This is a genomic window from Brevibacillus brevis NBRC 100599, from assembly GCF_000010165.1.
Classification (GTDB): Bacteria; Bacillota; Bacilli; order Brevibacillales; family Brevibacillaceae; genus Brevibacillus; species Brevibacillus brevis_D.
In genome coordinates, this window is the sequence record NC_012491.1 from 3560699 (window position 1) to 3618369 (window position 57671).

General features: G+C 46.4%; 57 protein-coding genes (2 of these 57 running past the window's edge). 13 read left to right on the forward strand and 44 right to left on the reverse strand.

The window, feature by feature from the left end; all coding sequences use genetic code 11:
* The 5 genes from glnA to BBR47_RS16880 form a co-directional block, all read right to left on the reverse strand.
* A protein-coding gene (glnA, locus tag BBR47_RS16860; protein ID WP_015891640.1) for a type I glutamate--ammonia ligase crosses the window boundary here: on the reverse strand, positions 1-531 show its start. Its footprint begins 804 nt before the window's first position; 531 of the gene's 1335 nt are visible here — the first part of the coding sequence; the start codon lies at positions 529-531; its stop codon lies off the left edge, out of view.
* Positions 532-566: 35 nt separating this feature from the next.
* The gene (locus BBR47_RS16865; RefSeq protein WP_015891641.1) at positions 567-977 is read right to left on the reverse strand and encodes a MerR family transcriptional regulator; all 411 of its coding nucleotides are present in this window, start codon (positions 975-977) and stop codon (positions 567-569) included.
* Between the two features lie 168 nt (positions 978-1145).
* Positions 1146-2423, reverse strand: coding sequence for an aminotransferase class I/II-fold pyridoxal phosphate-dependent enzyme (locus tag BBR47_RS16870; protein WP_015891642.1), 1278 nt, complete (start codon positions 2421-2423; stop codon positions 1146-1148).
* A gap of 7 nt (positions 2424-2430) precedes the next feature.
* A complete protein-coding gene (hflX, locus tag BBR47_RS16875) occupies positions 2431-3723 on the reverse strand; it encodes a GTPase HflX (RefSeq protein ID WP_015891643.1) in 1293 nt (430 codons plus the stop codon).
* An 85-nt stretch (positions 3724-3808) separates the two neighbouring features.
* Positions 3809-4726: an RNA ligase family protein gene (locus tag BBR47_RS16880; RefSeq protein WP_041749479.1), complete on the reverse strand. Its 918-nt coding sequence runs from the start codon at positions 4724-4726 to the stop codon at positions 3809-3811.
* Positions 4727-4913: 187 nt separating this feature from the next.
* On the opposite strand from BBR47_RS16880, the gene BBR47_RS16885 reads away from it, so the two are divergent.
* Positions 4914-5243, forward strand: coding sequence for a helix-turn-helix domain-containing protein (locus BBR47_RS16885; RefSeq protein ID WP_012686239.1), 330 nt, complete (start codon positions 4914-4916; stop codon positions 5241-5243).
* On the forward strand, positions 5210-6076 hold the full coding sequence (locus BBR47_RS16890; protein ID WP_162023112.1) for an IS3 family transposase: 867 nt from the start codon (positions 5210-5212) through the stop codon (positions 6074-6076). The genes BBR47_RS16885 and BBR47_RS16890 overlap by 34 nt, the downstream gene beginning before the upstream one ends.
* A gap of 137 nt (positions 6077-6213) precedes the next feature.
* On the opposite strand, the gene BBR47_RS16895 is transcribed toward BBR47_RS16890, so the two are convergent.
* Entirely contained in the window at positions 6214-6522 is a 309-nt protein-coding gene (locus BBR47_RS16895) for a hypothetical protein (protein ID WP_041749480.1), read from the reverse strand.
* A gap of 299 nt (positions 6523-6821) precedes the next feature.
* On the opposite strand from BBR47_RS16895, the gene BBR47_RS16900 reads away from it, so the two are divergent.
* Complete coding sequence (locus BBR47_RS16900) at positions 6822-7772, forward strand: AAA family ATPase (protein ID WP_041749481.1); 951 nt, start codon at positions 6822-6824, stop codon at positions 7770-7772.
* A 30-nt stretch (positions 7773-7802) separates the two neighbouring features.
* On the opposite strand, the gene BBR47_RS16905 is transcribed toward BBR47_RS16900, so the two are convergent.
* Positions 7803-8555, reverse strand: coding sequence for a DUF4184 family protein (locus BBR47_RS16905; RefSeq protein ID WP_015891647.1), 753 nt, complete (start codon positions 8553-8555; stop codon positions 7803-7805).
* A gap of 20 nt (positions 8556-8575) precedes the next feature.
* Positions 8576-9061: a translation initiation factor IF-3 gene (gene infC, locus BBR47_RS16910; protein ID WP_015891648.1), complete on the reverse strand. Its 486-nt coding sequence runs from the start codon at positions 9059-9061 to the stop codon at positions 8576-8578.
* Positions 9062-9262: 201 nt separating this feature from the next.
* Between infC and BBR47_RS16915 the strand changes: the two genes are divergently transcribed.
* The 3 genes from BBR47_RS16915 to BBR47_RS16925 all read left to right on the forward strand — a co-directional run bounded on the left by BBR47_RS16915 (position 9263) and on the right by BBR47_RS16925 (position 11555).
* The gene (locus tag BBR47_RS16915) at positions 9263-9730 is read left to right on the forward strand and encodes a MarR family winged helix-turn-helix transcriptional regulator (RefSeq protein ID WP_015891650.1); all 468 of its coding nucleotides are present in this window, start codon (positions 9263-9265) and stop codon (positions 9728-9730) included.
* 48 nt (positions 9731-9778) lie between these two features.
* Entirely contained in the window at positions 9779-11011 is a 1233-nt protein-coding gene (locus BBR47_RS16920; RefSeq protein WP_015891651.1) for a multidrug effflux MFS transporter, read from the forward strand.
* Positions 11012-11123: 112 nt separating this feature from the next.
* The gene (locus BBR47_RS16925) at positions 11124-11555 is read left to right on the forward strand and encodes a VOC family protein (protein ID WP_015891652.1); all 432 of its coding nucleotides are present in this window, start codon (positions 11124-11126) and stop codon (positions 11553-11555) included.
* A 144-nt stretch (positions 11556-11699) separates the two neighbouring features.
* Here BBR47_RS16925 and hfq read toward each other — a convergent pair whose 3' ends face one another.
* From hfq to BBR47_RS16945, 5 genes are all read right to left on the reverse strand, one after another.
* A complete protein-coding gene (gene hfq / locus BBR47_RS16930; protein ID WP_007719110.1) occupies positions 11700-11939 on the reverse strand; it encodes an RNA chaperone Hfq in 240 nt (79 codons plus the stop codon).
* A 29-nt stretch (positions 11940-11968) separates the two neighbouring features.
* Entirely contained in the window at positions 11969-12928 is a 960-nt protein-coding gene (miaA, locus tag BBR47_RS16935; protein WP_015891653.1) for a tRNA (adenosine(37)-N6)-dimethylallyltransferase MiaA, read from the reverse strand.
* A complete protein-coding gene (locus tag BBR47_RS16940; protein WP_015891654.1) occupies positions 12925-13710 on the reverse strand; it encodes a class I SAM-dependent methyltransferase in 786 nt (261 codons plus the stop codon). Before BBR47_RS16940 ends, miaA begins: the two co-directional genes overlap by 4 nt.
* A 301-nt stretch (positions 13711-14011) precedes the next feature.
* Entirely contained in the window at positions 14012-14176 is a 165-nt protein-coding gene (locus BBR47_RS31625; protein WP_015891655.1) for a hypothetical protein, read from the reverse strand.
* A 32-nt stretch (positions 14177-14208) separates the two neighbouring features.
* On the reverse strand, positions 14209-14763 hold the full coding sequence (locus tag BBR47_RS16945) for a hypothetical protein (RefSeq protein ID WP_015891656.1): 555 nt from the start codon (positions 14761-14763) through the stop codon (positions 14209-14211).
* A 292-nt stretch (positions 14764-15055) separates the two neighbouring features.
* On the opposite strand from BBR47_RS16945, the gene BBR47_RS31820 reads away from it, so the two are divergent.
* Positions 15056-16027, forward strand: coding sequence for a globin-coupled sensor protein (locus BBR47_RS31820; RefSeq protein ID WP_015891657.1), 972 nt, complete (start codon positions 15056-15058; stop codon positions 16025-16027).
* Between the two features lie 934 nt (positions 16028-16961).
* Positions 16962-17771: an aminoglycoside phosphotransferase family protein gene (locus BBR47_RS16955; RefSeq protein WP_015891658.1), complete on the forward strand. Its 810-nt coding sequence runs from the start codon at positions 16962-16964 to the stop codon at positions 17769-17771.
* 493 nt (positions 17772-18264) lie between these two features.
* Here the strand turns inward: BBR47_RS16955 and mutL are convergent, their stop codons facing one another.
* The 6 genes from mutL to miaB form a co-directional block, all read right to left on the reverse strand.
* Entirely contained in the window at positions 18265-20337 is a 2073-nt protein-coding gene (gene mutL / locus BBR47_RS16960; RefSeq protein WP_015891659.1) for a DNA mismatch repair endonuclease MutL, read from the reverse strand.
* Between the two features lie 24 nt (positions 20338-20361).
* Positions 20362-22950, reverse strand: a complete 2589-nt coding sequence (gene mutS, locus BBR47_RS16965; protein ID WP_015891660.1) for a DNA mismatch repair protein MutS — start codon at positions 22948-22950, stop codon at positions 20362-20364.
* Between the two features lie 89 nt (positions 22951-23039).
* On the reverse strand, positions 23040-24326 hold the full coding sequence (locus tag BBR47_RS16970) for a putative amidoligase domain-containing protein (RefSeq protein WP_015891661.1): 1287 nt from the start codon (positions 24324-24326) through the stop codon (positions 23040-23042).
* A gap of 110 nt (positions 24327-24436) precedes the next feature.
* On the reverse strand, positions 24437-24997 hold the full coding sequence (gene cotE, locus BBR47_RS16975) for an outer spore coat protein CotE (RefSeq protein ID WP_015891662.1): 561 nt from the start codon (positions 24995-24997) through the stop codon (positions 24437-24439).
* Positions 24998-25133: 136 nt separating this feature from the next.
* A complete protein-coding gene (locus tag BBR47_RS16980) occupies positions 25134-25577 on the reverse strand; it encodes a RicAFT regulatory complex protein RicA family protein (protein WP_015891663.1) in 444 nt (147 codons plus the stop codon).
* A gap of 6 nt (positions 25578-25583) precedes the next feature.
* Positions 25584-27095, reverse strand: coding sequence for a tRNA (N6-isopentenyl adenosine(37)-C2)-methylthiotransferase MiaB (miaB, locus tag BBR47_RS16985; RefSeq protein WP_015891664.1), 1512 nt, complete (start codon positions 27093-27095; stop codon positions 25584-25586).
* A gap of 335 nt (positions 27096-27430) precedes the next feature.
* Here miaB and BBR47_RS16990 point away from each other — a divergent pair, with 335 nt between their 5' ends.
* The 4 genes from BBR47_RS16990 (at position 27431) to cbpB (ending at position 31618) form a co-directional block, all read left to right on the forward strand.
* Positions 27431-28675 carry an S-layer homology domain-containing protein gene (locus BBR47_RS16990; RefSeq protein ID WP_015891665.1) on the forward strand — a complete coding sequence of 415 codons (1245 nt, stop codon included), beginning with the start codon at positions 27431-27433 and terminating at the stop codon, positions 28673-28675.
* 165 nt (positions 28676-28840) lie between these two features.
* Entirely contained in the window at positions 28841-29683 is an 843-nt protein-coding gene (locus BBR47_RS16995; RefSeq protein WP_015891666.1) for a lipoate--protein ligase family protein, read from the forward strand.
* Positions 29684-29741: 58 nt separating this feature from the next.
* Positions 29742-30881 carry an acyltransferase gene (locus BBR47_RS17000; RefSeq protein ID WP_015891667.1) on the forward strand — a complete coding sequence of 380 codons (1140 nt, stop codon included), beginning with the start codon at positions 29742-29744 and terminating at the stop codon, positions 30879-30881.
* Between the two features lie 266 nt (positions 30882-31147).
* On the forward strand, positions 31148-31618 hold the full coding sequence (gene cbpB / locus BBR47_RS17005) for a cyclic-di-AMP-binding protein CbpB (protein WP_015891668.1): 471 nt from the start codon (positions 31148-31150) through the stop codon (positions 31616-31618).
* Positions 31619-31686: 68 nt separating this feature from the next.
* On the opposite strand, the gene BBR47_RS17010 is transcribed toward cbpB, so the two are convergent.
* The 3 genes from BBR47_RS17010 to BBR47_RS17020 all read right to left on the reverse strand — a co-directional run bounded on the left by BBR47_RS17010 (position 31687) and on the right by BBR47_RS17020 (position 34295).
* A complete protein-coding gene (locus tag BBR47_RS17010) occupies positions 31687-32787 on the reverse strand; it encodes a YheC/YheD family protein (RefSeq protein WP_041749484.1) in 1101 nt (366 codons plus the stop codon).
* Between the two features lie 164 nt (positions 32788-32951).
* Positions 32952-33512: a tRNA (mnm(5)s(2)U34)-methyltransferase gene (locus tag BBR47_RS17015; protein ID WP_015891670.1), complete on the reverse strand. Its 561-nt coding sequence runs from the start codon at positions 33510-33512 to the stop codon at positions 32952-32954.
* A 33-nt stretch (positions 33513-33545) separates the two neighbouring features.
* On the reverse strand, positions 33546-34295 hold the full coding sequence (locus BBR47_RS17020; RefSeq protein ID WP_015891671.1) for an MBL fold metallo-hydrolase: 750 nt from the start codon (positions 34293-34295) through the stop codon (positions 33546-33548).
* Positions 34296-34348: 53 nt separating this feature from the next.
* Between BBR47_RS17020 and BBR47_RS17025 the strand changes: the two genes are divergently transcribed.
* Complete coding sequence (locus tag BBR47_RS17025; protein ID WP_015891672.1) at positions 34349-35383, forward strand: YkvI family membrane protein; 1035 nt, start codon at positions 34349-34351, stop codon at positions 35381-35383.
* Between the two features lie 46 nt (positions 35384-35429).
* On the opposite strand, the gene BBR47_RS17030 is transcribed toward BBR47_RS17025, so the two are convergent.
* The 22 genes from BBR47_RS17030 to BBR47_RS17130 form a co-directional block, all read right to left on the reverse strand.
* On the reverse strand, positions 35430-36296 hold the full coding sequence (locus tag BBR47_RS17030) for a 2-oxoacid:ferredoxin oxidoreductase subunit beta (RefSeq protein WP_015891673.1): 867 nt from the start codon (positions 36294-36296) through the stop codon (positions 35430-35432).
* On the reverse strand, positions 36268-38046 hold the full coding sequence (locus BBR47_RS17035; protein ID WP_015891674.1) for a 2-oxoacid:acceptor oxidoreductase subunit alpha: 1779 nt from the start codon (positions 38044-38046) through the stop codon (positions 36268-36270). The genes BBR47_RS17030 and BBR47_RS17035 overlap by 29 nt, the downstream gene beginning before the upstream one ends.
* A 192-nt stretch (positions 38047-38238) precedes the next feature.
* Positions 38239-39177, reverse strand: a complete 939-nt coding sequence (locus BBR47_RS17040) for a dipeptidase (RefSeq protein WP_015891675.1) — start codon at positions 39175-39177, stop codon at positions 38239-38241.
* Between the two features lie 108 nt (positions 39178-39285).
* On the reverse strand, positions 39286-39546 hold the full coding sequence (gene spoVS / locus BBR47_RS17045) for a stage V sporulation protein SpoVS (protein WP_003385776.1): 261 nt from the start codon (positions 39544-39546) through the stop codon (positions 39286-39288).
* A gap of 118 nt (positions 39547-39664) precedes the next feature.
* Entirely contained in the window at positions 39665-40459 is a 795-nt protein-coding gene (locus BBR47_RS17050) for a TIGR00282 family metallophosphoesterase (RefSeq protein WP_015891676.1), read from the reverse strand.
* 109 nt (positions 40460-40568) lie between these two features.
* A complete protein-coding gene (gene rny / locus BBR47_RS17055) occupies positions 40569-42110 on the reverse strand; it encodes a ribonuclease Y (protein ID WP_007719154.1) in 1542 nt (513 codons plus the stop codon).
* A gap of 271 nt (positions 42111-42381) precedes the next feature.
* Positions 42382-43023 carry a RecX family transcriptional regulator gene (locus BBR47_RS17060; protein ID WP_015891677.1) on the reverse strand — a complete coding sequence of 214 codons (642 nt, stop codon included), beginning with the start codon at positions 43021-43023 and terminating at the stop codon, positions 42382-42384.
* A 69-nt stretch (positions 43024-43092) separates the two neighbouring features.
* On the reverse strand, positions 43093-44151 hold the full coding sequence (gene recA, locus BBR47_RS17065) for a recombinase RecA (RefSeq protein ID WP_015891678.1): 1059 nt from the start codon (positions 44149-44151) through the stop codon (positions 43093-43095).
* A 166-nt stretch (positions 44152-44317) separates the two neighbouring features.
* Positions 44318-45907, reverse strand: a complete 1590-nt coding sequence (locus BBR47_RS17070; protein WP_015891679.1) for a DEAD/DEAH box helicase — start codon at positions 45905-45907, stop codon at positions 44318-44320.
* An 8-nt stretch (positions 45908-45915) separates the two neighbouring features.
* Positions 45916-47160, reverse strand: a complete 1245-nt coding sequence (locus BBR47_RS17075; protein ID WP_041749485.1) for a competence/damage-inducible protein A — start codon at positions 47158-47160, stop codon at positions 45916-45918.
* Positions 47161-47267: 107 nt separating this feature from the next.
* Positions 47268-47843 (reverse strand): CDP-diacylglycerol--glycerol-3-phosphate 3-phosphatidyltransferase, encoded by a 576-nt coding sequence (gene pgsA / locus BBR47_RS17080; RefSeq protein ID WP_015891681.1) that lies wholly within the window; start codon positions 47841-47843, stop codon positions 47268-47270.
* Complete coding sequence (rimO, locus tag BBR47_RS17085; RefSeq protein WP_015891682.1) at positions 47844-49190, reverse strand: 30S ribosomal protein S12 methylthiotransferase RimO; 1347 nt, start codon at positions 49188-49190, stop codon at positions 47844-47846.
* Between the two features lie 111 nt (positions 49191-49301).
* On the reverse strand, positions 49302-50201 hold the full coding sequence (locus BBR47_RS17090; protein ID WP_015891683.1) for a helix-turn-helix domain-containing protein: 900 nt from the start codon (positions 50199-50201) through the stop codon (positions 49302-49304).
* A 12-nt stretch (positions 50202-50213) separates the two neighbouring features.
* Positions 50214-50993: a YmfK family protein gene (locus BBR47_RS17095; RefSeq protein ID WP_015891684.1), complete on the reverse strand. Its 780-nt coding sequence runs from the start codon at positions 50991-50993 to the stop codon at positions 50214-50216.
* Positions 50994-51101: 108 nt separating this feature from the next.
* The gene (locus BBR47_RS17100; protein ID WP_015891685.1) at positions 51102-51371 is read right to left on the reverse strand and encodes a DUF3243 domain-containing protein; all 270 of its coding nucleotides are present in this window, start codon (positions 51369-51371) and stop codon (positions 51102-51104) included.
* Positions 51372-51471: 100 nt separating this feature from the next.
* On the reverse strand, positions 51472-52209 hold the full coding sequence (gene ymfI, locus BBR47_RS17105; RefSeq protein WP_015891686.1) for an elongation factor P 5-aminopentanone reductase: 738 nt from the start codon (positions 52207-52209) through the stop codon (positions 51472-51474).
* Positions 52210-52216: 7 nt separating this feature from the next.
* Positions 52217-53509 carry an EF-P 5-aminopentanol modification-associated protein YfmH gene (gene yfmH / locus BBR47_RS17110; RefSeq protein WP_015891687.1) on the reverse strand — a complete coding sequence of 431 codons (1293 nt, stop codon included), beginning with the start codon at positions 53507-53509 and terminating at the stop codon, positions 52217-52219.
* A 1-nt stretch (position 53510) separates the two neighbouring features.
* On the reverse strand, positions 53511-54806 hold the full coding sequence (gene yfmF / locus BBR47_RS17115; protein ID WP_015891688.1) for an EF-P 5-aminopentanol modification-associated protein YfmF: 1296 nt from the start codon (positions 54804-54806) through the stop codon (positions 53511-53513).
* Between the two features lie 211 nt (positions 54807-55017).
* A complete protein-coding gene (locus BBR47_RS31285; RefSeq protein ID WP_016743372.1) occupies positions 55018-55173 on the reverse strand; it encodes a hypothetical protein in 156 nt (51 codons plus the stop codon).
* Positions 55174-55225: 52 nt separating this feature from the next.
* Positions 55226-56404: a stalk domain-containing protein gene (locus tag BBR47_RS17120; RefSeq protein ID WP_015891689.1), complete on the reverse strand. Its 1179-nt coding sequence runs from the start codon at positions 56402-56404 to the stop codon at positions 55226-55228.
* 128 nt (positions 56405-56532) lie between these two features.
* Positions 56533-57492: an ABC transporter permease gene (locus BBR47_RS17125; RefSeq protein ID WP_015891690.1), complete on the reverse strand. Its 960-nt coding sequence runs from the start codon at positions 57490-57492 to the stop codon at positions 56533-56535.
* Positions 57492-57671, reverse strand: the final stretch of a protein-coding gene (locus BBR47_RS17130; protein ID WP_015891691.1) for an ABC transporter permease. 894 nt of this gene lie beyond the right edge of the window; 180 of the gene's 1074 nt are visible here — the last part of the coding sequence; its start codon lies beyond the right edge, outside the window; it ends in the stop codon at positions 57492-57494. The genes BBR47_RS17125 and BBR47_RS17130 overlap by 1 nt, the downstream gene beginning before the upstream one ends.

Below are 57671 nucleotides of genomic sequence, written 5' to 3' on the forward strand. Positions count from 1 at the left end.
TTCCAGCGTCAAAACGATATCTCGACGGCAGTTTTCACCGGAGTCGAGTGGAGCAAAGTCGAAGTATCCGCCTTGGTCATTCAGATCCAGCGTAGGCTCACCTTTTGCATCCAGCTTGAACAGGAAAAACTCAGGCTCTGGACCTACGTTGAAAGCTGTGAAGCCCATTTCTTCTGCTTCTTTCAAGGCACGCTTCAAGATATAGCGCGGGTCTCCTTCGAATGGAGAGCCATCTGGCATATGGATATCACAGATCAGACGTGCAATCTTGCCAAACTCATTGCCCCACGGGAATACTACCCATGTATCCAGATCTGGTACCAGGTACATGTCGGATTCCTCGATGCGAACGAAGCCTTCGATGGAAGAACCATCAAACATCATTTTGCCATCGAGTGCTTTTGGCAATTGGGACAGCGGGATTTCTACGTTTTTAATGATCCCCATCAGATCGGTAAACTGCAGTCGAATATACCTTACGTCCTCTTCTTTGGCCATGCGCATGATGTCTTCTCTTGTAAACTTGCTCACATTTCTCTCCTCCAGTCTCTATATCGGCTTTCTATCTAGTGGAAGAAGCGGGAAAGCTCTCCACGTATCAATGCACCCTCGCCATGGCGAGTGGCATCGCGATACATAATCTGTTGCCTTAGGAGCTGATGCAGCTCTTTGTCGGACATGTCCTTGCGTTTCTCTTCGGACGTCGTAGTAATCTCTGTTTGTTCCATAGCAGGCTCTTGCATTTGCAGGACTTGCTTGATCCCTGCAATATTCAGTCCTTTTTCAATCAGAGCCTTGATTTCCAACAAACGATCTACGTCGTTGAAAGAAAAGAGCCTCTGCTTCCCTTCTGTGCGGGCGGGCTGAATCAGGTCGTTTTGTTCGTAATAACGGATTTGCCTCGCAGTGAGATCCGTCAGCTTCATGACGATCCCAATGGGGAAGAGGGCCATATTCCGGCGAAGGTCATCACTCATGACTTGTCCCTCCTGTTTCGTATTTCTTAGTCTTATTCTATTTTATAACAAAATCTCTGTCAATAGATGTTAGATAATATTACACGAAAAGTTATGTACAGTTTTCTTACATAAAAAAACGACATCCTCCATCATCCAGAGAATGCCGCCATTCCTTGCGTTTTTATCTTATTCACCCGGTATTTCGAGCAAGCCTTTTTCCAGCATCCCATTCAACGCCGTCAAAATTCCCACTTTTACGTGCGAGTACGTCAAACCGCCTTGAACGAAGCCCAAGTACGGTGGACGAATCGGACCATCTGCCGAAAACTCAATGCTGGCCCCTTGAATAAACGTACCGGCTGCCATAATCACAGGATCAGCGTATCCAGGCATTTCGCTTGGATACGGAGTGACGTGGGAATCGACTGGTGCTGCTTTTTGTATCCCTTGGCAAAACGTGATCAATCGTTCAGCACTGCCGAATTCCACGGATTGAATCAGGTCGGTTCGCGGCTCATGCCACAGCGGATTCGTTTTGAAGCCCAAACGCTCCAGCATTGCTGAAGAGAATACCGCTCCCTTTAAAGCTTCTCCCACGACGTGTGGAGCCAAGAAGAAGCCTTGGTACATCTCCAGTAGCGAGTAGAGCGATGCACCGCCCTCTGCACCAATTCCAGGTGCTGCCATCCGATACGAAGCAAGCTGAACCAAATCCTCGCGTCCTACTATATAACCGCCTGTTTTGACCAAGCCGCCACCCGGGTTTTTGATGAGAGAGCCTGCCATGATATCTGCACCTACGTGCAATGGCTCTTGCTCCTCCGTGAACTCTCCGTAGCAGTTGTCTACAAATACGATCAGATCAGGCTTGATTTCTTTTACAACCCGAATCATTTCTTGGATTTTCGCAATGGTGAAAGAAGGTCGATCTGCATAGCCTCGCGAACGTTGAATCCCGATGACCTTCGTCTTTGGTGTAATCGCTTGTGCGACTGCAACAAAATCAATTTCACCTTCTGGCGTCAAAGGCACGTAGCTATAACCGATGCCGTAATCCTTGAGTGAGCCCTGCCCTTCGCCGCGCACACCTACTACTTCTTCCAGCGTATCGTACGGTTTGCCCGTAATATAGAGAAGATCGTCGCCCGGACGAAGAATACCAAACAAAGAAATCGCGATCGCATGCGTACCCGAGATGATATGATTGCGCACCAAAGCGGCTTCTCCACCAAACACTTCGGCGTAAATCGATTCTAACGTTGCACGTCCAGAATCATCGTAGCCATAGCCTGTGGATGTTGAAAAATGAAATTCATTGACTTCATGCTTTTGAAAGGAACGCAATACTTTCAGTTGATTCGTATCCACCAAAGCGGAAATTTGACGGTGTCTCTCTGAGATTGTCGCTTCCACCTCAAGTACAAGAGGACGAAGCTTTTCTCCATGGGAAAAATATGAAAACATCTGTTACTTACCAACTCTCTTCAACAGTCTCTGGTTTATCCAGGAGGAATGGAGCAATCCTGCCGTATATCGGATTATCCTTGTTCACGCGGACGGTGATCAAGTAGGCCGCTTCCTCTTCATTAAATTCTTGTTCCATCTCTACCCCATCCCGATGCAAAAGGGAGAGAATGTCTCCACGTTCGACGGGAACGCGCAGTTTCATCGCATTGAAAGATTGAAGTGCAAATGACTCAATCCGGGTGAGCAGTTGCTTCAGGTCATCTTCCCGCATGGCAGAAATCAAAATCGATTCGTCTGCACGCGGCAAGTAAGAACCCTCTGTAAGCATATCTGCCTTGTTGAAAACGACTAAATGCGGAATTTCTTCTGCTTTTAGCTCGCGCAAAATCTTGTCGACAACTTCCATGTGTACTTGGAAATCAGGGTGATGACTATCCACCACATGCAGGATGAGATCTGCTTCCTTAACACCTTCCAGCGTCGAACGGAATGCAGCGACCAGACTCGTTGGCAAGTCTTGAATAAAACCAACCGTATCCGTCAATAGCACATCCAGTCCACTCGGCAGCTCCAATTGCCTGGTCGTCGGGTCCAAAGTGGCAAACAGTTTGTCTTCCTGCAACGTGTTTGCATTCGTAAGCTTGTTGAGGATCGTCGATTTCCCAGCGTTCGTATAGCCGACTAACGCAATCTGGAACACATTGTTTTTCTTCCGACGCTCCCGATGCAATTGTCTCGTCCGAACGGTATCCTCTAATTGCTGCTTGAGTTCACTGATCCGCTTCCGAATATGGCGACGATCGCTTTCCAGCTTGGTTTCACCTGGACCACGCGTACCGATACCGCCTCCGAGACGGGAAAGCTGCTTCCCTTGCCCGGCAAGCCGCGGCAGCAAGTAGTTGTACTGCGCCAGCTCTACCTGAATTTTCCCTTCACGCGATTGTGCACGCCCTGCGAAAATATCCAAAATGAGCTGCGTGCGATCAATCACTTTGCAATCAAATACTTTATCCAAATTACGAGTCTGGCTCGGAGACAACTCATCGTTGAAAATGATGACATCTACATCCAGCTCTTCAGCCCTCTGCGCGATTTCATCAATTTTTCCTGTCCCCAAATACCAGGCAGAATCAACCCGGTCCCGATTTTGCGTGATGACGTCCAGTACTTCTACACCAGCAGTATCGGCCAGCTCATGCAATTCTTCCATGGAAAGACGGGTTCTTTCTTCATCCCGATTATCTAAATAGCAACCAACCAGTATGGCTGTTTCTTGCGTTTTGATCAGATCGTTCACCGATTCACGCCCCTTCCTGATTATCATACCACATTTTGCCCAAAACGTTACGACAGCGGGGCATGCCAACTGAAATCAACTTGTATCATGGGTTACCTGGCGCTTTCTCTAAGAAAAGCTCCTTGACGAAAAGCGGAATCACTTTGCTTATCGCTTTGCGGAGCTCCTTCTCATCGTATCCATCAGGCAGGGAATCCGCCTCTTCCTTGAAGAGATCTTCTTGAATGCGGAGATTCAGATTTTTCAGGATAACCCCCATGTCTTTTACACCAAAGGTCTCTTCCATTACACCTTCGTCAATTAATTTGTAAAGAAACTTTTCCACGCGCGCGCGCGTTACATACTGCTCTACGAACAACACTTCTCCTGACTTCGGTTGATTCGGGTCTTTCGGTGGCTTTAGACGTTTGACTTCACTAAATACATCCGTGACGATCTTAACAAATAACTGTCGCCCAAAGCGATCTCGGTAATCGGCATTTTTCACGACAATGCCCTCACCGATTTCTTCATCCCGGAGCTTGCCACCTAGCGCTGTTTTGCCGACAAACGATTTGAGATGCTCTTCCCCGTGATATTCCCCCTGATAAAAGACCGGTACAAGATGCAAGCCAAGTCGCTGCGCCTCCCTTTCCACGATAGCGAAATCCACATATTCGCAGGCTACGGTATCGTATAGATCAAATAAAAAGAACTGCTTTTCATACTGAGGATATTTAATTTTATGCGGATTCAACCACTCTCCGAAATAAACCATGCCCGCCAGGACTTCCTCTTTTGGGAGCTGTTGTGTCCATTGAAAAAAGCCATGCAAATTCTCTTCCTCGTGTAATTCCAGATTTCGAGAGAATGCCCGGATGCTTTTTGTTTCTTCATCGTATCGAAAGCTTGCATTCGCCCCGTCAAGCTTTTCTTGAATAATAATGAAATTCCCTTCGTTGAATACACCTTCTGTCGTTTGATGTCCGAAACGTATGACGTCCGTATATTTCTTTTGTTCCATCTTAATCCTCCGCATGTTTGGTAAAGCCCTTTATTTTGGAAGATTATATCATATTATGGAATTTTGAATGGGATTCCTTGAAGAAAACAGAACGACCATCACTCTTCATCTGAAGTGCACCCCTTAGAATAGACATTGGAAAAACCCCTAGGTTAATCCGATGTAATTCTAGGGGGTGCTTTTCGTCATGGCAGTGAAAGGACACAAATGTAAACATTATCCAGAATCACTCAAGGTAGAAGCGGTTCGCTTGCACGTGGAAGAAGGATGGAGCTACAGAAAGATTGCAGAACACCTAGGGGTCCAGGATAAATACCGCGTCAGAACTTGGATGAGAAAGTATCGTGAAAATGGAGATGCATCATTCAAGGACGGGCGTGGAAATCCTCATCGGGTTGAAACGGAGCAGGACCGGGAAATTCGGCGTCTACAACTGGAGGTAGATGTCTTAAAAAAGTGGTTACAAATCTTGAATCGGGAGGGTTGCAAAACAAGCACATCGTCGTTGACGAGCTAAGGGACAAACGAAGCGTTCAAGAACTGTGCGCTTGTTTAGGTATAAGCCGAAGCGGTTACTATGCGTATGTGAAACGCAAGGACGATGATCCCGACGAACATCTCAAACGCAAAATCAGAAGCATTTATGAAGAACGGGACAAGACGGTTGGCTATCGTCGTGTCCAGGACGAGTTATACCGCCAATATAACCTGAAAGTAAATCACAAGAAAGTGCTACGTCTCATGCAGGAGCTAGGCATGCAGGCAATCATCCGTCGTAAATACATCCACCGTACCAGTTATGAAACGGCTGTGTCGGATGGCAGAATCACGGAAAATTTGCTGCAACGGAATTTCACTGCGGAAGGGCCTAATCAAAAGTGGGTAACGGATGTCACACAGTTTCGGGTATTTGACCATCGGATTTACTTATCTGCTATAAAAGATCTATGGAACAATGAGATTGTCGCTTATCATCTAAGCCAGCGTAACGATAATCCACTTGTGTTAGAAACCTTCAAGAAAGCATTTGAAAAACAAAAAGACGTGGCTGGATTGATCGTTCACAGCGATCAAGGGTACCAGTACACGTCCCATGCTTACCACGACATGCTGCCAAAGGTTGGAGCCCAAATCAGCATGTCACGCCGAGGCAATTGTTATGACAACGCCTCTATGGAGAGCTTCTTTTCGCATCTGAAAGTTGAAGCACTCTATCCCTATGATATCCGAAGTATAGAGGAAGCACAAAGGCGAATAGAAGAATTTATTCTCTTTTATAACGAGAAAAGAGCACAACGAAAACTAAATAAGCTGACGCCGGTTGAATACCGACGTCAGCTTATAGCCTAGGGCTTATTTCAATGTCCACTAAATGGGGTCTTGACCAATCGCGGAGTAATGGTCGTTTACCTTTCCTCTTTGGTTAAATGACTCACTTCTCCCGTTTGTGCATTAATTTGCAGAATAATATTTACTTATCAAGATGTCTACACAAAGTAGACAACGTATTTTGAGATAAACATATTTGCAATCAAATATACTAAAGTAACATAGATAATAAATATGGTGATATCGAGTGCTTTATTTGTCTTACTTCGATTATTTAACCCCAACCTTTTGACACCAAGATATATGATATAGAGCGCCACAATGTAAAATAGAAAATAACTAAAATAAATAGGCGCAGAATCTCCTAATGCATGTTTATCACCTAGCATATAAACAAATACTTTTCCGAAAAACAAGAAAGTCCCAGAGAGCGAGTATATCATCAAGTATTCTATTATTTTCTTCATAGGATTTACCTCCTTGCTAACACACGCCCACAAACCACTCCAATAACTTGATATCCTGTTTCATCGCCATTACTTCCGGAAATAATCAGAAGCACTTCCTTCCATTAATGAAGACGATCTTCTTGATGCAATCAAGTAGTTTCCCAAGGTACTTGTTTATCAGGTGCCTTTCTTATTTTAATGAGCACATCCAATTTCGCCCAGTGACTTTTCCAATTCGATCTCTTGCGTAAAAATTGGCAGGTTTTCCGATGTTCCTGAGTATACTTTCTGTATGATGGTCAAGGCAGGTGAAACATGTGAAGCAAGCAGGAGCCATTCCTCAAACTGAGGTGCTCGAATCTTCAAGTAGTAATAATCGAATTCAAGTTGTATTCAATCGTCCAGTAAGTGTTAAACAGCTAAATACTTTACCTGAAATAGTTCGTACCACGTCGAGTTCAAATTTAACAACTGTTTTTGAAGAACTAGAAAGCCTGATTGGTTTACATGAAGCCAAGAAAACGATTTATGAAATTTATGCGCTCATCAAAATGAATAAAGCAAGGGAACGACACGGGCTTAAAATTGAGAAGCAAGTTTTTCATATGGTTTTTAAAGGAAATCCCGGTACTGGGAAAACAACAATTGCCCGCCTTTTCGGAAAGATTTTTAAGGAAATGGGTGTTTTAACGAAGGGCCACCTAACTGAAGTTGAACGTGCAGACCTCGTTGGTGAATTTATTGGGCACACGGCACAAAAGACCCGTGATCTTGTTAAGAAAGCCATGGGAGGAATACTGTTTATCGATGAGGCCTACTCTTTAGCTCGTGGCGGCGAAAAAGACTTTGGGAAAGAGGCTGTAGATTGCCTTACAAAATGCCTTGAGGACTTCGGCAATGATTTCGTCTGTATCATTGCTGGGTACAACGATGAAATCGATACATTTCTTGAGTTAAATCCGGGACTGCCTTCACGTTTTCCCGTCCACATCAACTTTGCTGATTATGAGGTGGATGAGTTGATGGAAATTGCAAATGTAATGGCAAAGAACAAGGAGTACAGAATCTCTGCTGAAGCAAGTGAAAAACTGAGAAGAAGACTGCTAACAGTAACGAGTGATCCGTTTCAAGTAAATTTCAGTAATGCAAGATATGTACGAAATAATATTGAAAAGGCAATACGTGTGCAAGCCGTTAGATTGCTCAAAATTCCTGACCCAACCCGTGATGATTTAATGAATTTGAAGTCTGAGGATTTTTCCATTTAAAGACAATAAAATCCCTCTTATTGAGGGATTCTACTTTTTCAATCTGAGCCTGTCCAAAGCGAAGCAAAACACCACGATTCCAAGCAGTGATCCCGAGAGAAACGGGACAACTTGCTGCAAAGGATGGATGAGGGGTGAAATTCCTTTTACCACAAACGCGTGTAAAAAGACCGTCACGATCCCAAATAACCCCACTCCGAACCAGAACAACCATTTTTCCAAAACAGGTACCTGTCTCATGACGATCTGTCTGTTTCTCCGCGCTCTTCGCCCAATCACATACAATATGGCCAAGCCGCCGAAAAGGGTACTACTGTGCTGTAGCAGCTTGTAAACGGGCACGTGATAATAAGCGAACGAGATGGATTGTTGCAAGAACAAGAAGTGGTCAACCATACGACCACCGTCATGCGTGAAGGCGTCCCATGCGATATGACTCAAACTGCCGATTATCGCGGAGTATACAAATACAATTGCCATTTTCCACGCTGGCATTCTGCTTCCCTTGTTTGTGTAGTCCAGCCCTCGCCCCATCCACTCTGGCAACCGTGCAAGCATCGGCTTTTTGACCACGTATTGGTACAAAAACGCTAATAGGATCGCGATGGGCAAATCAACCACCCACAATCCGAGCATGGTGTGACTGTACACGCTGAATGGCTGCATCCGGAAAAAATACTCAAAATCGGGTGCCATACTGCCAAAAACAAGGGCAGAGAACGAAAACCACTTGCATTTGCGTAACGGTAGTACAATAGCCGGATGAGCAAAAGTAAAAGGCATGTGCTTACTCCTTTTCTTGATTAGAGCGGCAATAGATTGGCAACTACCTGCTTGCCGCTTACTTGAATCCCTTTATCCTGTTTTCCGCAATGAGCCAGATCTTTGATGAGCTGCTCAATTAATCGCTTGGCTTCCTGACTTTCCTTTTTTTCCAATTTTACAGTCAGCTGCACGGCATCTCCGGATGAAAGAATTCGTTCTGCCTGTCTTTTTTTCGTATCGTAATCATGGTCTTCAATGTAGGCACTTAGACGAATTTCTTTTATTTTTACGCCTTTTTCAGCTTTCCGGTTTTTGGCGTTTTCCTGGATAACCTGTTCCTTATAGTTCGTTCGATTCACTAACTGACAAGGCGGCGGACTTGAAGCCAAAGAAAGACAGACGAGGTCCACTCCCTGGTCTTTTGCCAGTTGTAGCGCTTCTTTTGTGGAGATGATTCCGAGATCTTCCCCGTTTACTCCTGTTACATGCACGACAGCCGCTTTTATTTTTTCGTTCAGGATCATCTTGATCTCACCTAACCTGTTCTTTCGATTTTCAAGGACATGATTACTTCTCCAAAGAATGCTGCGTATCCTTCCAAAGCTCGTACATGCAAATCATTTTCATGACGAAGTCCAATCGTTTTTTGTATAATAGGACAAGGCATGAACTTACGGGCGTCTTTCACAGAATATTCGTTAGCACACTAATTCATTGGGGGTACTTTGGTGGAGTTCAGTTATGCAACCGCATTAACCCATTCTGCATCGCATGTAATGAAAATGCATCGGCAAAATGTAGAATTTCTGATTCAGAAATACGACGTCTATCCCGGCCAGCCCATTCTCTTGATGCGCTTGATTGAAAAGGATGGAATGATACAAAGCGAATTGGCCCGAAAAATCGGGGTAAAGCCCGCTACGCTTACCGTCATGATTAATCGGATGGCCAAATCGGGACTTGTCGAGCGCAGAGAAGACGAACGGGACCAACGTATCTCCCGCGTTTATCTTACCGACAAAGGTCGGATGGCTACCAAGCATGTCAAAGAAGTATTACGCGTCATTGAGGAAAACTGCTTCATCGGATTCTCAGAGGAAGAAAAGGATGTATTGCGTGGCTTGCTCGATCGCATGCACAGCAACCTTCAAGCATATTACTTGCAAAATACGCAACCCACTTCTGAGCTGTAGAGAGCTTTTTTCCTGGAAAAACAAGTGAGAAAGGTTTGACAACTTATCGTGAATCATATGGCAAAAGAACTTGATCCCTCTTCTCTGACTGGCAACAAATCACGACGGCTGTGGATGGCTGCGATTCTAGGATCGCTTTCTGCCTTTGGCCCACTGTCCTTAGATATGTATTTACCTGCACTTCCTATGCTTGCCGATGATTTGCAGACGAGCACCTCCATGACCCAGCTTAGTTTGACAGCATGCATGCTCGGCCTGTCCATCGGTCAATTATTCGCAGGACCGATCAGCGACGTACGTGGTCGAAGAATCCCTTTGATTATTGGACTCATTTTGTATGCGGTCTCTTCCTTTTTGTGTGCGGTAGCTCCCTCTATTTATACGTTCGTCTTACTTCGCTTCGTACAAGGTCTTGCTGGTTCTGCTGGAATTGTTATCGCCCGCGCTACGGTTCGCGATTTGTACGCAGGGACAGAACTGACGAAGTTTTTCGCTCTCTTGATGCTCATTAACGGGATCGCTCCGATTGCGGCACCTATCGTAGGGGGACAAATCCTGGAATTTACGACCTGGCACGGCGTGTTTGTCGTACTGGGTCTGATTGGCGCTATCATGTTTCTCGTCGTGCTGCTCGCTCTTCCAGAAACATTGCCACAAGATCGCCGCTCCAAAGCGGGAATCGGCAATACACTGGCGACCTTTGGTACCTTGCTGAAGGATCGCGTTTTCATGGGTTACGCCGTGACGCAGGGGCTGGTGACTGCTGCTATGTTTGCCTACATCGCCGGTTCGCCCTTTGTGTTTCAAAAAATATTTGAAGTGTCTCCACAAACGTTTAGTCTGATTTTCGCGATTAATGGTGTCGGCATTATTATCGCGAGTCAAATCACTGGGAAGCTGGCAGGTAAAGTGAAAGAAACTTCCTTGTTCATTGCCGGGATTACTATTGCGGGAGTCGGCGGAATCCTCCTTCTGGCAATGATTCTCCTACAAGCTGGGCTTATTGCTGTGCTCGTTCCCCTATTCTTTGTCGTATCCAGTGTAGGGATTGTGGGCGCAACAGGCTTTTCCCTTGCCATGCAAAATCAAAGCAAGGCGGCAGGAAGTGCATCTGCTCTCCAGGGGCTACTTTCCTTCATTAGCGGCGGAATTGTTGCGCCACTTGTGGGAATCAGTGGCGAGCATACCGCAGTACCGATGGGGATCATCATTGCGCTTTCTACAATCGGCGCCATTGTCTGTTACGTAGTCATGGTTCGCCGGAGTTCTTCAGCATCCTGATCAATCCCCCTATTGCAAACATACGTTCTGTGTATTACAATCAAATTATGGGCAATAATAGTAAGTGGATTTGACAAGTTGGTCATATGAAAACCAAGGGAGATGTTGACACATGGCATTGCGTTTGATTCCTTACATCGTTTTGGACGGTACTGCAAGTGAAGCGATCAGCTTTTACGAGGGTGCGCTAGGTGCTGAAGTGCTATTCAAGCAAACCTTCGGTGAAATGCCGGAAAATCCGGAGTTCCCATTACCTGCAGAAGCCAAGAATCGTATCGGGCATGCTACTATTCGCGTCGGTGAAACTGAAATGATGTTTTCCGATATCTTTCCAGGTCAACCGCATCAGCCTGGTGATCAAGTGACCATCTGCATCTCGACCGATGATAAAGAACAATCTCATAAGATTTTTAATGCCCTGCAAGAAGGCGGTCAAGTGATTATGCCTCTGCAAGAAACGTTCTTCAGCCCAGCATACGGCAATGTGAAGGACAAGTTCGGCATTACGTTCCAAATTTACACGAATAATCATTGCATGGAGTAATGTGAAAGCCCTGTTCGCTTCAACGGCGACAGGGCTTTTTTATTGATACTTTGGATTTGGACGTTGATGGTATTTCCAACACTCGGGTCAGATCATAAAAAAGAACCAGGATCACATGTATCCTGGCTGTTGGTGTTACTTCTCTTACTGTTGGTTGTTCTCCTGAGACATGAGCGATACAGGGCGTTGCGGAGTGAAAGTGGAGATCGCATGCTTGTATACTAATTGTTGCTTGCCTTCGCTATCAATCACAATCGTGAAATTATCGAATGCTTTAATATACCCGCGCAATTGAAATCCATTCACAAGGTAAATGGTAACCGCGATGTTTTCTTTCCGCAAATGATTCAAGAACGTATCTTGAATGTTGATCGTCTGTTTCATGTACACTACCCCCTAAAAGGACTTGTATGTTATATATTCGGCAATTGTTGAAACTTTCCTGCCAATATTCGCTTGATAGTTTCCACGTTATTCCTCTGTTCGGCTGAATCGGTCATGTCAAACCAATGAATTTCTTCCATGCGCCGGAACCAGGAAAGCTGGCGTTTGGCAAAATGTCGCGTTCGCTGCTGTATGTCGTTCACCGCTTTTTCTAGCGTGATTTCTCCATACAGGTAAGGGATGAGCTCCTTATACCCTAAGCCTTGCATAGAGACCAGTGACGCGTCGTAACCAGCATCCAAGAGCCCCCTCACTTCCTCAACCAGTCCCGCTTCGATCATGAGTTCGACCCGGTGGTTGATTCGTTCATACAGCTTTGCGCGGTCCATCGTGAGACCAATCATCACCAAATCATAGGGTGAATGCTTCGCCCGGAGCTGAAAGTCGGACATTTTGTACCCGCTGCTTTCATAAATCTCCAATGCGCGAATCACCCGCTTTACATCATTGGGATGCAATCGTTCCGCTGTAATCGGATCGACATCGGCCAATCGGGCGTGTAGTGCTTCCACACCTTCACTGTCAGCCAATCTTTGCAGTCGATCACGCAGCTCAGGGTCTTGAGAAGTGGTGGAAAACTGAAATCGATGAGTAACCGATTCTATGTACAGACCTGTCCCGCCGACGATAAACGGAAGTCTGCCACGTTGGTTGATGTCTGAAATCAACCCTGCGGCACTTTCCTGAAACATCGCAACAGAGTATTCCTCGTCTGGATTTTTAATATCAATGAGGTGATGCGGTATGCTCGCAAGCTCCTCAGGTTCTGCTTTTGCGGTGCCGATATCCATCCCACGGTATACTTGCATGGAATCTCCGGAAATAATCTCACCGTCGAACTGTTCGGCCAGCTCCAGACTAAGCTGGGTTTTGCCGACCGCTGTTGGGCCAATAATTACAACTAGCCTTTCTCTCTGTTGCAAGGTCACTCCCCTCCACCTATCTCTTTGTAGCTGTACACGACCTGCTGGCCGCGGGAGCGAAACGGCGTAAAGCCAAAGCGCTCGTACATCCTACCTTCTTTTCCTTCTTTCATTACCACACGTTTTCTCGCAACACGCTGCGCTTCCAAAACAGCCTCCTCGGAAAGAGCCTCTGGATTGGCGAGCTCACGGACTCCAGCGATCCCCGACGAGCTTTGTACAGTTATCTCGAACATAGGATCGAAATAAACGACGTCGAAGGAACGGGTGGGCAGTCCTCTCAGTACTTCTAGATGGTTGCCACATCGTACCTCAATACGACGCATCGCTTGCTCCAATTCTTCCGCATCGGATGACCAGTGCCGCAGTCCATCTTCTACCAAGATGGCTAGCAATCGCTCAGATTCGATGCCAACAACTTTCCCATTTGCACCAGTCGCATGAGAAAACACAATCGCATCAGCACCCAGACCCAAGGTGGCGTCCAGCACTTTATCCCCTGGATGAATTTGGCAAGCAACAAGCATAGTATCAGTATCGCCGCGCATGAGCCGCTTTATACGAAAAGCAGATGTGTTCGGATGAAAAAAGAATGGTTTTTTCCCCGGCACTTCCAGACGTGCTCCGAGAGCGGAAACCACCAACACTTCTTCTACCCCATATCGCTTGCGCATTTGACCCAATGAAAAATCGCGTCGATTCACAACTTGTAGCCCCAATGTACTAGCCAATTCAGCTGCGTGACGCAAGGTTTCTTCACCCGGCTCAAGTCCTGTCGTAACAATCACGCCTTTGTTCCCTTCCTTACGTCTTCGCCCTTTTGATCAGAACTGCTGTTCCAGAAAAACGACTCGACGGTTTTTACATAAACGGTAACGATCATATTATTGTAAGCAGGATTAATTTGCCGGTCAAATAGAATCTGAACCAAACTTTTTTCCTGTTCGCTATGACAATCATACCATTTTTTATGAAAGCGCGTCGGACTGTAGTATGATTTTCAGTCCATCAGCTTCACCCAAGTAAAAAAGACCCGCGAAGTTCCGTGGGCCTTGTTGCATAGGGGTATACGCCAAGTGAATGAAAAAGTTATCTCCACTCCTCAACGGCAAGGTTTGCCTGTTTGATCCAGTTCAGTCTGCGGTTATTTAACAGACCGAGATTGTAATAAACAATCGATTGAGCACCTGCGTCCATTGCTGTTTTCACCCTCGCTGCCAACTCGACTGCTGACTGGATTTGGTTATGATGCAAGGAAAAAGCGGCTCCCAACGTCGCTTCTGGCGCTACAAGCTTGATTGCATGGAATGTATAGGCCACATCACCGGCAAAAAGGCAGTCGCTTCGATCAAAATCCGCTCTGGCTTGACCTGCTCTAGCGTATCGGTAAAAAGGGCAATGGCGTAATGCTGAACCTCAGGCTGCGATGGACAAAGCGCGTATGTGTATGTATCCCCCCAAATGTTTTGCACACAAAGATCTGGGTGAGCCAAGCCAAGTGTAGAATTGTGAAGGCCAACCCACCAAGTATGGAACCCCATCCCTGCCTGCTCACAAGCTTCCTTTATTTTGCCAAGAATGCCTGCTTGTGCGATTGGCTCGTGTACAGTCGGGCGCAAACGGTTGTACTTCGACCATTCGGGCGTAAACGATACCCCTGAAAACGGCAGCCTGCGAAACGTTTTACTTCGCGGGTGAAAAAATCTCCCCTGATGGTAGCTGCTATTGACCACCGCTGTATTGCATCTGGCTTCTTGCAATGTTTGCATCACAGCCTCGATACCACTTTCGGCTATATCCCACGGATAGATAAACATCCCGGTTTGACGTGATGAACTCATTTTGTTTCACCTCGTTTTTGCAAGTAATCATAAGTCAGTGTTTGCCTAAAACCAATTCCAATTTTCAAATTTTCTGAATAATACCCCAAACAAAAACCCCCAAATCCCATACATCTTCCATGTTCTTAGTTGCAGGGATACGCCCTTCTTCAACATCTCATATTTATCGAATCAGTATATAGTTCATAAATATTTCATTTTTATTTAACATTTTATTATTATTTAGCATTTTATTTTTGTTAGAATCTGAAAGAGTTTTACATTACATATAAAGAAAATAGGGGTTGGCATCATGATTGCATTGGATAATAAATGGAATTCACTTAGGGTGTTCTACGGCCTAACAAAAGAAGACTTAGACCTCTTGTATTCACACAAAGAGTTCTTCAGCACTCACTCAAAAGAAATCGTAGATTGTTTTTATGAAGAATTGGAAAAACATCCTAACTTGGATCAATTGATTCGTACAAATGTAACAATGGACCAATTAAAGAACATGCAGATTTGGTATATCGAAACACTTTCTTCTCATGTTATTGATGAAGAATATGTAAACAGCCGAAAACGAATTGGAACAACCCATGCGAGAATTGGATTGTCTGCTTCTTGGTTTTTGGGTGGATACTCACTGTATTTACGTCTTTTTTCAGAAAGAATTCAATCGCTAGAAAACTCAGCTGCATTTTTTCAGGCTCTTTTCAAAAGAGTTTTTTTTGATTCTGCAATTATTCTTGAACAGTATATCGGTGACACGATGCGTGAAAATGTAAGCTACCGCCTCAATATGGAGCAAATGGCAGTCGAATTGACAGCTACAACCCAGGAAGCGCTTAGAATCTCTTCCGTCTTCACCGACTCCGCAACCAAACTATATGAATACAATGGTGAGATCGCTCATTCCATGAATGTGTTAAAGGAGCAGAATGAGGAGATTGAGAAACTCAGTGGCTTCGTAGCAGATGTTTCTACACAAACCAATCTTCTAGGCCTTAATGCTGCGATTGAAGCTGCTAGAGCTGGAGAGCACGGACGTGGCTTTACCGTTGTTGCTAATGAAGTACGTAAATTAGCCGATAAATCAAATGCCTCATCTAAAGACATTTATCAATCCCTACAGAACATTAACAATCAATTACTTAAAATTGATCAACAGGTCTCATTATCAACGGTTTCCGCTGAGCAATTAGATACTACTTCCGAGCAATTATTTTCTATCATCCATAAACTAGATGAAATTTCTCGTCGTCTTCAGAATAAACACTAACTACTTCTGAACGGCCAAAGGAGCTTTTTTCTTTGGCCGTGTTCTATTATGTAGCTCCTCCCTTTCTCTCACGCTTCCAGGACCTCCAACACTGTCAATTGCCGCCGCGAGATCGACCTGTCTTGATACATAGTTCCTCTATTGTTGGTGTTCTACCCCGCCCTGCTGAAAAAACAAGAGCGTTTGTTATCTAGAAATAACCACTAAACTGAGCTAACAATAGAAAAATTAGGATAGGATTAATAATGTGTCACATTTAGCTTGGGCAGGCACGGCTACATCGTCGTTCTCGAAGCGGGTGATAACGTCTGCGATCTAAGAAACGTCGGACTTAACCGTGAAGACGGAGGACTGCTGGGGAGTTGTCCCGAGTACGTCGAACTCCTCGACGTCGGCGAAGCTCTTCAGTGACCCCAAAAATCTCGCAGAAGCCCGTTTGCGCCGACTTTGCAGTCTAGCGTGCCCATCCCAAACCATGCACACCAAAGCGCCTTTCCAAGCCTTCTGCGAGTTTTTCCGAAAAAACTTGCCGTTACTTATGATACGGTTCTCCGCGCTTGATCTTAAACTAATTTGCCAATTAGCTTAATGAAGCGCCAGTCAGTCTAATTTTTTTCTGAGTCTGACACTTAATTTCTCCGCTTCGTCCTCATGTTCAACCCTTAGTTGGTTGAAGTAGTCCTCAACCTGATTAAAGAAAGCACCGGAAGTGCTCCAGCGCAGCGCAGGACGACAAAGTCCTGCCGTATCTTGATAACGCTCATTCTTACGTCCCTCCTGAAAATAATAATGACCCCTCGAAAAGGGGTCTTGGTCTGGATCACGAACTTGATATATATAAGAAATTGTAATAGATTCGCTTTTTTAAGTTAGCAGGCAGCATTCCTAATATGAAGCATAATCACAGGGAGATTTCAAAGTAGGAGATGATACATTGAAAAAGATTAGCGAGGGTCGAACAGCCGAAGTATTTGCTCAAGATCAGGAGAAGATATTAAAGCTTTATAGGGACGGATTTCCAATGGAAGCGGTGAAATATGAATATGAAGTAAATCGGATTGTGGCCTTCCTTGAAATTCCTGCTCCAAGAGCGTACGATTTGATTGACTTTGATCATAAGAAGGGTATTGTGTTCGAAAGGATTGAGGGCTCAACACTGCTTCGTATGGGTGTTCAGTTTCCTAACGAACTCGATTGCTTGACTAAAGAGTTTGCTGAACTACATTATCGCATACATAAATATGAACTTGATGTGGAACGAATTGGAGGATCATCCGTCCTTAATCAGAAAGAGGTCTTGGCTCGTAACGTTCAGAACGCTTCCCAACTATCTAGCGAAGTGAAGCATGAGATCATTGAATATTTGAAAAATCTACCGGATGGAAACCGTCTATGCCATGGTGATTTTCATCCAGAAAATGTTATGATCGGTGAGCGTAACTGGGTAATAGATTGGATGACAGGGATGATCGGTAATCCTGCTGGTGATGTCGCTCGAACTTTGCTATTATTCCGTTTTGGTACGCTGCCTGATGAGGCTCCAAGTAGCGTTAAAGATGCACTTGAACTGATGAGAGATAAAATAAACGGAGTATACTTGGAACAATATCTTTCATATTCTGGTCTGCAGTTCAGTGACATTGATGAGTGGATGTTACCGATTGCAGCGGCTAGACTATCGGAATGGATTCCTAACGAAGAGAAAGCACTACTGTTAAACTTAATCGAAGAACGATTGAAGTAACGAAAAACAACGGTTTTTTGAGCGAGCATAAATGAAAGGGCCATCCCCCAAAAGGATGGCTCTAAAACTTGCCGTTACAGACAGCGCGGAGAACCGTATCACAAATTGAAGTTGTTATTTAACTCCCTCTAAATGATTAAGAATACTCACTCTAATCTCATGAATTCGTAGAACGGGTATCGTTAGTTCAATCAAAAAGCGGCAGTCTAGTACTTTAGCTATCTATCAATCAAAATAGTTACTCTAGTTTACAAGTAGTTCTTGTTTTTTAGGGGTGAAGAAAAAAGAAAAGCCCCACTTTTTAGTGGAGCAATGCCATCGGGTGCCAGCCAGGACCGCCGTCCAAACGTAGTCCCCAATCAGGACCAGTTAATAGGTCCTCGATGGAAGAAGCTCTGTTCCAGCATGAGATTTGCTTATTGACTTTTGTTTTTTCCCGCTTTCTTTTTACAGTAGAATACCCTCCCCGGATTTTTCCGCAGGAGGGCATCGTTCACATCACACGCTTAAACATTTTTTCTAAGTCATAACTAGTAAAATGAATCACAATCGGCCTGCCGTGCGGGCACGTATACGGACTGCTCGTCTTGCGTAGCTGATTCAGCAAGCTTTCCATCTCTGCATGCGTCAGGAAGCGGTTCGCTTTAATCGATGCTTTGCAGGACATCATGATGGCAGCTTTTTCGCGCATCAGAACGACATTGGCTTGGGTGTTTTCTCCCGTTTCCAGTACAAACTGAATGAGCTCCTCAATGACCTCAAGCTCAGCCCCTTCTGGGAACCAATGTGGATGAGCGCGAACGATAAAGGTCCGTCCACCGAACGCCTCGATCTCCAAACCAAACGATTGCAAAAGCGACAGGCGCTTCTCCAGTTTGCTTGCCTCTGCAGCCGTATATTCCACCGTATGAGGAAACAGCATGATCTGGCTGGAAATGTCCTCTTCTGCAAGCTTGTCCATGAAATACTCGTAAAAAATCCGCTCCTGCGCGGCATGTTGATCAATTAAATACATGCCTTCGTCATTTTGCGCGACGATGTAGGTACCATGGACTTGACCAACTGGATACATAACGGGGACAGGCGAATCTGTTTCATTTTCATTGGTGGCTTCCACGAGTGGCGGTGTTTGTTCGGTACCCGCTATGGCTGAATGATCCTCGCTGCTGATTTCATGGATTGGGTACGCAGGAGATGGTGCCTGGGCAATGTCCAATTGTACCGGAATCTTCGGCTCATTAGGCTGGAAAGCTTCCCTGGTGTCTGTTTGATCCAATAGAGTCGCCTTCACGATTTCATGCGGGATAGCCTCTACTTTTGCAGCCTCTAGCTTTTCATAGTTGGCCGCAGTCTCCTTCACCGTGCCATTCTCAAAAGATGGAGCGATAGGCGTCACTAGATCCACTTGCTTACTTGGTACCTCCTGCTTGGCCATCCATTCCTGGAGTCGGGGACTCGCGGCTAGTAACGGCGATTGCGGAGTATCAGGCTTGGTAATTTGCAGGTCAAACTGCGGTTGAACAACCTGGGTGACGACCTTAGCTTTTGGTTGAGTAACCATGGGTCTGACAATCCCCAAGCCTTGTCGCAATGTCTCTTTTACCGATTGTTCTATGGCACTGCACAATTCATCTTCTTTACTGAATCTCGCCTCTAGTTTGGCAGGATGTACGTTCACATCTACCAGTGACGGATCCATTTCGATCTGCAAAGCTACAATCGGATAACGACCGATCGGTAACAATGTATGATAACCGCGCATAATCGCATTGTTGATCGAATAGCTACGCACGTATCGACCGTTTACCAGTGTCGAAAGGTAAGAGCGATTCGCCCTTGTCACTTCCGTCTTCGAAAGAAAACCAGACCACTTATAATCGAGAGTCTCCCCTGCAATTGGAAGCAACAGCTTCGCGACCTGCACACCGTAGATCGCCGCCATGACGTGCAGCAGCTTTCCGTCCCCAGACGTTTGCAAGAGTGTCTTGCCGTTATGAGTCAGCAAGAAGGAGATCGACGGATGCGTGAGTGCAAGCCGATTCACATAATCAGAAATATGTCCGACTTCCGTGGCGATCGACTTCATATATTTCAAGCGAGCAGGTGTGTTGAAAAACAAGCTGCGTACACATACTTCTGTCCCTTTTACAGCGGCTTTATCGGAAATCGTTCCGAGCTGCCCACCTTCAATCAAGAGATGAGTACCTACCTCACTACTGGACGTGCTGCTCGTGAGTTCCATACGCGAGACTGCCGCGATACTCGGCAGTGCCTCTCCGCGAAAGCCCAGCGTACGAATGCGGAATAAATCACGAGCGTTGCTAATTTTACTCGTAGCATGGCGCTCAAAAGCCAGCTGACAATCTTCCCGATCCATCCCCCTCCCATTGTCAACGATCCGAATCATCTCCAGACCGCCTTCCTCAACGTGGATCTCGATTGTCGTTGCACGAGCATCAATTGAATTTTCGACCAGCTCTTTGACAACCGAAGCCGGTCTTTCGACTACTTCACCTGCAGCAATCATATTGGCGAGTTGCTCATCTAAAACTTGAATGGTTCCCATGAGTGCCTCCCCTCCGGACGAACCCTATCGCTTTTTCAATTGCTGTTTCCATGCATATAGTTTCATCATGGCGTCCATTGGCGTCGTTGAATTCAAATCCAGCTCGCGCAGCTCAGCCATAATCGCTTCTTCCTCCGCTGACGCAAACTGCATCGGCTCTTCACGCACCGCAGCAACTGGTGCCGTCCATAGCGTTTCGAGCGACATTTGGACGTCACTCGCTGCATTTCCATTCCCTGTACTCCCATTTGCTTCAAGTCCGGTTAAGATGCTACGCGCCCGCTCAATGACCCAAGTCGGCATTTCCGCAAGCTCTGCCACATGAATTCCATAACTCTTATCTGCTCGTCCTTCTTCAATTTTGTGAAGGAACAAGAGCTTCCCTTCCCGTTCTTCGCATCGAGCGTTGACATTCACGACACCACTCAACGTCTCAGCTAACCCGGTCAACTCGTGGTAATGCGTCGAGAAGAGTGTTTTGGCACCGATTTTTTGGCAAATGTACTCAATGACTGCTTGTGCAAGCGCCATTCCATCGTACGTCGAAGTCCCGCGACCAATTTCATCGAGCAGGATCAAGCTCTTCGCTGTCGCTTTTTGCAGGGCGTGTCTCGTCTCCAGCATTTCCACCATAAACGTACTGTGCCCGCCTACCAAGTCGTCGGCTGCCCCAATTCGAGTAAAAATCTGATCGACAATCGACAGCTTGGCCTGTTTAGCAGGAACAAAGCAACCGATTTGTGCCATCACCGTGATCAAGGCAATCTGTCTCATGTACGTACTCTTACCCGCCATATTCGGACCCGTAATGAGCAAAACTTGACGATTGGTCTGATCCATCTCCACGTCATTAGCCACGTATTTTTCGCGCTCCAGAACAGCTTCTACCACTGGATGGCGCCCTTCTGTAATGACGTAATCGCCGCTTTCCACAAGCTCAGGGCGTACAAATCCCCGCTCGTCGCTTACTGTAGCAAACGCCTGGAGAACGTCCACAGACGCAATGCGCTCCGCGAGGTTCTGTAGTCTTGGTATATGCTTCGCGACTTCACTTCTTACAGCAACGAATAGCTGGTACTCCAGCTCAATCATCTTTTCTTCTGCTTCCAGAATGAGGGCTTCACGTTCCTTCAACTCTGGCGTGATGTACCGCTCTGCATTGGCTAAAGTTTGCTTGCGCTCATACCGACCAGCCGGAACGTTGGCAATGTTTGATTTCGATATTTCGATGTAATAGCCGAATACCTTATTGAAGCCAACTTTAAGCGAACGAATCCCTGTCGCTTCCCGTTCTCCCTGCTCCAGTTGGGCGATCCACGTCTTCCCTTCACGGCTTGCCGTATGGAGCTTGTCCAGGTACTCATCATATCCCGTCCGAATCATTCCGCCTTCACGAACCGATATCGGGGGATCATCCACAAGGGCATGAGCCAAATAGTTGACAATATCTGCACATTCATCCATCCCATTAGCCAGTTCCATCAATACTGGGGTATTCGTTTGGATCATATACTGCTTCAGCTCTGGAACAGCTTCCAAAGACATCCGTAGCTGAATGAGATCTCGTGCGTTCGCATTCCCGTAGGAAATACGGCCCGCCAGACGTTCCAAATCATAGACACGATCCAAGCAAGTCCGCAAATCCGAGCGAAGCAGCATGTCCCCCTTCAAGGCTTCCACAGCGCTCAGGCGTGCCTCCAACTGATCGCGACTGAGCAATGGACGCTCAATCCATCTGCGCAAAAGACGACCACCCATTGCCGTTTGAGTCCGATCCAACAGCCACAACAGGGAGCCTTTTTTCGTCTTATCGCGAATGGTCTCAGTCAATTCTAAATTGCGTCTGGAAAAGCCGTCCATTTGCAGATACTGCTTTGCATCGTACTGCTTTAACAGGCGCATATGGGCAAGGCTACGTTTTTGCGTCGTCCCTATGTAGAACAAGAGTGCATTGACCGCCGCTCGCATGGACACATCCAGCCCTTTTGCCTGCTCCGCGTATTGACTATCCACTGCAAATACGTCCAGTTGGTGCGCATCCACGACAGTAGATGGCAGTGCAGTCTTCGGCAAAGCAGCGAGGCCAAAAAAGACGAGCTCCTTAGGGCGATATTGCAAAGCTTCATCCAGGACACTCTCTGCCTGTCCTGCCAAGGAAGTAACGTACATCTCGCCTGTACTCATATCACACGCAGCAACACCCGTTCGCCCTTCTACTTGGGCCAACGCTGCCATGTAATTGTTTTCCTTATCCGTCAGCCATTTGCCTTCCATCATCGTACCTGGGGTAATGACGCGTGTCACTTCCCGGCGAACGACCCCTTTGGCTTCTTTTGGATCTTCGACTTGCTCGCAAACGGCTACTTTATGTCCTTTTTTTAGTAGCTCTGCGATATAGCCGTCTGCCGCATGATGTGGAACTCCACACATTGGTATGCGCTCAGAACCACCACCATCACGTCCCGTCAGTGTAATTTCCAGCTCACGGGACGCAAGAATGGCGTCATCAAAAAACAGTTCGTAAAAATCACCTAAGCGAAAAAATAAGAAAGTATCCGGATAATCTTTTTTGATAGCCAGATACTGTTGAATCATCGGGGTATATTGAGCCATGATTTTCTTCTCCTAGCCTACTAATTCTCGTCGCTATTATATCATGATTGAACGGTAATGTTGACCCTGCATCGGATGGTAGTATCCGTTTATGGTAGCTTCCATATCTTGCGCAGGTCTTCATCCGTTCTCCACGATTGACTCTCGATTAAAAACGAAAAGTATCGATCCAAATGAATTCGTGACAGCGTATAGCCTGGCAGCTCCTTTACTTCTTTCCAGACTTGAACTACGTACGGCAGGAGCTTTTCTTTTTCGCCTTGGTAATATGCTTTGATTAGCGGTAGCTTGAGATGAGGCGACGCTTGTAACTTCTCGTGATTGGTTGCAACCAAATGGGCCAAATGAAGAATCCCACGAGCGACAAGGGGATCAACGAGCCAGCTCGGGAGTGTACGGTATTCGAATCCATATTCCTTCTCCCTTACATCCCCCAAAAATCCATAGCGCTCTCTGCGGCTCATACAGCCTGCATCCTCAATCAGAACTAGAGGAAGAGCCAAGTACGCATCCAGCTTTCGCCGAAGAGAAAAAGTAGGTGTGAGCCCGCCAAAATGAATATGCCCGCCGATTGGATAACCTTGAAACGGCATTCCTCCAGCGAGCCATTCGATAGACGCGTCCCCTATTTTTTGGTAGGCGAGTGCCAGATTATCGTAGATATGCGTAAATAATTGATCAGGGTCCTCCGATGGCGCAGGTCTCAACTCTGCAACCGGGTGCTGATGGAGACCTAATTCTTCCCGGTAGCGTGTCGTATCACATCCAACCGCCCCATTGATGCTCAGGAAGTCAGAAGCAAGTGCCATTTCTCCTGTGGGCTTGCGCAAAGCAAATTCCGGATCAGCCCCCAAACTTTGTAGCGTTTGCGGCTGTTTACGCATCCGAGCTTCCCACCAATCTCGGGCACGCTGCATATATTCGTCAGCATGGCTGGCTGGCCAATTTGGTTCCACCTCGACGACCTTAAGTCGATGGGGAGAAGCCGCCATGATCGTCACTTGACCCGCATCCGCTCCCACGGCATACAAACTGCGCGTAGCCAGCCCTTGCACCATCTGAATCTCTGTTTCAGTGGAAGGCAAGGTGACGGAATGCCACTCGGGTTCCTGCAGACGGTGCAGCAGCCAATGTGATTGCTCCTCGCTTCTGGCAATATCCAGTACATAGTCTTGGTAAAGGCATACCCTATATGTTCGCCAGCCCGGTCGCGCTTCATTTCCTGTAACAGGTATTCGCCCCTGCCGGAGCAACCAGCGACCGATTTCAGGACGATGCAAATAGGCTACGACTTCTTTCGCGTTGGCCGTCATCGGTTGTGTTGCTGGCGTTTCCTGCCCGTTAGCTCGCTGACTCGTTTTTGTGCGTAGAATCATGCCTTCCACACTCCCTCGCTGTTCTTTCGTTATCTTATGAATGCGCCCAGAAAAAAGTGTGAATGACCTGTATCCGAAAAAAAGAAAAAAGAGGAGATAATTTCTCCTCTTTAGTCGAGCTCGTCGAGTAGCGTAGCGGAATCAAAGTCATCAAACTCGTCACTGTTATCTTCAAAGTCGTCAACCAGATGGAATTCTTTGTCATCACAACTATTGCAGACAACAACGCACACCTTTGTTTCTCCAATGACCTCTACTGCATATTCGCTTTCAACTCTGACCGTGATTGTGCCACCACCACTTAACTCCGCTTTTATGCACTTCGGTTGCTCCACGGCACGTGCAACGATTTCCAGATCGCCTCTGCAGTTCTTGTCGAAGAACGTAAGCGGTACGAGAACGGAGAAATGAACCGTTTCCCGCTTGACTTCGGTTTGCGTGTTATTAGCAAACGAAAACCACAGGTTGACGTCATACGTACCAGATACTTCAACGGCATCTCCGACTTTCTCTGCTTGGAAGTTCGTGTTTATAACCCAGCATCCGAGGATCGTCGAAGGAGTTTGCGACGGTATGATGGTGTGGGTGGTAATAGAAAATTTATGGCCTTTGCCGCAGACTGCTTTCGCGATAAGTTCCCGGCACTGTAGATCTTTGTCTATACCCGACATTTCGTTACCTCCTCCATACAACGTTTCTGTACATTTGTATGCAGGGCATTCGACTAGCGTGCAAACAACCACCTTATATTTGGGAAAGTTGTTGGGTATTGATCAGAACAGCGCCGGGAAGGCTTTCTATCAAGAATTAGGAGCAGCAGCCGTCAGATTTTTTCTTTTCAGGCCCGCCACCAGTCTTTCCAGTCAATGGGTTTCCGCCTGTATCCAAAATAATACGCTCCGATACGGTGTTCGTGATCACGTTCGTGACCATTTGCAAAAGATCGTTCACATCAACCTGCGATTGCTTGAATTCCGTAACGATTGGAATGGCATCCAGCTCTTCGTGCAATTGGTTGTACTCGTCCTCCACTTTTTTCACCAGTTCCGGCTTGTTGATGGATTCAAACATCACCATTTGCTTTTGTTTCTGCTTCAATGTATCAATCAAATCTTGCACACGTTCATTGTGTTTGATTTGCAGTTCAGCACGTTTGAAGAAATCAACTTCATTCGTACGCGCGATCATAGCGGCAAGCTCGCGAGCTTTATCGAGAATTTCCTTCTGTGTAAAAACGTTTGTTTGTTCCATAATGACCTACACCTCAACTTTGGATACGAGTTCACCGTGGAGTGTCCACGTTTTCGCATCCGTAATTTTTATGTGCACATACTGTCCGATCAAAGATTTGTCGCCGGTGAAATGGACAAGCTTGTTCGTACGCGTACGTCCCGCAAGCACTTCCGCATTCGTCCTCGATTCGCCTTCCACGAGTACCTCGACAACCTGATCCTGCAGTTTTTTGTTCTGCTCCAGAGCGATGCCAGCCAGCACTTCATTGAGTCGATACAAGCGTGCTTTTTTCACTTCCATCGGAACGTTGTCTTCCATGACAGCAGCCGGTGTACCTTCACGTGGGGAGTAAATGAAGGTATAGGCAAAATCATACTTGACCTCTTCCACCATCGAAATCGTATCTTCAAACTGCTCATCGGTCTCGCCTGGGAAGCCAACAATAATATCGGTAGAAAGCGAGACATTCGGGATCGCGTCCTTGATTTTGCGAACGAGCTCCAGATAATGCTCACGCGAGTATTTACGTGCCATCCGCTTGAGTACTTCTGTCGATCCGGATTGGACAGGCAAATGGATTTGCTCCACCAGGTTGCCGCCCTTTGCCAGCACCTCAATCAAGTGGTCATCAAAATCGCGCGGGTGACTTGTCGTGAAACGCACACGCGGGATATCAATCTTGCGGATCTCGTCCATCAGGTCTCCAAAACCGTACTTGATATCCTCAAAATCTTTCCCGTACGCATTGACGTTTTGTCCAAGAAGCATAATTTCTTTAAAGCCTTGGCGAGCGAGATCACGCACTTCTGCGATGACATCTTCCGGGCGTCGACTGCGTTCTTTTCCGCGGGTATACGGCACGATACAGTACGTACAGAACTTGTCACAGCCGTACATGATGTTAACCCAGCCCTTGGTGTTTCCTTCGCGGAGCTTCGGCATATTTTCGACGATATCGCCTTCTTTGGACCAAACCTCAATCACCATTTCTTTGCTGAACATCGCATCGCGCAACAGTTCTGGCAATCGGTGAATATTGTGCGTTCCAAAAATCAAGTCGACCTGCTGGTAGCTTTTCAGGATTTTCTTGACGACTTTCTCTTCTTGGGACATACAGCCGCATACACCGAGGATCAGATTTGGATTGTTATTCTTGAGCCGCTTCATGTGGCCAAGCTCCCCAAATACTTTATCCTCTGCATTTTCGCGGATCGCACAGGTGTTAAATAGAATGACATCCGCATCTTCGACAGAATCAGAGGAGGTATAACCCATTGCCTGCAAAATACCAGAAATCGTCTCCGAATCATGCTCGTTCATTTGGCAGCCATACGTACGAACGTGATAGCGCTTTCCTTTTCCGATGTTCTGCATGTCTTCTGGGATATGAAAATCGTAATGGACTAAAATCTCTTCCTTACCGCGCGTTTTCGCATCTTTCAGAGAGGGGGCCTGGAAGTATTTCGCATAGTCTTCCGTCTTCTTTGGAGACTTAACGGATTTTAAGTCCACAGTCGCCTCTTTCGTTTCCTTCATCATATATCACCTCAGCTATAATCATCTACATAAGTAACCAATAAAGAATTATATCATTTTGGGTGATACAAAAGCCAATGCATAATAACCATTATGAGGCAAAATATGTACGAAACGGCGAAAGTCTGATAGACAACGTCTTTCCAAACATACCCATGTTGGTCCTGCATGCCCTTACCATTGGTACATACTCCTCCTTACCTGCCAATTTTTTTGAAACTCCTCCTTTTTTCCTATTTTCATCATAATATTTTTTTCCCCTGCAACAATACAAGCCCACTCGACGTCTGAATAGCAGTCAACAAAAACTACATTGCCATTTTGAGGAGGTAAATATGAAAAGAGCACTAGCCGTATTTTTGTCGGTGTTGATGTTCTTAACGATTATCCCGGTCGTCGGTGCCGCTTCCACCCCTTCGTTCTCTGACGTTCCGCGTAGCCATTGGGCATACAAGGAAATTACGGAGATGGCGGCAAAAGGGATCATCAAAGGGTACGACAATCGAACATTTAGACCGAACAATGAGGTAACCCGCGCCGAATTTGCCAAAATTATGATTGCAGCAGCAGATGTAGATATAAACAAACGCTACGTCGAGCAAACCTTTAAAGATGTCCCTCGTCATCACTGGGCATTTTTGTATGTGGAGCACGCCAAGCCTTACTTGACTGGTTACAAATCCGGCTCTACCTACACGTATAAGCCAGATAAAGCGGCAGTACGAGAAGATATTGCTGTCGCATTGGTACGCCTGTTGGGCTACGATCAAAAGTACAAAGCCGACTTGGATCAATTGAAAAAGTTCCGTGATTACGACGATATTTCGTCCGCTCTGCGTCCGTATATTGCGATTGCGATCCAAACCGATCTGATGAAAGGATACAATGGCAATTTCCGTCCACAAGATCCGATTACTCGTGCGGAAGCTGCTTCTCTGCTCTATCGTGCTATTTTGGATCGTGGCGATGATGAAAGCAAAATTGTATTCCCTACCCCTGGTCAACCGCAGCCTCAGCCAGAACCAGAGAAAATCAATATCAGCGATTCCTTCTCTGATACCAAATTGAAAAACTGGGATACTGACAAAGCGATCGGTAACTGGGAGGTCGCTAGCAAACAAGTGACTGCTGAATCCGATGATGATGATCTGGATCATTACCTTCTGCCACTTCGCTGGAATGAATCTGACAACGTCAAGAATTATGAATTGAGCGTCGATGTGAATGTGGTTGGCAGTGAAGGTTTAGGCGGTCTGTACTTCAACGGCAAAGATGGAAAAGCCAATGTCGTCTTCATCCAAAAAGATCGCGTTGTTTTAGGAAAAGTAAATGATGTGGAAGACGACGATATCGACATCATCTCATCCAGCACCTACAAGCTGAAATCAAGCAATCGCTTGAAGGTGGCTGTCACTGACAATACCGTTTCCATTTACTTGAACGATCAATACTTGTTCGGTCAACAATATGTGAAACAAGAAGGCAAAAAACTCGGTCTGTATCTGCAAGAAGAAGCGACAAAAGGCGCTCCTCGCAAAACGACTTACCTGGACAATTTCACCTTTAAAGAGACGAAATAAAGACCCATATCCCACCCGACAAGCTATCTTGGCCTGTCGGGTATTTTTTCACTCCACACGACATGCATGTTCTACCAAATGGAAAAAAGATAGCGAAAACGTAGAAATAAACGCATTTCAGATGTTATAATGGTAGCTATTCTTGTCCTGTGAAGGAGCCTTCCTATGTCTTTTTCTGTTAATCAACCGTTTCGCTGGATGGACTCCGGTACCTACCAGGATAGTCCACTTGAGCCTTTAATTCGTGATGAAGCGTTGGCAGCCAGTATGCAATCTGAATCAGCAGCACCTGTCATTCATCTCTGGGTGTACGATCAGGCGCTGTATCTCGGCCGCAGAGACGCCAAGCTTCCACATCTCCAGCAAGCCTTGCATCAGTTCGGTCAAGATGGCTTTGGTTGTGTTCTTCGCTCGTCTGGAGGAGCTTGTGTTCCGCTTGATGCTGGCGTACTCAATATGGCTTGTTTATTGCCTAACACTTCGATTTCCATTGACTCCTTCTTCTCGTTTGTTGCCCAGCTTCTTGATGTGGGCCTGCGCGATTACGGAAAGCTGGAATTTGGAGAAGTGACGGGTTCTTACTGTGCAGGGGAATACGATTTTTCCATTCACGGTAAAAAAATCGGAGGTATGGCACAAAGACGCACACGCCACGGCTCTATTTTGCAATTATGCATTAACGTCGACGATCGTCCACGAGGCGAATGGATGGAGCACTTTTACCGTCTCGCCGGCTTGGATGAAATGCAAAGCCATAAGCCAATTCCTTCCATTGATGCTTCTACCGTTGGCAGCATTGCCAGTTTGACTGGAAAATTGGCCACAATGGATGATGTAAAAGCACGTCTATTGGAGACAATCCGTTCTGAGTGGGCTGTATCACCTACCCCCTTTTATGTGCAAAATGAGTTAGTGACAGAGTCGAGGCATCATTTGTCGCAGCGATTACACTTATTTTCTTATACCGCAAAAGAACTGGCCGCACCTGACTGGCACTTACCCGAATAACGGGCGTTGTACTTGTTTTTGATTCTCCAGGTGCTGCCGGTAAAATTCTGGAGGAATTATGAATAGCAATCGAAAGGGGACGTTTCAGGATCTGAATGCCCTTTTTGTTTTTGGGGCACTTACTGTCTTGATGATTCACATCCTCAGTTTTTTCCTGGCCAATGAGAAGACGTATCCGTGGAATAGTGATTTGCAAGCCGTTCTAATTATCTTATTAAAATTCGGTCGCTCTTTGTTTATATTTGCAACTGGAATGCTGCTGTTTTACTGGTATCAAAATCGACAATTGGATTGGCGTGCTTTCTGGAAAAAACGCTGGCGCGCTGTTATATTGCCTTACGTAATTTGGACGGCCATCTTCACCTATTTTAAGCATCAAACCTTTGACCCAGCCGTGCTGGTAGAACCGTTTTTCGATAGTCTGTTTACGGGTAGCTCTTTCTACCACTTGTACTACATTCCGGTTTACTTGCAATTGTGCTTGTTGTTTTGCCTGATTAAACCGTGGATGGAACGGTACTTGAATTTTCGTTGGATCATCGTCCTATTTATTGGACAAGCTGGTCTGTACCTTCTCTACCACTATTTGTTCATTACGCCGTTATGGGCCATTGATTGGGCTGCAACCCCATTCCTGTCCCTTGTGAAGCACACGTATGTTTACGGACAGCATTATGTTTTCATGTACGTGTTTACTTTTGCACTCGGCGCTTATGCCGGGATGAATGTGGATAAATGGCGGACATGGGTGAAACGTCTTCAAATACCTTCTATCGTTGTAATGGCAAGTGCAGGCGTTTGGATGGCTTACAGCTATCTTTCTGGCTCCAAAAGCTATTACGAGAGTATGAACATTTTCGAGCCGCTTTACTTGTTGTACACACTCTGTGTAATCGTCAGCTTTTACCCTGCATCCAGTTATTTCGGCAAGCTGCCTAAACTTGGTCCGTGGCTTTCCCGGTTGGCCAAACAAAATATGGCCATCTATTTGGTTCATCCGTTGATCTTGTTCTTGATGCAGAGCTACGTCATTCATCGACTAGGCTGGTCGACACCGTCAATGGTTCTCGGCATGTTCGTGATTACACCGCCACTTTGCATTTTCCTATACGAGTTGACGACGATGTCCTTTTGGTTCAATCGAAAAAAACGGGTGGAAGCCAAGCCCATTTTCAATAATCAAACGTATAAAGCGTAAGGGAGAAACTGGTTTCCTCTAAACTCCTAATGTAAAAAACAATTTGAGCTCGCATACTAGAGCTAGGGACGATTGTTCCACACCTCGATTACTTGCCTGGCATAACTGCCGGGCTTTTTTCGTCTTTAGCCCCGACAAAACCCTTGGCGATGCCAAGTTTTCTAAATGTAGCCCTACCGTTTGTACCTCTCTTACGGTATCATAGAAGGGGACCACATGCAGTTCTTACTGCTATAGACGACAGAAAGAAAAGGTGGTGGATCTGAATGAATCAAGAGATCCCTTTGTTACATATTCCGATCAAAGATCTCATAATTGCGTCCACAAAGGTCGCACATGTGCAGCTAGGTAATTCGCTTGAGCACGCCCTGCTAGTCCTAATCAAGTCCGGCTATTCAGCCGTTCCTGTACTGGATCATCAGTATCGTTTGCATGGGTTAATCAGCACGAATATGATCATGAATAAGACTCTTGGTTTGGAGCGCTTCGAGACTGAGCGTATGTCCGAACATATTGTAGATGATGTGATGGATGCGAAGGTCCCTCGATTGCGTGACACCGATGAATTTTTGAAAGCATTAGAAGTGTCCATTAATCACCCTTTCGTCTGTATTGAAGACGAGGAGCACTATTTCCAAGGAATCTTGACTCGAAAATCGATTTTGGCTTTGGTATATCGTCACTTTCGCAATCTGCCCTTTCCATTGGCTGACCAACAACAGCCAGCAGAATCGTAGGTCAAGGCATACGAAAAGACGGGGCAATAAATGCCACCGTCTTTTTCACATTCTTCTGCCTGTCTTCTTTAGAGCAATTGGCTTGGCGCTAGGAGTAGATGTTTCCGTTTCTTTTTTTCCGTGAGCAATGCCTGCGCATATTCCAGTGGATGACGGTACGTTTGTTTAAACATCTCTTTTTCCCCTGCTTTGAAAAAAGAATAGCGTTGGTCACGCACATTGACTTCGATCAAATACGGATTGCCTCTCTCGTCAATTCCCATATCCATCCCTAAGTCTGCTAATGATGAAAAATGCCGACCGTACTGCTCCGCAATTTCCACCGCCGCTATGCCAACTCTTTCAATGACAGCTTGTTGTTGTTTCACCTCAGGAAAGATGGGTACCAAAGCTTCCGAAAACGGTACTGCTGTCCCTCCTCGAGAGAGATTACTCAGCTTGTTTTTCGTATTGGCGACCTTGGCAACCATCCCGCTCACAGTCCACTGTTTCTCTTTGTTTTTCTGCACCGAAACACGAATATCAAACGTTTTGCCTCCATAGCGGGCCAAAGGAATTCCTCGCTGGATCAAAAATCTTTTGTTACCAACCCAACGTCGCACCGTGGAGAAGATCTGCGAATGAGATAAGATCTGCCGTTTCTTCGATGCAATGAAATGATAATTGCCTCCATGCCGTTCAATACGTGCTACCCCAATTCCGACTGATCCAATCGAAGGCTTGACGTACACCACCTGGTACTTATTTAAAAACTGACGCAACTGCTCCATGGAATAAGGCACTGTATGCGGCAGATAGCTGCGAATTTGTTCATTTTTCCAGAGCATCTGGTGTACTTTCCGCTTATCCCGTACAACCAAGCCATTGAACACCGTTTTCTTTTGGCTCAATCTTCGAATCACATTCCGCGCTTTTGCATCCCCTGTCAAAACACGATTGTGGATGACTCCCGGGACTGAAACCAGTTGTGAGACGAGCCGGTTTCCGTTCCAAAAATATCCTTTGACTCTTTCATCTCCTGGCTTCACATGCCGCGGATGAAAAAAAACTGGCTCCAACCCAAGCTCTTTACCGATTTCGACATAATAAGGCAGACGCTCATATGACTTGATGCCTTGAATTCCTTTCACCATAAGGGCCCAATCCAACATTATTCCGATTCTGTCCACGCAGATCCCCCTTGCCACATTGCTCTACATAGGGTATGTGCCAGAAAGGCCAAGAGCGTGCCTATTTTTGTACACCTCTTTCGCAACCTGACAAAATCATTGCTTTCTCATAAGAATGATGTCGGATGCTGCGCTTGCCCGGGAAAGGATCGCGTTTCGTTTTTTTATTGTCCCCTGCGCTCGATGGCCAGTAAAAATGGGGCTTGGTTTTGCTGATTGATATATTGGTATTTTAAAACCAAATAATCCAATTGACTTAGCTCGTGGCAAAATGCTTCCACTGCCTCTTTTTCCGTCTCTCCCGCCGGATGCCCCCAATAAATCATGACTGTCATGATTCCACCTGGTCTGAGCACCCTCAATCCTGATTGAATCGCCTGAATGGTACTGCTCGCTTGAGTTGTAATTTCCTTGTCTCCACCCGGCAAATAGCCCAAATTAAACATGATTGCCGCGGCAAGAATCTCCAGTTTGTCAATTTCCTCATGACTGGCGAGCTTCATTTCTACCCTGTTCGCCAGACCTTCTCTCTCGAGTCTCTCGCGCGTTTTCTCAATCGCCTGCGGCTGGATATCGAAGGCGATTACCTTCCCCTCTTCTTGCACCAATTGCGCAAGAAATAAGGTGTCATTTCCATTCCCCATTGTAGCGTCTACAACCGTTTCCCCTACTTGTACCCGTTCACGGATTAATTTGCGTGCGACTTCTAATACATTTGGAAACACAGTCAGCTCTCCTCTCTATGTACACAAACAACGTTATAAATCGATTTGCAGACCAATTCGCGCTGCATAAACTGGACCTTCGACAAAGGCATTGGCCTCCGCAATTACTTGGGACTCCTCATAGCCGTAAAACAAATGTGTGACTAATAAAGAACGGCAGGATAGGGATTGCGCCAATTCCGCCGCTTGGCGAACAGAAAGGTGTCCATTTGGCTTCGCTGGTACATTGTAATCTAGATAGGTCCCTTCGCAAATAAACAAATCCGCTTGACTTGCAAAGCCCTCCCAGGCTGTACCTGGTCCACTGTCCGCTCCGTATACAAGGACACGTCCGTTGGCTTCTAAACGCATGGCGTAGCAAGGATCTCCGTCACCGTGGTCTGTCCGTAAAAAAGTGATTGCAACGTCCCCAATGGTAACAGACGTTTCTTCGGTGATTGGGGTAAATGTGGTCGCCCTTCGATACACCAATGTCTCGGCATTGGCCACAGGCAGCGCAGGAGCGTAGATCGGAAGCGGCTTGTCAGCAGGTCTTTGGCCAAATAACTGATGAACCATCAAACCGTACTGCATCACTCCTACATCCGCAACATGATCATGATGATAGTGGGATAAGAGCATAGCATCCAGCTCAAAAATAGGTAAATGCTTTCCTAACTGCGCAAGAACACCGCTGCCGCAGTCTAGAAGAATTTTGACACGGTCTGTCTCAATCAGGTAACCCGGAGTAGCACCCCCTGGGCCAGGATAAGGAGATTGATAGCCTAACACAGTAACGCGCATATTCGGTTCACTCCCTCTCATAGGATGGAATAAGGTGGGACAGGAGGTCTGAGATGCAAGGAACATGGAGAGCCGCATGGCAGATCGCTTTTACGTATATTGGGACAGTCGTAGGAGCTGGTTTTGCCTCAGGCAAAGAAATTGTAGAGTTCTTTGTTCAATATGGAACACAAGGCTTAGTTGGCATCATTCTGGCGACGATGCTGTTTATTTGGGCAGGTATCCGCGTCATGCTGATTGCCTATCGGATTCAGGCCGATTCCTATCAAGAAGTCAGCACCTATTTATTTGGGCATCCGTTTGGCACTGTATTTAATACCTTGCTTCTAACCGTATTGCTAGGCACTACCTCCGTCATGCTCGCTGCTACCGGTGCGATTTTTTGGGAGTCATTTCGATTATCTCCCCAAATCGGTATTTGGTTTAGCATGATCTTGATTTTTTTCGTGACGAAAAAAGGGCTATTTGCCATCCATCACGTGAACAGTATTTTTGTTCCGATGCTCATTGGTTTTACTGTACTTGTCTTTTTTTATACGAAGCCATGGTTAGATACGAGTGTCGTCGTTGAATCGTTACGGCCTTGGGCGTGGCTTAGCTCTCCCTTTTATTATGTTGCCTTAAATGTCACACTAACACAAGCGGTTTTGATTCCGATGGGCAGACAGAGTCCCAGCGAGAAACCTCTTCTCCTAGGGGGAATCATAGGAGGGCTGGGAATAGGCCTTTTGCTCTTGCTCGCTTACGCTTCCCTATCTGTAAAAATGCCGGGAATCCATCACGCGGAAATGCCCATGATCGCTGTGCTGCAAGGCTTAGGACCAACGATTCCCTTTTTGTTCTCCCTATTGGTATATGCCGAAATTTTCTCCACTCTTGTGGCAAACGTATTTGGTCTAGCCCAACAGATTAGACAAGTTATCCCCCTTCGAGGTCCGACAATTTTACTCGGGATTTTGCTCATTTGCTATTTGATCAGTTTTATCGGGTTTAGCTCACTTCTCCGTTACCTGTATCCACTCTTTGGTCAACTGGTCGTCTTTTTCCTTGTCATGCTCGTGTACAGGCAGTGGCGGGATCGCGTGTAATAAAAAAACCTCTCCCGTTAAGGAGAGGTTTTTCACTCTATCAAACTTAAGCAAATTCTTTAACCAATTTTTCGAAGTCTTCTTCAGACAAACGAATGTCTTGGTTAACCAAACCTTCTTCTTTGAAGCCATTTACGAGAGCTTCATAAGGTTTTTGCTCAGTGTTTTGGTAGATCAGACCTGTAATCAGACCTTTGTATTGCATGGAAGTAGACATTGCTTTGATACGGTCATGTGCATCGTATCCTTCGATCGTTTCTACTGGTACGATGTTCTCTTTGAACCAGTCGTACGTATTTACCTTGTTGTACGTTACACAAGGGCTGAATACGTTGATCAAGGAGAAGCCTTCGTGTTGGATACCTTTTTCGATCAGTTCAGTCAAGCCCTTCAGATCGCTGGAGAAGGATTGAGCAACAAAAGTCGCACCTACAGACAGCGCCAGTTCAACTGGGGAAATGGAAGACTCGATGGAACCTGCCGGTGTAGACTTGGTCACGAAACCAGTCGCGGAACGCGGAGAGGTTTGACCTTTTGTCAGACCGTAGATTTGGTTATCCATTACGATGTACGTAACGTTCATGTTACGACGGATAGCGTGTACAGTATGACCCATACCGATCGCGAAACCATCTCCGTCACCACCAGCTGCGATAACTGTCAGCTCGCGGTTTGCCATTTTCACACCTTGTGCGATTGGCAGGGAACGTCCATGAATACCGTGGAAACCATAGCAGTTGATGTAGCCGGAAATACGACCAGAGCAACCGATACCGGAAACAACCGCCAGATTTTCAGGTTCCAGGCCTACGTTTGCTGCGGCGCGTTGAATAGCCGCTTGGATGGAGAAGTCACCACAGCCTGGGCACCAGTTTGGCTTAACGTTATTTCGAAACTCTTTCATAGTCGCCATGTTTTACCAGCTCCTTCACTTCAGCATAGATTTCCTTCGGCAGGAATGGGTTACCGTCATATTTAAGCACGGATTCGATTTTTTCAGCGTTTCCAACGTGTTGCTTGAGCAAGCTTGTTACTTGTGCTTGAGCGTTGTGCTCAACAACAACAACTTTCTTCGCTTTATCTACCAGTGCTTTGATTTCTTCAGTTGGGAACGGATGCAGCAAACGGATTTGTGCATGGTTTACTTTGATTCCCTCTTGTTCCAGACGGCCTTTTGCTTCTTGAATTGTACCAATTGTAGAGTTGATACCCACAACCAGAACATCCGCATCAGCGTGAGGAGCATCTGCTGTTACAGCGCCTTTGAAGTTTTTCAGAACGCCTTCCATTTTGCGCATACGTTTATCCATTTGTTGAATACGGTTTGCAGCATTCTCAGATGGACGACCAGTTTGATCATGCTCAACACCAGTTACGTGGTGCAGACCGTATTTTTGACCAGGAATAACACGAGGAGAAACGCCGTCTTCTGTTACTTCATAACGTTTGAACAGGTCGTTTTGCTCTTTTTCTGGCAATTCTTGTCCAGCAAGCAGTTTTCCGCGACGGATTTCTACTTTGTTGTAGTCAAATGGAACAACGGTTTGTTTACCCAAGGACAGCGTCAAGTCTGTCATCAGGATTACAGGCAGTTGGTATTCTTCCGCAATGTTAAACGCTTCAACTGCATCGTAGAAGCACTCTTCTACTGTGCTTGGCGCGATAACTACTTTTGGAATATCACCATGTGTACCATAGATCATAGCATTCACATCGGATTGCTCGATTTTAGTAGGCATACCGGTAGATGGGCCACCACGCTGCGTGTTCACGATTACAACTGGTTGTTCCGTGATACCCGCCAGACCAATTGCTTCCATCATCAGGGACAGACCAGGACCTGCAGAAGCAGTCAAGGAACGAGCACCCGCGAAGTTAGCACCGATTGCCATCGTAATAGCAGCAATCTCGTCTTCTGTTTGGATAACCGTACCGCCCAATTTAGGCAGCTTTTTGATCAAGTATTCCATTACTTCGGAAGCAGGTGTGATCGGGTAAGCTGGCATGAAACGGCAGCCTGCAGCTACAGCACCCAGAGCGATCGCATCGTTACCGATGAGGAACAGTTGTTTTTGTGGATCAGCCTTTTCCATTTGGAACTCAGGCAGTTGACCACCAGTCAATTCATTTACAAAATCAAAACCGCGGCGAATGGCATCCATGTTCTTTTCAACCACTTTTTCGCCCTTGCGGAGGAACATATCTTCAACGATGGGACGGAAGCTTTCCACTGCAATGCCGAGGATGGCACTGGACGCACCAATCGACACCATGTTTTTCATCAGGGAAGTTCCCAGCTCATCAGCGATTTCAGTCAGTGGTACAGTGAAGAAGCGAACTGGCTTCAAGCCGTCCGGCAACTTTGGATTAAATTTCGCATCCGCGATAATGATACCGCCTTCACGGAGCTCATGCGCATTGAAATCGATCGTTTCTTGATCAAACGCTACGAGAATGTCCAGATCGTCAGAGATCGCACGCATAGGCGTTGTGCTCACGCGAATTTTATTGTTCGTGTGTCCACCCTTAATACGGGAAGAGAAGTGACGGTAGCTATACAGATGGTACCCCATCCGGTTCATCGCCATCGAGAAAATCTCACCAGTACTCTCGATGCCCTCCCCTTGCTGTCCTCCAACTTTCCAGGAAAGTTGACTAATCATTCAGATTCCACCCTTTCAGTGACTGTGAGAAAAGCTGCTATCACACCTTGAAAAGACTGATAAGATGTGACATTTCTGTGCATAGACAGTAACAATTGTAGTCCTGTCCATGTCAAATTGCAAGTGCTTTTACTCAACTTACTTTTGACCTGAATTTTAATGTTGAACTTGGTACATTAATATCCTCATGCTTTATTGTAGCACGTTTCCGAAAACACGCAACCAATTTCCTTGCACAAATTTCAATACTTCCGCCTCTTTATAACGTTTTAACAAAGCTTCTAATAACTGGGAGTAATCTGCCGCGGATGCCATGTCTCCAAACGTCTCGGTAATCCCATCGAAATCGGAACCAAAACCTACGTGGTCTACACCACCCAATGCGCAGATGTGATCCAAGTGGCGCAGCAAGTCATCGATCCAAACTGTGCGCTTCTCCTGTACGGTAAAGAAGTTTACAAACGTCAAGCCGATCGCTCCATCTTTGGCGATTAACGCTCGAATTTGCTCGTCCGTCAAATTGCGAGAGTGATGGCATAGGCTTCTCACGTTCGAGTGCGAAGCGATCACTGGTGTTTTCGAGCATTCTAGTACATCCCAGAATCCTGGATCGGCCAAATGCGAAACATCAATGATCATCCCCAGCCGATTCATTTCTTCTATGACTTCTCGTCCAAATGAAGTAAGTCCACCTGGATTCGGCTCCCCGTTTCCACTTGCTAGGGCATTGCCATGATTCCAGGTCAGTGTCATTCCTCGTACACCAAGTCGGAACCACGTACGTAGCTGAACGAGGCTCTCTTCTAATGCATGCGCGCCTTCTACAAACAGAATAGCCCCTTTCTGTCCCTTTAATACGCATTCAGCCAAATCTGCCTTTGTGAAAATAGGATAGAATTGTTCACTCGCCACCTTTTGATAAAAAATATCGATCATTTCTAGTACCGTATGAAAACGTCGTCCAAACGGCACCTGAGAAGGAACGAAGCAGGCAAGCACTTGTATGTCTACATTCCCTTTTTCTAGGGCGGTAAAACCAGCTTGCAGGAGCTTGTCTTCTTTATAAAAGTCCAGCTCGGGATTCTGCCACAGCTTGCATAATACATCGCTATGCGCATCAAAAATTTTCATATAGAAACGCTCCTTCTCTTCGATAACGTCGAAGTTCATACTTCTGGACAAACGAAAAAACCTGTTCATTCTTCGAACAAACAGGCAGGTGAAGCATTTGCAGTTGTATCATCTGGGTTCTACGATTAATTTGATTGCAGTTCGCTCTTCTCCATCAATCACGATGTCGGTAAAGGCTGGAATACAAATGAGGTCAACTCCACTCGGCGCTACGAACCCTCGTGCGATTGCTACTGCTTTCACAGCTTGATTAAGCGCCCCAGCGCCAATGGCTTGGATCTCAGCCGCACCTCGTTCACGAAGAACTCCGGCAAGGGCACCAGCAACGGAATTGGGGTTAGACTTTGCTGAAACTTTTAATACTTCCATCCTTTTTGAACCTCCCGTCTGATAGGAATCCTGTCATCATTAGAATGATATTCGCATAACCCCTAAAAATTCCTGCTAACTTGCATGAAAGATTCAAAAAATTCTAATCTTATTCCCATTATTCCATAAACGGATGGTCAGAGTCAATTCTGATTCGTTCCATTTTTTTCGCATGCCCATTCGTTTTATCTAGGGTAATCAACACTGCATTCAACTGCGCAGGATCTGGTGCTACCTCAAATCGAACAGGGAGCTGCGTCAAAAACTTCTTAATGACAGCTTCGCGTTCCATCCCCAAAATGCCGTTACTTGGGCCACACATGCCTACATCACACAAGAAACCGGTTCCTTGAGGCAAAATACGTTCATCAGCGGTTTGCACATGGGTATGTGTCCCCACGACCGCCGTTACCTTTCCATCGAGGTACCATGACATTGCTTGCTTCTCCGATGTGGCTTCGGCATGAAAGTCTACAAAAATGAGCTTCGTGCGCTTCCGAGCTTGCTCTACTAGCTTGTCAGCCATTTGGAACGGACAGTCCAGCGGTGGCAAGAACGTACGCCCCATCAAATTAATGACGGCTAGTTCCCCTTCAGGTTGTTTGATATATGTAATCCCTTTTCCAGGTGCCCCTTCTGGGAAGTTCGCGGGTCTAATCATCCGCGGCTCATCATCAATAAAATCGAAAATTTCTCTTTGATCCCACGTATGATTCCCGAGCGTAATCGCGTGAACCCCCCACTCGAAAAGCTCCTTGGTAATTTTCTCTGTGATCCCGCGACCATGCGCAGCGTTCTCTCCATTCGCTACGATAAAGGTAGGGTTGTATTTTCGTTTCAGTAACGGCAGATATGTTTTCACGATCTCTCTGCCAGGCAAGCCCATAATATCTCCAATGAATAACAACTTCATTACCAAATCACCTCATTGCTAGTATACACAATTCCTCTGCTCATTAGAAAACTTGACTTCGTCACGCATTTGGTGTGCGATAAAAAAAGTAAAGTGGCACGCAGCCACTTTACTTTGCATACTCAACTGCCCGTGTTTCACGGATAACCGTTACTTTAATATGACCTGGGTAGTCAAGTTCATTTTCAATTCGTTTCGTGATATCCCGTGCCAGACGGGTAGCTTCCGCATCGTCAATCTTATCAGGTTGAACCATCACGCGAATTTCGCGTCCTGCTTGAATCGCATAAGACTTTTCTACGCCATCGAACGACTCAGAGATTTCTTCCAGTTTCTCCAAACGTCTGATATATGTTTCCAATGTCTCACGGCGTGCACCTGGGCGTGCGGCAGACAGAGCGTCAGCAGCTCCCACGAGCATAGCAATGACGGAAGTTGGTTCGGTATCACCGTGATGAGACGCAATACTGTTCACTACAACGTGATGCTCATTGTACTTCTTAGCCAGTTCTACACCGATTTCAACGTGTGAACCTTCTACTTCATGGTCAATCGCTTTTCCGATATCATGCAGCAAACCTGCACGTTTGGCCAGCTTCACATCTTCTTTCAATTCCGCCGCCATTAAACCGGCGAGATGTGCCACTTCCATAGAGTGCTTCAGTACGTTTTGACCGTAGCTTGTACGATAACGCAAGCGTCCGAGAATCTTGATCAGATCTGGATGCAAGCCGTGAACGCCTGTTTCGAACGTTGCTTGCTCACCGTATTCACGGATTCGCTCGTCTACTTCGCGACGCGCTTTTTCCACCATTTCCTCGATGCGAGCTGGGTGAATGCGACCGTCTGCTACCAGTTTATCCAGCGCTGTCTTGGCGATCTCCCGACGAATCGGGTCGAAGCCAGACAGGATGACTGCTTCTGGAGTATCGTCAATAATCAGATCGATACCAGTCAACGTCTCCAGGGCACGAATGTTACGTCCTTCGCGTCCGATAATACGTCCCTTCATCTCATCATTTGGCAGTGTAACCACAGAAACGGTTGTTTCTGCTACGTGGTCCGCTGCACAACGTTGAATGGAGGTCGTAATGATCTCACGAGCACGCTTGTCCGCTTCTTCTTTGGCCTGAGTCTCAATCTCCTTGATCATCACAGCCATTTCGTGACGGACGGTATTCTCCACATCAGTGAGAATAATCGTCTTCGCCTCATCCTGCGTCAAGCCGGAGATTCGTTCTAGCTCTGATACTTGTTCTTTATATAAGTGCTCTACCTTGCTTTGCAGTTCTGCGATGGCACGGTCACGCTCAGACAATTCTTCTTCTTTGCGCTCCAACTGTTCCATCTTACGGTCCAACGATTCTTCTTTTTGTAGAATTCGTCGTTCCTGACGCTGGATCTCATTGCGTCTCTCACGCAATTCGGTTTCCGCTTCGGATCGAAGCTTGAACACTTCATCCTTTGCCTCCAGCACCTTCTCCTTCTTAACAGCTTCGGCGTCCCGTTTGGCTTCCTCCACGATCTGTCGTGCAGCTTCTTCTGCACTGGAGATCTTCGCTTCCGCAATCGATTTACGAGTGAAGTAGCCAGCACCCAAGCCGATCAGCAGGGCAACGAGCACAATGACAACAGTAATTATAGGATCCATAGGCTTTTCGTTTCACCTCCTTATTGTAAGACATCTCCCCGCTTTCCAAGCATTTGTTTTTCATGGAGTGCTCTCACATTTGAACATTCGGCTATAAAACAAGACCGATTTTACTCGGTCCGCTGAATCCGTACTACTTTCGCACGGTTTTTCAGTTGTTTCATAGGCATCGAGTGAGCAAATCACAAAAGTTATGATACACCAAGTAAATACAAACCTATTTTATTATTTGTGAACAAGAATTGTCAAGATCATGCAAATAGAGTTGACCCTAACTATCGCTTCTACGACGCAATTCTTCACGCATTTGTTGAATGATCGCATGGGAGAATCCCTTGCGCATCAGCATGGACAGCAGCTTGCGTTCTTCATCGGGGTTCGGTGCACCTTCTATGCGTCGCACCTTCTTCTCTATCAATGCGCGAGCAGCATCTAGTTCAGCCTGCCTAGACACGCCACGTACTGCGTCCTCTACAATTGCTCTGTCCACTCCACGCTGGGTAAGCTCCATACGCAGCATATACGGGCTTCTCGGCTTCAAACGCAATCGCTCGTCTACCCATTGCTTCGCAAATGCTTCATCATCGATGTAGCCATGTTCCATGCAGCGCTGACATATCTCTTCTGCAATCTGCGTAGAAAATCCCTTCTCTACCAAATAAGAATGCAGCTGACTGCTTGTCCGTGGGCGTATGCCGAGGTATCGCAAAGCTCCTAAATACGCTTTATGCTTTTCTTCTGCTATCAGGACTTCTCGGCAAAAAGCTTCGTCTAATTCTGTTCCCTTAAATAGGTTGTACTTTACCAGTATGTCTTCATGTACGGTAATGGCATACTCGCCTTCTACATCGATATGGTAGCGTTGCTTTTGTTTGATATCTCGATGAACGGCAGTGATCAGGCCGCTCTTCATGATGAGTCACTCCTTCGCAAAGCTAAAATAACAGCCTGTCTCATCGACAGGCTGCTCTTCCACTCTTCATTACTCCAGATCAAATGTAGGCTCTTCATCTTGCTCTGGGTCATGTTCTGCCTCTGCTTCTGGAACAGAACTAGGGTTCAGGCTGAAGTATTCGCGCACCTTTGTTTCAATCTGAGAGGCAATATGCGGATTTTCCTTCAAGAAGACTTTCGAATTCTCTCTACCTTGACCGAGTCGCTCCTCATTGAAGGAGTACCATGCGCCACTCTTTTGTACTACATCGATCTCGGAACCGATGTCGAGAATGCTACCTTCTCTGGAAATACCTTCGCCGTACATGATATCCACTTCTGCAACCTTGAACGGTGGTGCTACTTTATTTTTCACGACCTTGATCTTCGTCTTGCTTCCCAAAATATCGTTACCGACTTTGATAGATTCAGCTTTACGAACGTCCAAACGAACACTCGCGTAGAACTTCAAAGCGCGTCCACCTGGCGTTGTTTCCGGGTTACCGAACATAACTCCCACTTTTTCGCGAAGCTGGTTGATGAAGATCGCAATCGTCTTGGACTTATTGATGGCACCAGACAGCTTGCGGAGTGCTTGGGACATCAAGCGTGCTTGCAAACCTACGTGAGAATCTCCCATCTCACCCTCGATCTCTGCTTTTGGCACGAGTGCCGCAACGGAGTCAACTACGATAATGTCTACTGCACCAGAACGTACCAGTGCTTCCGCGATCTCCAAAGCTTGCTCACCCGTATCTGGTTGGGACAACAGCAATTCGTCGATGTTCACACCCAGCTTTGCAGCGTAAACCGGATCCAAGGCATGCTCTGCATCGATAAACGCAGCCTGACCACCCTGTCTTTGCACTTCTGCGATCGCATGAAGCGCTACCGTTGTTTTACCAGAAGACTCTGGGCCGTAAATCTCAACAATCCGTCCACGTGGGAAACCACCCACACCAAGTGCGATATCTAGAGCAAGCGCACCGCTAGAAGCCGTAGAAATCTGGATGTTGGATACTTCCCCCAACTTCATAATGGAACCTTTACCGAACTGCTTTTCTATCTGACGCAATGCACTCTCCAAAGCTGCGCGACGATCTGACAAATGGTACACACCCTTTCAACTTTTCGCTTCTGTTTTGCTTGTCTTCATCATACCTCGAGACAGAAGTGTTTGCCAAGTATTTTTTGCGAACAAATATTCGCATCACAAAAAAGCAGCCATTTCCTGGTTATTCCCAGCGAAATGACTGCTTCTCATTTCTATTGAATTAGGAACGCTTCGCTCCGCGAGGCTTTGCAGGCTCCAGATTGATTCGTTTTCCATTGATTCGGGTTTGACGCAGTGACTCATATACGAATGCCGCAACCTCTTCTGGAACCTCAACAAACGTGAAGCTCTCGAAAATGTCGATGCGACCTACTGATTTTCCTGGGATACCAACAGATTCAGAGATCTCTCGTACCAGATCCTGCGGCTTCATGTTCGCATTGCGACCTACGTTCAGGAAGAAGCGAACCATGCCTTTTGCTGCACCCGTCTCACCAAAGTTGTACGCTTCTGCTTCCTGCCCTTGTCCCGCTTCCGTATGGAATGCCAGGTGCAATGCAGCAGCAGCTACTTTTTCAGCCGGGTATTGACCTACGAGAGCATCCGCTACTTTTTGATACATATCCGCGATTGCATCGCTTTCCAAAAGGCTAGTCAACTGTTCACGCAATTGTTCTTGTTTGCGCTCAGCCACTTCCTCCAAAGAAGGAACATTGCGAGAGAGCACTTGTGCTTTTGTCTGCTTTTGGATAAACATCATTTGTCTTACTTCACGAGGCGTAACCAACGTCATCGCAATTCCTTTGCGACCTGCACGACCAGTACGGCCAATACGGTGTACGTAGCTCTCAGAGTCTTGTGGAATATCGTAGTTGATTACGTGAGAGACGTTTCCTACGTCGATACCACGTGCTGCTACATCCGTCGCGATCAGGAATTCAATCGATCCCTCACGGAACGCATTCATGACCTTGTCACGTTGTGCCTGGGACAAATCGCCATGCAAGCCGTCCGCAAGGTATCCGCGGGATTGCAGCACTTCGGACAACTCATCTACACCGCGCTTAGTACGGCAGAAAATGATACCCAGCTCAACATCCTCACTGTCCAAGATGCGGCAGAGGCTCTCCACTTTATTCCGGTCAAACACTTTGTAGTATACCTGTTCGATCAATGGCGCCGTTACTTCTTCACGGCTCACCGCAATCGTTTGCGGCTGTTTCATGTACCGGGTAGCCAAACGCTTGATTTCTGGCGGCATCGTCGCAGAGAACAGCAAGGTTTGACGCTCATCTGGCATATGATTGATGATTGTCTCGATATCTTCGATGAAGCCCATGTCCAGCATTTCATCCGCTTCATCCAAAACGAGTGTATGTACGTGATCCAGCTTCAATGTTTTGCGACGCAAGTGGTCCATGACACGGCCAGGAGTACCTACAACGATTTGTACACCTTGGCGCAGTGCACGAATTTGATGTCCGATCGATTGTCCACCATAGATTGGCAGCGTACGAACCTTGTTGTATTTGGAGATACGCAAGAGCTCTCCTGCTACCTGAATAGCCAACTCACGAGTCGGAGTCAACACGATCGCTTGTACACGATTGGCAGGTGTAATCTTTTCTACAAGTGGAATCCCGAAGGCAGCAGTCTTACCAGTCCCTGTCTGTGCTTGACCAATCAGGTCTCCGCCATCCAAAACTTTTGGAATGCAAGCTGCCTGAATCGGTGATGGCTCCTCGAAGCCCATATCGTGAATCGCTTGCAGAATAGATTTATGTAAAGGAAAATCAGAAAAAATCGTCATGAAAAAAATCACCTTTCTTTTTGCATTTGCAACGCATAAAACAACGCGTATTTAGCGGCACGCCCAACGATTGCATGCCTTCTTCCGGCAAGGCGTAGCTCTTTTACAACTGTGGGCATTCCTTCTGCCGCGATCCCCACGTAAACAAGGCCAACAGGCTTGCCCTCGGAAGGATCGGGTCCAGCCACTCCCGTAACGGAAATCCCGTAAGTAGCTCCCAGCTTTTCTCGTACATGTTCAGCCAGCAATTGAGCTGTTTTTTCACTGACTGCCCCATCTGTTTGCAAAATGGAGTCAGGTACTTCGAGCAGCTGTTTTTTCACTTCATTGGTGTAGCAGACTACCCCGCCACGAAACACTTGTGAGCTTCCTGGCACAGCGGTAATCAACGAGGCAATCGCTCCACCTGTACAGCTTTCTGCACAAGCAATTGTCTCATTTCTCTTTTTCAACTCAGAAACTAGCACATCATGCAGTGACGAGTTCTCCCCCATCCCGTACATGTACTGACCAACACGGCTGAGGATTTCTTTTTCTACAGGTAAAATCAAGGTTTCTCCTTCTTCGACTGTAGCAGCTCTTGCCGTAATTCGCAGTGTTACTTCGAATTCTTTGGCGTATGGAGCGATGGTTGGATTGTCCTGCTTTTCGATCAGATCAAGCAGTTTTTCCTCCAAAGCGGATTCGCCTATTCCGTAGAACCGGAGTACATGAGAATGAAACACTTGTTTATCGGGGAGCAAATCGGTCAAGTAAGGCATCACGTAATTCTCCACCATTGGATACATCTCACTAGGTGGTCCAGGCAATAGCACGAACGTACTACTGTCATGACGGATCGCCATCCCCGGCGCCATCCCGAAATCGTTGGAGAATACATGGCTGCCAGAAAGCACCAGCGCCTGCTTACGATTGTTCTTCGTCATGACAATCCCACGTTGCGAAAAGAATTTTTCAATTCTCTCCATGGCCTCTGAATTCGTTTCCAATCCAATGCCTACATGCCCCGCCACGGTTTCTTTCGTCAAATCATCTTGAGTCGGCCCTAGCCCACCCGTGAAAATGACGAGATCAGATCGTCCTGATGCCAATCGAATCACTTGTAGCAATCGCTCCGTGTTGTCTCCCACAACCGTATGAAAGTAAACTCCCACGCCAATTTCCGCCAGCTTCTGAGAAAGAAACTGTGCGTTGGTGTTAGCGATCTGGCCTAACAAAAGTTCGGTACCTACCGCGATAATCTCCGCTCTCATCTTCCTCATCCATTCTCTTTGAGAGTAGAAAAGCCTCTAAACTAACAGTTTATCACTTGCAAACGCTCAAGAGAAGAGTCTTGTGAAAAAAGAGACCAATACCCGCATTACGAGTATTGGATCACGTTACGATTTTTCGCAAAGTAGTCGTACCCTGAGTAAATCGTGATGATCACCATCGCCCATGTAGCTAATTCGTCGAACGGAATGCCGAAGAAACCAAATGGGAAGTTGCGAATCATGACAGCCGTAATCGCTACGATCTGCACCCATGTTTTCAGTTTGCCCAATGCACTCGCAGCAATTACCTGTCCTTCTGCCGCAGCAACTAGTCGTAAACCCGTTACCGCAAACTCCCGGCTGATAATGACAATCGCAATCCACGCTTCCAAACGCTGCATCTCTACCAGCGAAATGAGTGCGGCAGAAACCAATAGCTTATCAGCAAGCGGATCCAGAAACTTCCCCAAGTTTGTCACGATTTTTTTCTTCCGTGCAATATAACCGTCGAGTCCGTCCGTACTGGCTGCTAGGATAAACACCAAAGCCGCAATCAGCTCATTATACGTCATCGTCAGGCTACCAATCGAAAATGTCCCGATGTTGTAACGCACCAGCAGAAAAAACATAACTACCGGCACCAGAAAAATCCTGGCGAGGGTGATGCGGTTGGCGAGATTCACCTAGACTACCTCCCCGGCTAAATCGTATTCATAGGAGTGTGTTATTTTTACTTTTACAACGGTGCCCAGTTCGCCTTTAAAACCAGTGACGAATACTTCACCATCGATTTCCGGAGCGTCATACTGTGTTCGACCTACATAAATATCGTTACGTCCTTCGTAACGTTCAATCAATACATCCAAGACTTGACCAACAAAGCGTCCATTGCGATCTCCGGCTACTTCACGCTGAATTTCCATCAGCATGTTCGCACGTTTTTCCTTAACCTCTTCGTCTACGTGGTCAGGCAGACGGGAAGCTGGCGTGTCATCTTCGTTGGAGTAAGTAAACACACCCAGTCGATCAAAGCGGATATCCTTGACAAACTCGCTCAGACGCTCGAAGTCTTCCTCTGTTTCCCCAGGGAACCCTACGATCAAAGAGGTACGCAGTGCAACATCTGGGACCTGTGCGCGAATTTTTGCTACCAGCGCACGAATATCCGTCTGTCTTCCTGGGCGGCGCATTCTTTTCAGAATATGGTCTTCCGAATGCTGCAAAGGCATGTCTACGTATTTGCATACTTTTGGATTGGTAGCAAAGGTGTGGATCAGTTCATCCGTGAAAAATCCAGGGTATGCATAGTGAAGACGAATCCACTCGATGCCCTCGACTTCTGCCAGACGGTTTAAAAGTTCAGGAAGCATCAATTTTCCATCGTAAATATCTGTTCCGTAGTTCGTAGAATCTTGTGCGATCAGACTCACTTCTACGACCCCTTGTGCCGCCAAATGACGAGCTTCTTCCACGATGGATTCGATTGTACGACTGCGGAATCCTCCACGCATCAAAGGAATCGAGCAAAACGTACAGGCGTTGTCGCAGCCCTCGGCAATTTTAATATATGCGGTGTACGTGCCTTGCTTTACTTTCCGTTTCACTACATCTTCGTACGTAAAAATGGGATTTCCTACAAAGATCGGTCGCTTGCCCTCTAGAGATTCTTCGATAATACCTGTAATCGACATAAAATCGCCTGTTCCGACAATGCCATCCACCTCAGGAATCTCATTCAAGATATCCTCTTTGTAACGTTGTGTGAGACAGCCTGCCACCACAAGCGATTTCAGTTTGCCGGATTCCTTCAATTCACCCATTTCCAGAATCTTATTTACGGATTCTTCCTTGGCTGCATCGATGAAACCGCAGGTATTGACGATAACCACAGTTGCTTCTTCCGGGTTATCAACCAGTTCATAACCTTTTTCATCTATCAGATGGGCCATCATGTCCGAATCAACGAGATTTTTTTCACAGCCCAGCGTAACAATCGCTACTTTTTCACGCGTGCCTACCTTCTCTGTCATCTTTTTTCCTCCAATTGGTCACACCAACCCATATTACACCTAACCAGTATAATATAAGCCTAAAGGAAGTGTCAAAAAAGAGAAAAGAACAAAAGGCAAGCATATGCTTGCCTACTGGGTGACCGCCTCTTTTACTTTCATCGTAATATTTGACGGCATTGACTTCATTTTAGACGTGTCTACCAAGACTCCGTTCACCTTTAATTCCAATACAGTCGGTTTGCCCAAACGAATATAAGCGGATTTCCCAAGCTCAATCGTTTTTTCCTGATCTTTCTTGAGCGTGCCCTGCTCAACATACTTTTTTCCTTTTCCTTCCGATATACCAAACCAGCTTGTTTCTTCTTTCACCTTCAGATAAACCGTGATTTTTTCTCCACCCTGCAAGGAATAGTTATACATCGATCCTTGCTGCGATTCAAATGTGATGGTTGCCTGAGGAGTTTCCGTAACGGTCTCAGGTGGGTTTGTTCCTGTTTGAGGGTTCGGTGTGGTAATAGAAGGAGGCTTCGGTTGTTGAGCAATCGGGGATGTTGCCGCTCCACCACCATTGCCAGGCGTGACAATTTCCGCTCCAGGGTTAACGGTTCCCCCCGGCACTGGTTGAGTAAACTGACCCCCGTTGTTGTTGACGACAGCGAAATAAATAACCCCGATAATCAAGGCAATAAACAATACGAGCAAGGTTTTGGTCACCCATCGCCCCGCTTGTAATGGATTGTTCGCTGAAGCAACTCGTCTGCGACGCAGTCTCTCTACTTGCTCTGTAGGTGGCTGGGCCGGCAAATCGGACTGAAAGTGATTCAGGATGTGGTTCGGGTCTAGACCGACAGCTTCCGCATAACTCTTTATAAATGCACGCGCGTAAAAGTGGCCAGGAAGTACGTGAAAATGACCCCTTTCAATTGCTTCCAAATATCGCCGCTGTATCTTGGTGATACGTTGGATGTCGTCGAGCGTGATTCCTTTTTCTTCGCGGGCCCTTTGCAGGACTTGACCTAGCTCAGACACAGCTGCCCCTCCTTAATTCATTTCGAAATTATCAAAGCCGCGATTGTTGATAAGCTCATAGGTAATCTCTTCATCCGGATGATGACGCAGCTCAATTATGTAATGGAAATCATCAAGTTGATACTCTGATTCCCTTACGAATATATCCGGATGCTCAATGATTTTTGCGGCAGGAAAGTTCATAATCTCCCGAAGCAAGGTGAAGTGCTTTTCTGTCGATCGCAGCGTTGAGACAATTCCATCTATCAAATATACATGATCAGTAGACATTTCATCAATGGCTAAGGAACTACGCACCGTCTGGCGCAACAAAGTGGAGGAAATAAATGTCCAACGTTTATTGGCGGATACGCTGGCAGCAATCATTGATTCAGTCTTCCCTACACGAGGCATTCCACGGATCCCGATGAGCTGATGACCTTCCCTCTTCAGGATTTCTGCCATGAAATCGACCAGCAAGCCCAGCTCTTCACGAACAAAGCGAAACGTTTTTTTGTCCTCGCTATCCCGTTCAATATAGCGACCGTGGCGAACAGCCAAGCGATCCAGCATTGTCGGGGGACGTAACCTCGTTATGGTTATGTTGTCCATTTTTTGCACAACGTTGCGCAAAACCTCCATTTTCTCATCATCATCGGTCAAAAGCAGCATACCTCGGCGCATGGTATCCACACCATTGATCGTCACGATATTGATGTTCAACATCCCCAGAATAGAAGATACGTCCCCTAAGAGACCGGGACGGTTACGGGCAATCTCATACTCCATGTACCATTCTTTCTTCGCTTCCATATGCAATCCTCTCCGCCAACCAGAATTCTCTTCTTATGTAGTATATCACGTTCGTTTCATTCGACAATCGCGAAAAGAAAAATCCCCAAAAGTAGGGGATTTGAATGGCTAGCTGCCAGCGTTCGCGTCATTGCGATTCTGAACAAGCTTCACCATGAGTGTTGCCAAAGCTTGTTGCTGCTGTTGATCACCTGCGTCCCACAGCTGTTTCAACAGACGCTCCTGATCGTTTTTCGGGTCTACTTGCTCAGATAGATAGCTACCGATTTGATAAGCTACATTTTGAAGCGTTTCGCTTTCCATCCCGGCTTGTTTCGCTTGTTCTACCCGATCTCCGAGAAACGCTTTCCAGTCGCTGAAATTGTCAAGAATCGACATAGGGAAATTCCCTCCTTTTGTACGTTGCGAACAGATTTGCTGCCCACACAAAAGGTAGAATTCCATCATTTCTCGTTTTTTATTCATGCATACTTCGCTTCTAGGTGTACCATCCACCGTTTGGACTAATCACTTGCCCTGTCACATAACTGGAATCCGCCGAAAGCAAGAAACGCACGACTGCGGCTACCTCATAGGGTTGTCCGAGACGGTTGGCAGGTATTTCTTCCGCGATCATTTCCATTTCATCCGGAGCAAAGCGCTCCATCATTCCACCAGCAATCGCTCCAGGAGCGACTGCATTTACCGTGATTCCGTTTGGTGCCATTTCCTTTGCCAAGGCTTTGGTGAACGTATTGATTGCTCCTTTGGTCATGGAGTACAGTACTTCACACGAACCGCCAGTAAGCCCCCATATGGAAGAAATATTGACGATGCGCCCATACCTTGCACGTAGCATGGCCGGAACAGCAGCTTGGCAGACCAGGAAAGCGGATCGAACATTGAGGGCAAGGAGCTCATCGAATTTCTCGACAGTCACATCCGTAAATAATCCGACATCGTCCACTGAAGCGTTGTTTACGATCAACAGTGGTGCAACCTGCGTCTGAGCAAACATCGCCGCGATTTGCTGTGGATCCCGCAGATCAGCTTGGAGGATGCCAAAGGGAACGCCCCGCTCCTGGCATTTTTGCACCAACGGCTCTAATTTTTCTTTATTTCGATTGTAATGCAGATAAAGGGGAACCCCCGCATCAATCAGGTAGGCACCGATCGCCTGCCCGATCTCTCCGGAAGCTCCCGTAATTAACGCCCATGGCGTTTCTTGCTTGAACATGAATACATTACTCCTGTGGCGAAGAGGAACGAACGATGGAAACAGCCATCTGCTCGGCTAAAAAATGCTCCTTCAAACGTTTTTCCACATCTTCGCGTGTGATCGACTCCAAGGTCGGCACTACGGAAAACAGATCGTTCCCGTTAAATTTGAAGCTGGTAAACTGGTTAGCGATAAACTCAACAGAGTTTAGAGAACGTAGGAAGTTTCCGATTTTTTTACGCTTCGCACGTTCAAAATCTTCCTGGGCTATACCAGTTTGCTTCAACTGTTCGATTTCTGCTTTGATCGTTTCCACCAAACGCTCTGGATCAGGTGTATCTCCACCGATGATCGTATACGCATAATCCTGCTCACTGCTGTAGTCAAAATCAAAGCTTTCCGTAATCAGCTCGCTGTCATACAAACGCTCATAGACAGCGGAGCTAGTGCCGAACGCGATGTCCAATACCAGTTTAGTAGTCAACTCGCGTTTTAACAAGGCCTCCTTGGTTAGACCGTTTTCCTTTTCCTTGATTCCAATCATGCATTTGGGTAGACCCACTGTTAGAAACGCTTCTACTTTCGCTTCCGCTGGCTCTGATGGCTCTTCTGGAAAAACGCGCGTGATTTGTGGCGCAGGAGGAAACTCCTTTGCTCCCTGATTTTCACGAATGAGCTTCATAATCGCTTCTGGTTCAAAGGAGCCCACGACCAACAGAAGCATATTGGCAGGATGATAAAACGTTTCATAGCACTGATACAAATTTTCTTTTGTAATATGAGAGATCGTCTCGATCGTACCCGCAATTTCAATGTTAATCGGATACTTCTGGTACATGGCCTTTAGAAGGTTCATGTACACCTTCCAGTCCGGATTGTCCTCGTACATGGTGATTTCCTGGCCGATGATTCCTTTTTCCTTTTCTACACTTGCATCTGTGAAATACGGGTCCTGCACATAATCAAGCAGCAGATTCAGATTGTCATCTAACTTATCTGTGCATGAGAACAAATAAGCCGTACGATTGAAGCTCGTGAACGCATTGCAGCTCGCCCCGTTTTTACTGAATTCGTGCATGACATCCCGTTCTTTTTTCTCAAACATTTTGTGCTCTAGAAAATGCGCAATGCCGTCGGGAACATTGATTTCTTCCCCGCTTCGGGTGCGGAAATGGCTATCAATGGAGCCGTAGCGCGTTGTGAACACAGCGTATGTTTTGCTGAAGCCCTGTTTGGGAACCAAATAGACTTGCAATCCATTTTGGAGAGCTTCATGATATACCGTTTCATTTACTTGTTCAAAATCAGTGGTCTGCATCTTATGCCTCTCCCTTCTTGTCCCGTAGCAGATAAATCGTATCGATTGTCATCTTGTTTGCTACTTTCTTGATATCCTCAATGGTCGCTTGGTTGATCCCCGCCAAAAGCTCTTCGATTTTCCGAGGACGTCCGCTAATCACACCGTTGTACGTAAATTCAATCATGCCGCGAGCGCTGTCCAATAGTTCGCGGAACTGGTTAGACAATGTCGCACGCGTCTGGCTCATTTCCTCTTCCGATATGGTTCCTTGTCGCATCAAATCCAGCTGCTGCTTAATAATCTCAACCGCACGCTGATATTTGCTTACATCAATCCCGGACATAATCATGAGAATCCCTTTGTGGCTCTCTAGCCTGGATACGGCATAGTAAGCAAGACTCTCTTTTTCACGGACATTGACAAACAACTTGGAGTGAGGAAAACCGCCTAAAATCCCGTTATATAGCAACAGCGTCGGGTAGTCCTCATCCTTATAAGTGATCTGCGTACGGCAGCCGATATTGAGCTTTGCTTGGTTGACATCGAGTCGATCGATCACTTCGCTTTCAGCAGATACGTCCTTCGCGGTCGATTCGATCTGTGGTTCTCCTACTTGGGAGCGTTCCAAGGGAATGTGCTTGCGAATAGCCTCGCTCACTTCCTGCTGCTCGACATCGCCCACCACGAACATATGGATTGGATTCGTCGTTGTTATTTCTTTAAAATATTGATACAGCTCCTGACCAGTGATCTTCGGCAAATCCGCCACACGACCTTGGACGAGAAGAGAGAATGGTTCCCCTTTACACATTTCTTCTGTCACGCGTTGGTTCGCATACTTCATTTTATCGTCGATCAAACTCTCTATCCGTTTACGAAGCGTCTCTTTTTCCTGTGCCATGTACTTTTCAGAAAAAGCGTTGTTTTGTACATATGGTCTGACGAGCATATCTCCTACGAATTCGATGGCCTGCTCCAAAAGTGAGGCTTCATTGGACAAATATTTTTCATTCGGTACTTCCATGTAAATTTGCAGGATTTGCCGTTCGCCCTTTTTCATCACATCGACATCAAAAATGGCTCCATACAGGAAATCCAAATGTGCTCGCAATAGCTTGGTTTCCGGAAAACGAGCGCTGGCACGTTTCATGACCATTGCAAGCAAAGCTGTTTTTGTTACGTGCTCCTCCGATAGCGCCTGTTCAATCATCGTCACGATCGTCGTGGTCTTGAACTTTTTGGTTGGAAGGATATGTACGTTCATCCCATTGATTTGGGAGCTTTGAAATGCAATTTCGTTTGTAGTAGCAGTCATAGTTCAATCTCCCTTCTCCATCAGCTTACTTCATATTCTTCTCTATTGTAACCAATTGTCAGGGCATCAAGCATCAGAATCTTCCATTATATATCCCAGTGCTTCATCCTATGCGCTCACGCAAGTCCCGTAATACGTAAATCACAGCGCTTCCGTTGAATAAAAAAAGAGCGAACGGCCCCTGTTTTACAAAGGGTGTTCACTCTTTTCCTTACATATCCATTGCATCCCAGTCCCCGGGATCATCCGATGTGCTATGCTCTTCAACAAATCGACCGCAATCAGACGAGAGACAGAGCATGCCATCCAGTTGCTCATCGTGAAAGGGTAAGCCGTGGCTTCCCCCACAGTACGGACAAGTCCACATACGAAGGGCCTCCTTTTATTCGTGAAGGTACTCCGTAGTAGTTTGTCCCAATTTAAAGGGGACTTTCCACTTTGTTTTGTTCCCAAACCCGCAAGTAATCATACGGATCGATGGCCTTCCCCGTGCTGTTACGATAGAGGCCAAAATGTAGGTGAGGTTCAAACATTCCCACTGTCCCCGTTCCACCGTAGCCTGTATCTCCAACAAAACCGATCAGCTGTCCAGCTTTTATCTTTTTCCCAACATATAATCCTGGTGTATACGCCTGCAAATGAGCGTAATACATCCGATATTGGCCATTCTCATCCGTAATGTTTACTCTCCAGCCACCATACGTATTCCAGCCCACTTTGTTGATCGTCCCATCGGATACCGAGTAAATCGGCGTTCCTTTCGGTGCCATAATGTCGATGCCCTCGTGACTACGAACACTGCCGCTGTTCGTCTCGGTCCACTCTCGATCAGATCCGAAGCTATCCCCATACGGCTCATACCAACTATTATCGTGGAAAGGAAACCGAAATTGTTTCCCAATCAATTGATCATCCGCAACTTTTGTGGCAATCGGGTGCTCAGCTCTTTGTGCCCCTTCTGGCAAATATAAAACTTGCCCCACCAGTAACTTATCAGAAGAGAGATGGCTATTTTTCTGAATGGCACTCATGTTCGTGTCGTGGCGAGCTGCAATTTTTGATAAGGTATCACCCTGTTGAACGACATAGGGATTCAACGAGTATTTGACACTCGTTGTCTTGTCTTCCACTGGTTTGGATTGTATGTATGCAACGGCAGTATTCTCATCCCATTGGACTTGATAACCAAATGCCTCGGAGATAAATCGGATTGGCACAAGCGTCCGCTTATTCACAATGATTGGAGAGACATCCGTCTTCAAACGTTTTCCATCTACATACGCTGTCTGGCTACCAATCGTAAGGGATATATGCTTGCTTTTTTTGTTGAGTGATACTTTTTGAGTGGCGGCCTCGTAGCTTACTTCTGAGCCTGTTCCCTCTGCAACTACTCGTATCGGAACGAGCATTCGCCCATTTCGATGGGTGGGCGTTACATCAGATTGGACGCCCATTCCATCGACAACAACAGAAATAACAGGTCCTGGCTCTTTTGCAAAAACCATTCCACCGGGTATTGCTATCATCAGGCAAAAAACAAAAGCGCCTAGAATCCTGTTCCATCGATAACTGCTGTACTCACGTAGACAGCGGTTCATCTTTTTCCCTCCCCACAGACAATTTGCTAAAACGGATAGGACCGTTTTTTGCGGACCGCAAGCAGTCACAAAAATTATCGCACAGGGGAAGTGACAGGTTCTAGACGCTAAATTTTGTCAACGAATGATTAACGCGATCCCGTATCGTAAGGTTTGCCGAGGGCCGCTGGAGCACTGGATCGTCCTACCAGACCAGCCATCACGAGAATTGTCAGTACGTACGGAAGCATGAAGATAAATTCAGTAGGAATGTAATTGGTCAATCCGAAGATTTGTACCAAAGACTTGATCGCTTGAGCGACACCAAAGAACAATGCTGCTCCCATCGCACCCATTGGATGCCATTTACCGAAGATCAAGGCCGCAATCGCGATGAAACCTTGTCCAGAAACCGTGTTATGGGAGAAGTTACTGGTTGTCGTCAAGGAAATCGTAGCTCCACCCAATGCAGCCAACAGCCCACTGATCATAACAGCCGTGTAGCGCATTCTCTTCACATTGATCCCGACTGTATCAGCCGCACGCGGATGCTCACCAACGGAACGCAAGCGCAATCCGAATGGTGTCTTAAAAATAACATACCAAGTAACGAATACAGCAATGAAAGCCAAATAGCTAGTCGGATACGCCTCAAAAATGGCATGTCCGATATAAGGAATTTCACTTAATCCAGGAATACTGAATTTGTTAAATACAGAGGTCAATGTTGTTGTTTGACCTGCTCCGTTGAAAATAATTTTGGTCAGGTAAATGGAAAGCCCCGCTGCCAAGAAGTTCAGGGCCACACCACTGACGGTCTGGTCCGCTTTAAATGTAACCGAAGCAACGGCATGCGGTAGGGCAAAAATAGCACCGGCAATCCCAGCCGCAATAAATCCGACCCACGGTGCCCAAGCTCCAAATGAATCTTGGAAAGCATAGGTCATTACGGCACCAGTAAAAGCACCGATAATCATCATACCTTCTAGCGCAATGTTCACGACACCAGAACGCTCCGAGTACAATCCACCCAATGCGGCAAAAATCAAGGCAGTGGAAAACACGATGGTATCATGAACGAGGTTGCTAAGAATTAATCCCCAATCCATCAGTTTCCACCTTCCTTTTTCTTCATCAAGATCGGCTTAACGAAAATTTTCACGATGCCATGTGCGGCAACAAAGAAAATAACAGAAGCAATCACGACGCGAATCAACTCAAACGGTACACCCGCACTAAACTGCATGCCGCTCGCACCGAATGTAAGAACCCCAAACAAGATGGCAGC

Bases quoted from the DNA above. Each gene is read 5' to 3' on its own strand.
- BBR47_RS16865 (WP_015891641.1), bottom strand. From the start codon at position 977: ATGAGTGATGACCTTCGCCGGAATATGGCCCTCTTCCCCATTGGGATC.
- BBR47_RS16870 (WP_015891642.1), bottom strand. From the start codon at position 2,423: ATGTTTTCATATTTTTCCCATGGAGAAAAGCTTCGTCCTCTTGTACTT.
- BBR47_RS16880 (WP_041749479.1), bottom strand. From the start codon at position 4,726: ATGGAACAAAAGAAATATACGGACGTCATACGTTTCGGACATCAAACG.
- BBR47_RS16885 (WP_012686239.1), top strand. From the start codon at position 4,914: ATGGCAGTGAAAGGACACAAATGTAAACATTATCCAGAATCACTCAAG.
- BBR47_RS16895 (WP_041749480.1), bottom strand. From the start codon at position 6,522: ATGAAGAAAATAATAGAATACTTGATGATATACTCGCTCTCTGGGACT.
- BBR47_RS16905 (WP_015891647.1), bottom strand. From the start codon at position 8,555: ATGCCTTTTACTTTTGCTCATCCGGCTATTGTACTACCGTTACGCAAA.
- infC (WP_015891648.1), bottom strand. From the start codon at position 9,061: ATGATCCTGAACGAAAAAATAAAAGCGGCTGTCGTGCATGTAACAGGA.
- BBR47_RS16925 (WP_015891652.1), top strand. From the start codon at position 11,124: ATGGCATTGCGTTTGATTCCTTACATCGTTTTGGACGGTACTGCAAGT.
- hfq (WP_007719110.1), bottom strand. From the start codon at position 11,939: ATGAAACAGACGATCAACATTCAAGATACGTTCTTGAATCATTTGCGG.
- BBR47_RS16945 (WP_015891656.1), bottom strand. From the start codon at position 14,763: ATGAGTTCATCACGTCAAACCGGGATGTTTATCTATCCGTGGGATATA.
- BBR47_RS31820 (WP_015891657.1), top strand. From the start codon at position 15,056: ATGATTGCATTGGATAATAAATGGAATTCACTTAGGGTGTTCTACGGC.
- mutL (WP_015891659.1), bottom strand. From the start codon at position 20,337: ATGGGAACCATTCAAGTTTTAGATGAGCAACTCGCCAATATGATTGCT.
- mutS (WP_015891660.1), bottom strand. From the start codon at position 22,950: ATGGCTCAATATACCCCGATGATTCAACAGTATCTGGCTATCAAAAAA.
- BBR47_RS16970 (WP_015891661.1), bottom strand. From the start codon at position 24,326: ATGATTCTACGCACAAAAACGAGTCAGCGAGCTAACGGGCAGGAAACG.
- cotE (WP_015891662.1), bottom strand. From the start codon at position 24,997: ATGTCGGGTATAGACAAAGATCTACAGTGCCGGGAACTTATCGCGAAA.
- BBR47_RS16980 (WP_015891663.1), bottom strand. From the start codon at position 25,577: ATGGAACAAACAAACGTTTTTACACAGAAGGAAATTCTCGATAAAGCT.
- miaB (WP_015891664.1), bottom strand. From the start codon at position 27,095: ATGAAGGAAACGAAAGAGGCGACTGTGGACTTAAAATCCGTTAAGTCT.
- BBR47_RS16990 (WP_015891665.1), top strand. From the start codon at position 27,431: ATGAAAAGAGCACTAGCCGTATTTTTGTCGGTGTTGATGTTCTTAACG.
- BBR47_RS16995 (WP_015891666.1), top strand. From the start codon at position 28,841: ATGTCTTTTTCTGTTAATCAACCGTTTCGCTGGATGGACTCCGGTACC.
- BBR47_RS17000 (WP_015891667.1), top strand. From the start codon at position 29,742: ATGAATAGCAATCGAAAGGGGACGTTTCAGGATCTGAATGCCCTTTTT.
- cbpB (WP_015891668.1), top strand. From the start codon at position 31,148: ATGAATCAAGAGATCCCTTTGTTACATATTCCGATCAAAGATCTCATA.
- BBR47_RS17020 (WP_015891671.1), bottom strand. From the start codon at position 34,295: ATGCGCGTTACTGTGTTAGGCTATCAATCTCCTTATCCTGGCCCAGGG.
- BBR47_RS17025 (WP_015891672.1), top strand. From the start codon at position 34,349: ATGCAAGGAACATGGAGAGCCGCATGGCAGATCGCTTTTACGTATATT.
- BBR47_RS17030 (WP_015891673.1), bottom strand. From the start codon at position 36,296: ATGGCGACTATGAAAGAGTTTCGAAATAACGTTAAGCCAAACTGGTGC.
- BBR47_RS17035 (WP_015891674.1), bottom strand. From the start codon at position 38,046: ATGATTAGTCAACTTTCCTGGAAAGTTGGAGGACAGCAAGGGGAGGGC.
- BBR47_RS17040 (WP_015891675.1), bottom strand. From the start codon at position 39,177: ATGAAAATTTTTGATGCGCATAGCGATGTATTATGCAAGCTGTGGCAG.
- spoVS (WP_003385776.1), bottom strand. From the start codon at position 39,546: ATGGAAGTATTAAAAGTTTCAGCAAAGTCTAACCCCAATTCCGTTGCT.
- BBR47_RS17050 (WP_015891676.1), bottom strand. From the start codon at position 40,459: ATGAAGTTGTTATTCATTGGAGATATTATGGGCTTGCCTGGCAGAGAG.
- rny (WP_007719154.1), bottom strand. From the start codon at position 42,110: ATGGATCCTATAATTACTGTTGTCATTGTGCTCGTTGCCCTGCTGATC.
- BBR47_RS17060 (WP_015891677.1), bottom strand. From the start codon at position 43,023: ATGAAGAGCGGCCTGATCACTGCCGTTCATCGAGATATCAAACAAAAG.
- BBR47_RS17070 (WP_015891679.1), bottom strand. From the start codon at position 45,907: ATGACGATTTTTTCTGATTTTCCTTTACATAAATCTATTCTGCAAGCG.
- BBR47_RS17075 (WP_041749485.1), bottom strand. From the start codon at position 47,160: ATGAGAGCGGAGATTATCGCGGTAGGTACCGAACTTTTGTTAGGCCAG.
- rimO (WP_015891682.1), bottom strand. From the start codon at position 49,190: ATGACAGAGAAGGTAGGCACGCGTGAAAAAGTAGCGATTGTTACGCTG.
- BBR47_RS17095 (WP_015891684.1), bottom strand. From the start codon at position 50,993: ATGGAAGCGAAGAAAGAATGGTACATGGAGTATGAGATTGCCCGTAAC.
- BBR47_RS17100 (WP_015891685.1), bottom strand. From the start codon at position 51,371: ATGTCGATTCTTGACAATTTCAGCGACTGGAAAGCGTTTCTCGGAGAT.
- ymfI (WP_015891686.1), bottom strand. From the start codon at position 52,209: ATGTTCAAGCAAGAAACGCCATGGGCGTTAATTACGGGAGCTTCCGGA.
- yfmH (WP_015891687.1), bottom strand. From the start codon at position 53,509: ATGCAGACCACTGATTTTGAACAAGTAAATGAAACGGTATATCATGAA.
- yfmF (WP_015891688.1), bottom strand. From the start codon at position 54,806: ATGACTGCTACTACAAACGAAATTGCATTTCAAAGCTCCCAAATCAAT.
- BBR47_RS31285 (WP_016743372.1), bottom strand. From the start codon at position 55,173: ATGTGGACTTGTCCGTACTGTGGGGGAAGCCACGGCTTACCCTTTCAC.
- BBR47_RS17120 (WP_015891689.1), bottom strand. From the start codon at position 56,404: ATGAACCGCTGTCTACGTGAGTACAGCAGTTATCGATGGAACAGGATT.
- BBR47_RS17125 (WP_015891690.1), bottom strand. From the start codon at position 57,492: ATGGATTGGGGATTAATTCTTAGCAACCTCGTTCATGATACCATCGTG.